The 48,759-nt window shown below is 69.3% G+C and carries 44 protein-coding genes and 1 pseudogene; 23 read left to right on the top strand and 22 right to left on the bottom strand.

Annotated features, from left to right (window positions below):
• The first annotated feature begins 22 nt into the window (after positions 1 to 22).
• Positions 23 to 727 (top strand): DedA family protein, encoded by a 705-nt coding sequence (locus I8N67_RS30600; protein ID WP_372443832.1) that lies wholly within the window; start codon positions 23 to 25, stop codon positions 725 to 727.
• A 26-nt stretch (positions 728 to 753) separates the two neighbouring features.
• Here the strand turns inward: I8N67_RS30600 and I8N67_RS30595 are convergent, their stop codons facing one another.
• The 3 genes from I8N67_RS30595 to I8N67_RS30585 all read right to left on the bottom strand — a co-directional run bounded on the left by I8N67_RS30595 (position 754) and on the right by I8N67_RS30585 (position 5,451).
• On the bottom strand, positions 754 to 1,566 hold the full coding sequence (locus I8N67_RS30595; RefSeq protein ID WP_200307479.1) for an HAD family hydrolase: 813 nt from the start codon (positions 1,564 to 1,566) through the stop codon (positions 754 to 756).
• Positions 1,566 to 4,166, bottom strand: coding sequence for a phosphoribosyltransferase (locus I8N67_RS30590; protein ID WP_200307478.1), 2,601 nt, complete (start codon positions 4,164 to 4,166; stop codon positions 1,566 to 1,568). The genes I8N67_RS30595 and I8N67_RS30590 overlap by 1 nt, the downstream gene beginning before the upstream one ends.
• A 118-nt stretch (positions 4,167 to 4,284) precedes the next feature.
• Positions 4,285 to 5,451 carry an HpcH/HpaI aldolase/citrate lyase family protein gene (locus tag I8N67_RS30585; RefSeq protein ID WP_200307477.1) on the bottom strand — a complete coding sequence of 389 codons (1,167 nt, stop codon included), beginning with the start codon at positions 5,449 to 5,451 and terminating at the stop codon, positions 4,285 to 4,287.
• A gap of 190 nt (positions 5,452 to 5,641) precedes the next feature.
• Between I8N67_RS30585 and I8N67_RS30580 the strand changes: the two genes are divergently transcribed.
• Entirely contained in the window at positions 5,642 to 6,460 is an 819-nt protein-coding gene (locus I8N67_RS30580) for a TerD family protein (protein ID WP_200307476.1), read from the top strand.
• Positions 6,461 to 6,470: 10 nt separating this feature from the next.
• Here the strand turns inward: I8N67_RS30580 and I8N67_RS30575 are convergent, their stop codons facing one another.
• From I8N67_RS30575 to I8N67_RS30550, 6 genes are all read right to left on the bottom strand, one after another.
• Positions 6,471 to 7,211, bottom strand: a complete 741-nt coding sequence (locus tag I8N67_RS30575; RefSeq protein WP_200307475.1) for a TerD family protein — start codon at positions 7,209 to 7,211, stop codon at positions 6,471 to 6,473.
• A gap of 110 nt (positions 7,212 to 7,321) precedes the next feature.
• Positions 7,322 to 8,464, bottom strand: coding sequence for a DUF475 domain-containing protein (locus tag I8N67_RS30570; RefSeq protein WP_200307474.1), 1,143 nt, complete (start codon positions 8,462 to 8,464; stop codon positions 7,322 to 7,324).
• Positions 8,465 to 8,588: 124 nt separating this feature from the next.
• Positions 8,589 to 9,164, bottom strand: coding sequence for a TerD family protein (locus I8N67_RS30565; RefSeq protein ID WP_200307473.1), 576 nt, complete (start codon positions 9,162 to 9,164; stop codon positions 8,589 to 8,591).
• A gap of 152 nt (positions 9,165 to 9,316) precedes the next feature.
• On the bottom strand, positions 9,317 to 9,892 hold the full coding sequence (locus tag I8N67_RS30560; RefSeq protein WP_200307472.1) for a calcium homeostasis/redox stress adaptation protein: 576 nt from the start codon (positions 9,890 to 9,892) through the stop codon (positions 9,317 to 9,319).
• A gap of 113 nt (positions 9,893 to 10,005) precedes the next feature.
• Positions 10,006 to 10,464 (bottom strand): peroxiredoxin, encoded by a 459-nt coding sequence (locus I8N67_RS30555; RefSeq protein WP_200307471.1) that lies wholly within the window; start codon positions 10,462 to 10,464, stop codon positions 10,006 to 10,008.
• Positions 10,465 to 10,676: 212 nt separating this feature from the next.
• On the bottom strand, positions 10,677 to 11,123 hold the full coding sequence (locus tag I8N67_RS30550) for a DUF3052 domain-containing protein (protein WP_200307470.1): 447 nt from the start codon (positions 11,121 to 11,123) through the stop codon (positions 10,677 to 10,679).
• A 401-nt stretch (positions 11,124 to 11,524) separates the two neighbouring features.
• Here I8N67_RS30550 and aceE point away from each other — a divergent pair, with 401 nt between their 5' ends.
• A complete protein-coding gene (aceE, locus tag I8N67_RS30545) occupies positions 11,525 to 14,272 on the top strand; it encodes a pyruvate dehydrogenase (acetyl-transferring), homodimeric type (RefSeq protein ID WP_200307469.1) in 2,748 nt (915 codons plus the stop codon).
• A 94-nt stretch (positions 14,273 to 14,366) separates the two neighbouring features.
• The gene (locus I8N67_RS30540; protein WP_200307468.1) at positions 14,367 to 15,125 is read left to right on the top strand and encodes a potassium channel family protein; all 759 of its coding nucleotides are present in this window, start codon (positions 14,367 to 14,369) and stop codon (positions 15,123 to 15,125) included.
• A 163-nt stretch (positions 15,126 to 15,288) separates the two neighbouring features.
• Here the strand turns inward: I8N67_RS30540 and I8N67_RS30535 are convergent, their stop codons facing one another.
• Complete coding sequence (locus I8N67_RS30535; RefSeq protein ID WP_200307467.1) at positions 15,289 to 15,630, bottom strand: small hydrophobic protein; 342 nt, start codon at positions 15,628 to 15,630, stop codon at positions 15,289 to 15,291.
• Positions 15,631 to 15,917: 287 nt separating this feature from the next.
• Entirely contained in the window at positions 15,918 to 17,546 is a 1,629-nt protein-coding gene (locus I8N67_RS30530; RefSeq protein ID WP_200307466.1) for an MFS transporter, read from the bottom strand.
• A 100-nt stretch (positions 17,547 to 17,646) separates the two neighbouring features.
• Between I8N67_RS30530 and I8N67_RS30525 the strand changes: the two genes are divergently transcribed.
• From I8N67_RS30525 to I8N67_RS30515, 3 genes are all read left to right on the top strand, one after another.
• The gene (locus I8N67_RS30525) at positions 17,647 to 18,309 is read left to right on the top strand and encodes a TetR family transcriptional regulator (RefSeq protein ID WP_200307465.1); all 663 of its coding nucleotides are present in this window, start codon (positions 17,647 to 17,649) and stop codon (positions 18,307 to 18,309) included.
• Positions 18,310 to 18,460: 151 nt separating this feature from the next.
• Positions 18,461 to 19,669: an alpha/beta hydrolase gene (locus I8N67_RS30520; RefSeq protein WP_200307464.1), complete on the top strand. Its 1,209-nt coding sequence runs from the start codon at positions 18,461 to 18,463 to the stop codon at positions 19,667 to 19,669.
• A 75-nt stretch (positions 19,670 to 19,744) separates the two neighbouring features.
• Entirely contained in the window at positions 19,745 to 20,602 is an 858-nt protein-coding gene (locus I8N67_RS30515) for a DUF4429 domain-containing protein (RefSeq protein ID WP_200307463.1), read from the top strand.
• A 65-nt stretch (positions 20,603 to 20,667) separates the two neighbouring features.
• Here I8N67_RS30515 and I8N67_RS30510 read toward each other — a convergent pair whose 3' ends face one another.
• Complete coding sequence (locus I8N67_RS30510; protein ID WP_200307462.1) at positions 20,668 to 21,681, bottom strand: aldo/keto reductase; 1,014 nt, start codon at positions 21,679 to 21,681, stop codon at positions 20,668 to 20,670.
• A complete protein-coding gene (locus tag I8N67_RS30505) occupies positions 21,678 to 22,154 on the bottom strand; it encodes a MerR family transcriptional regulator (RefSeq protein WP_200307461.1) in 477 nt (158 codons plus the stop codon). The genes I8N67_RS30510 and I8N67_RS30505 overlap by 4 nt, the downstream gene beginning before the upstream one ends.
• 110 nt (positions 22,155 to 22,264) lie before the next feature.
• Between I8N67_RS30505 and I8N67_RS30500 the strand changes: the two genes are divergently transcribed.
• A complete protein-coding gene (locus I8N67_RS30500) occupies positions 22,265 to 22,735 on the top strand; it encodes a GNAT family N-acetyltransferase (protein ID WP_200307460.1) in 471 nt (156 codons plus the stop codon).
• Between the two features lie 19 nt (positions 22,736 to 22,754).
• Positions 22,755 to 23,576: a serine hydrolase domain-containing protein gene (locus I8N67_RS30495; RefSeq protein ID WP_200307459.1), complete on the top strand. Its 822-nt coding sequence runs from the start codon at positions 22,755 to 22,757 to the stop codon at positions 23,574 to 23,576.
• On the opposite strand, the gene I8N67_RS30490 is transcribed toward I8N67_RS30495, so the two are convergent.
• Positions 23,542 to 24,030, bottom strand: a complete 489-nt coding sequence (locus tag I8N67_RS30490; protein ID WP_307835418.1) for an ATP-binding protein — start codon at positions 24,028 to 24,030, stop codon at positions 23,542 to 23,544. The genes I8N67_RS30495 and I8N67_RS30490 overlap by 35 nt on opposite strands.
• Positions 24,031 to 24,113: 83 nt before the next feature.
• Between I8N67_RS30490 and I8N67_RS30485 the strand changes: the two genes are divergently transcribed.
• The 4 genes from I8N67_RS30485 to I8N67_RS30470 all read left to right on the top strand — a co-directional run bounded on the left by I8N67_RS30485 (position 24,114) and on the right by I8N67_RS30470 (position 27,599).
• The gene (locus tag I8N67_RS30485) at positions 24,114 to 24,980 is read left to right on the top strand and encodes a helix-turn-helix domain-containing protein (RefSeq protein WP_200307458.1); all 867 of its coding nucleotides are present in this window, start codon (positions 24,114 to 24,116) and stop codon (positions 24,978 to 24,980) included.
• Positions 24,981 to 25,002: 22 nt separating this feature from the next.
• Positions 25,003 to 25,119 carry a DUF397 domain-containing protein gene (locus I8N67_RS44710; RefSeq protein ID WP_372443831.1) on the top strand — a complete coding sequence of 39 codons (117 nt, stop codon included), beginning with the start codon at positions 25,003 to 25,005 and terminating at the stop codon, positions 25,117 to 25,119.
• A gap of 90 nt (positions 25,120 to 25,209) precedes the next feature.
• A complete protein-coding gene (locus tag I8N67_RS30475) occupies positions 25,210 to 26,913 on the top strand; it encodes a DUF262 domain-containing protein (RefSeq protein WP_200307456.1) in 1,704 nt (567 codons plus the stop codon).
• Between the two features lie 23 nt (positions 26,914 to 26,936).
• Positions 26,937 to 27,599, top strand: a complete 663-nt coding sequence (locus I8N67_RS30470) for a JAB domain-containing protein (protein WP_200307455.1) — start codon at positions 26,937 to 26,939, stop codon at positions 27,597 to 27,599.
• A gap of 12 nt (positions 27,600 to 27,611) precedes the next feature.
• Here I8N67_RS30470 and I8N67_RS30465 read toward each other — a convergent pair whose 3' ends face one another.
• The 5 genes from I8N67_RS30465 to hsdR form a co-directional block, all read right to left on the bottom strand.
• Positions 27,612 to 28,712, bottom strand: coding sequence for a restriction endonuclease subunit S (locus I8N67_RS30465; protein ID WP_200307454.1), 1,101 nt, complete (start codon positions 28,710 to 28,712; stop codon positions 27,612 to 27,614).
• 16 nt (positions 28,713 to 28,728) lie between these two features.
• Positions 28,729 to 30,258, bottom strand: coding sequence for a class I SAM-dependent DNA methyltransferase (locus I8N67_RS30460; protein ID WP_200307453.1), 1,530 nt, complete (start codon positions 30,256 to 30,258; stop codon positions 28,729 to 28,731).
• A gap of 49 nt (positions 30,259 to 30,307) precedes the next feature.
• On the bottom strand, positions 30,308 to 31,189 hold the full coding sequence (locus I8N67_RS30455) for a nucleotidyl transferase AbiEii/AbiGii toxin family protein (RefSeq protein WP_307835417.1): 882 nt from the start codon (positions 31,187 to 31,189) through the stop codon (positions 30,308 to 30,310).
• Entirely contained in the window at positions 31,186 to 31,785 is a 600-nt protein-coding gene (locus I8N67_RS30450) for a type IV toxin-antitoxin system AbiEi family antitoxin domain-containing protein (protein ID WP_200307452.1), read from the bottom strand. The genes I8N67_RS30455 and I8N67_RS30450 overlap by 4 nt, the downstream gene beginning before the upstream one ends.
• Positions 31,786 to 31,887: 102 nt before the next feature.
• The gene (hsdR, locus tag I8N67_RS30445; protein WP_200307451.1) at positions 31,888 to 34,389 is read right to left on the bottom strand and encodes an EcoAI/FtnUII family type I restriction enzme subunit R; all 2,502 of its coding nucleotides are present in this window, start codon (positions 34,387 to 34,389) and stop codon (positions 31,888 to 31,890) included.
• A gap of 147 nt (positions 34,390 to 34,536) precedes the next feature.
• Here hsdR and I8N67_RS30440 point away from each other — a divergent pair.
• Together I8N67_RS30440 and I8N67_RS30435 are read left to right on the top strand one after the other, a co-directional pair.
• Positions 34,537 to 34,761 (top strand): annotated as a pseudogene (locus I8N67_RS30440) (serine hydrolase); the annotation flags it as partial.
• 123 nt (positions 34,762 to 34,884) lie between these two features.
• Positions 34,885 to 36,732 carry a serine/threonine-protein kinase gene (locus tag I8N67_RS30435; RefSeq protein WP_200307450.1) on the top strand — a complete coding sequence of 616 codons (1,848 nt, stop codon included), beginning with the start codon at positions 34,885 to 34,887 and terminating at the stop codon, positions 36,730 to 36,732.
• Positions 36,733 to 36,739: 7 nt separating this feature from the next.
• Here the strand turns inward: I8N67_RS30435 and I8N67_RS30430 are convergent, their stop codons facing one another.
• Positions 36,740 to 37,402, bottom strand: coding sequence for a pirin family protein (locus I8N67_RS30430; RefSeq protein ID WP_372443829.1), 663 nt, complete (start codon positions 37,400 to 37,402; stop codon positions 36,740 to 36,742).
• Between the two features lie 183 nt (positions 37,403 to 37,585).
• On the opposite strand from I8N67_RS30430, the gene fasR reads away from it, so the two are divergent.
• The 5 genes from fasR (at position 37,586) to fabF (ending at position 42,559) form a co-directional block, all read left to right on the top strand.
• A complete protein-coding gene (fasR, locus tag I8N67_RS30425) occupies positions 37,586 to 38,788 on the top strand; it encodes a fatty acid biosynthesis transcriptional regulator FasR (protein WP_200307449.1) in 1,203 nt (400 codons plus the stop codon).
• A gap of 89 nt (positions 38,789 to 38,877) precedes the next feature.
• A complete protein-coding gene (locus I8N67_RS30420) occupies positions 38,878 to 39,792 on the top strand; it encodes an ACP S-malonyltransferase (protein ID WP_200307448.1) in 915 nt (304 codons plus the stop codon).
• A 13-nt stretch (positions 39,793 to 39,805) separates the two neighbouring features.
• Complete coding sequence (locus I8N67_RS30415; protein WP_200307447.1) at positions 39,806 to 40,837, top strand: ketoacyl-ACP synthase III; 1,032 nt, start codon at positions 39,806 to 39,808, stop codon at positions 40,835 to 40,837.
• 101 nt (positions 40,838 to 40,938) lie between these two features.
• Positions 40,939 to 41,187: an acyl carrier protein gene (locus I8N67_RS30410; RefSeq protein WP_200307446.1), complete on the top strand. Its 249-nt coding sequence runs from the start codon at positions 40,939 to 40,941 to the stop codon at positions 41,185 to 41,187.
• A gap of 100 nt (positions 41,188 to 41,287) precedes the next feature.
• On the top strand, positions 41,288 to 42,559 hold the full coding sequence (gene fabF, locus I8N67_RS30405) for a beta-ketoacyl-ACP synthase II (RefSeq protein WP_200307445.1): 1,272 nt from the start codon (positions 41,288 to 41,290) through the stop codon (positions 42,557 to 42,559).
• A gap of 207 nt (positions 42,560 to 42,766) precedes the next feature.
• Here the strand turns inward: fabF and I8N67_RS30400 are convergent, their stop codons facing one another.
• Positions 42,767 to 43,261 carry a DUF3145 domain-containing protein gene (locus I8N67_RS30400; RefSeq protein ID WP_200307444.1) on the bottom strand — a complete coding sequence of 165 codons (495 nt, stop codon included), beginning with the start codon at positions 43,259 to 43,261 and terminating at the stop codon, positions 42,767 to 42,769.
• A gap of 276 nt (positions 43,262 to 43,537) precedes the next feature.
• Between I8N67_RS30400 and I8N67_RS30395 the strand changes: the two genes are divergently transcribed.
• On the top strand, positions 43,538 to 44,431 hold the full coding sequence (locus tag I8N67_RS30395) for an SGNH/GDSL hydrolase family protein (protein ID WP_200307443.1): 894 nt from the start codon (positions 43,538 to 43,540) through the stop codon (positions 44,429 to 44,431).
• A gap of 46 nt (positions 44,432 to 44,477) precedes the next feature.
• Positions 44,478 to 45,485 (top strand): aldose epimerase family protein, encoded by a 1,008-nt coding sequence (locus tag I8N67_RS30390; protein WP_200307442.1) that lies wholly within the window; start codon positions 44,478 to 44,480, stop codon positions 45,483 to 45,485.
• Between the two features lie 81 nt (positions 45,486 to 45,566).
• On the opposite strand, the gene I8N67_RS30385 is transcribed toward I8N67_RS30390, so the two are convergent.
• Entirely contained in the window at positions 45,567 to 48,017 is a 2,451-nt protein-coding gene (locus I8N67_RS30385; protein WP_200307441.1) for a beta-glucosidase H, read from the bottom strand.
• Positions 48,018 to 48,169: 152 nt separating this feature from the next.
• Here I8N67_RS30385 and I8N67_RS30380 point away from each other — a divergent pair.
• On the top strand, positions 48,170 to 48,759 hold a 590-nt coding region (locus I8N67_RS30380; RefSeq protein ID WP_200307440.1), incomplete at its 3' end, for a TetR/AcrR family transcriptional regulator.

Genomic DNA, 48,759 nt, shown 5'->3' with positions numbered 1-48,759 from the left:
CTAGCGTGCCGGCATGACAGCCATGCAAGCGGAGTCGATGAGCGGCGCCCCCCTGTGGATCATCGGTCTGATGCACCTTCTGGGGGCGCCGGGAGCGGGTCTGGCCGTCGCGCTGGAGAACCTCTTCCCGCCGATCCCCAGCGAGGTCGTCCTCCCCCTCACCGGCTTCGCCGCGAGCACCGGTCAGCTGGGCCTGGCGGCCGCCCTGCTGTGGACCACCGCCGGCTCAGTGATCGGCGCCCTCGCTCTCTACGGCGTCGGTGCCCTCCTCGGCCGGGACCGCACCGTCGCCCTCGCCGCCCGGCTGCCCCTGGTCAGGATCTCCGACATCGAGAAGACGGAGGCCTGGTTCCTCAGGCACGGCACCAAGGCCGTCTTCTTCGGCCGCATGATCCCGGTCTTCCGCAGCCTGATCTCCGTACCGGCCGGCGTGGAACGCATGCTCCTGCCCGTCTTCACCCTCCTCACCACCCTGGGCAGCGCCCTCTGGAACACGGCCTTCGTCCTGGCCGGCTACTCCCTGGGCGCCAACTGGACCGAGGTGACGACGATCGTCTCGACCTACTCCAAGATCGTGCTGGGCGCGGCAGGCGTGGCGGTACTGGCGTTCATACTGGTTCGCTTCCTGAGAGGCGGGAACGGCAGCCGCCGTCCAGGGGCGCGGGGAACTGCGCGACAAGCCACGAACGACCCGCAGCCCGCCAACCACAGCGCCCCCACCCCCTGACCGGCACAGTCCGCATCCGTGAGGAACTAACGCACGACCCGCAAGAACTCCCGAAGAATCCGCTCCCCGGCGAGCACCCCCCGCTCCGGCAGCGCCCTGACCTCCGGCCCGGACCACTCCGCCTCCGCCAACTCCCCGTGCCCCGGCCGCCACGCCCGATCCGCCGCGAGCAGCAGATCCGCGTCCAGCAGCGAGTCACCGGCCGCGAGCGTCAGCTCGGCCCCGGTCCGGCGGGCCACTTCCCGCATCGCCGCGCTCTTCGTCAGCGGTTTCGGCACGGCGTAGAGCTTGCGCCCCTGGAGGGAGACGGTCCAGCCCCGGTTCTCGGCCCACACCGCCAGCTCCTTCACCCACTCCTCGGGGAGCAGCTCGCGCTCGACGACGAGGTAGACGAAGAGATCCTCCGCGACCCGGTGCTTGCGCACCCAGGCCGGGTCCGTCGTGGCCTCCATGTGGCCCCGCACCTCGTCGAGCGACGCGCACTCGTCGGCGAGCCGGGCCGTCACCCGCTCGTGCCAGGCGACGTCGCTGACGCCGTCCACCAGCAGGTGCCCGCCGTTGGCGCAGATCGCGTACTTCGGCTCAGGACCAGGCAGGTTGATCCGCTGGTACTGCTTGCGCGTCCGGGTCGTCGTCGGCACGAAGACGGCCGCCTCGCCCAGTTCGGCGAGCAGCCGCGAGGCCGTCTCCGTCATGTACGACAGCGGCTTGCTCTCGTGCACCTCGACGGTGAGCAGCCGGGGCGCCCGCGCGTCCGGCATGGTCAGCGCGAGCGCGGCGGCCGAGTAGATGAGCGTACGGTCGAGGTCGCTCGCGACGAGTACCTGGGGTCCGGGCATCAGACCGCCACCGCCTTGCCGTCGGCGCCGGTCGCGCCCCGCGTGTACTGGGGGTGGATCAACCCCACGCAGGTGTACGGCAGTTCGGCGACCTCTTCCACCGGGACCCCTCTCTGTTCGGCGAGCAGACGTACGTGGTCGAGGTCCGCGCCCGCCCCGGCTCGCGCGAGGATCTTCCACGGTACCCGGCGCAGCAGCACCCGAGTGGTCTCCCCGACACCGGGCTTGACCAGGTTCACGTCGTGGATGCCGTACTCCTCGCTGATCCGCTCGACGGCCGCCCAGCCCTCCCAGGTCGGCGTGCGATCGGCGGCGAGGAGTTCCTTGGCCCGGGCGTCCACGGCTTCGGCGACGTCGCCGAAGCGGGCGGCTATGGCGTCGAGGAAGTCCACGGAGACGTCGACGCCGGCCAGCTCCCGGTAGAACTTCGCCCCGTGGAAGTCGTCGGGGCCGACGAGGTCAGCGCGCAGCACGGTCCGTGAGATCAGCCCGGAGACGGTCGAGTTGAGGCACGCGGACGGGATGAGGAAGTCCTCACGGGTGCCGTACGTCCGCACACAGGACCCGGGGTCGGCGAGCACCGCGATCTCCGGGTCGAAGCCGGTGATCTGGTCGGACTTCTCGAACTCCCGCAGCGCCGCCGCGAGTTCACGGGTGATCGCGCCCTTGCCGGTCCAGCCGTCGACGAACACGACGTCGGCGGGGTCGTGGTGGGCCGCCAGCCAGCGCAGCGCGTTGGCGTCGATCCCGCGTCCGCGCACGATCGACACGGCGTAGTGCGGCACCTCGATCCCGTGCCGGTAGCGCGCCCAACGCCGCATCAGCACACCGACGGGTGTGCCGGCCCGCGCCAGCGACACGATGACCGGCCGCGACGACCGCTCGGCCAGGACGGTCTCGGTGACGACGCCGACAGCCAGCGCGATCCGGTCGGCCGACACCTCCAGCGCGCTCTGGAACAGCGCCTGATACCGCTCACTCGGCTGGTACTCGACCGGCAGCGACTCCGCGTAGTGCGCGCCGCCGCTCTGGATGGCCTCCTCCCGCTCCTCGGTCGGCGCCTCCAGGGTGACGTCCGAGAGGTCCCGCAGCAGCCAGCCGACCTCGTCCGGCGCGTAGGAGGAGAAGTCGGGGCCGCGTAGGGGCTCGGGGAGCATGGGGGGCCTTTCGGGGGTGTGCGGGGTCGGCTTCTTCGCTGCCGCCGCGACGGCGCCGGGCCGGGCCGGCCGGGCCGGCGTGTCCCCGCGGTGCCGGACGGGCGGGACGAACGACGGCACGAACGACGGCACGGACGACGGCACGAACGACGGTACGACGGCCAGCAGCACGCCGGGCGTGTGCGCGGCGAGGGTCGCCAGCAGGCCGTCACCGGCGTGCAGGGCGGGCGTGTCGGCCACGGAGTCGACGACGGCGACCACCGCGTCGAAGCCCCCGCCGGCCACGTTGTACGCGTACCGCTCGCCGGGCCCGTCGGCGGGATCGTCGTGCGCGGGGAAGACGATGCGGCTGCGTATCGCGTAGCCGGGGTCGTCGACGGCCAGGACGGGTGACCGCGTGGTGGTGGAGAACCGTATCTCCGCCCCGGTCCCCTCCAGCAGGCGTTCCAGTTCCCGCGCGAGGGCCAGCGGCGCGTACATCAGCTCCTCGAAGCCGAGCACCAGCACCCGGCGGGCCCCCGCCGGGAGGGCCTCGGCGAGGCGCGCGGCCATGCCGGGCAGGGCGGCCGCCAGACGCTCTCGGTGCGCCGGCGTGAAGCCGTGCCGCCCGCCGTCGGGCACACCGGCCGGCCAGTCCAGGTCGACCGGGGTGACCCGCGTGGCCGCGCCGTCCCCGGCCGGAACCACGACCGGGATCGCCGCCGCGGCCTCGTACTCGGCGACGAGCGCCTGCCCCTTCTCCAGCACCCCGTCCGGCAGCCGCACGGTCCCCTTCGCCGCGGCCACCAGATCCACCCGGGCGTCGATCTCCCGCGCGAACTCCGCGAGGCGCCCCTGGTCGGCGGCCGACCTCATGTCGACCAGCGCCACGACGACGTACCGCTCGCGCGGATACCGCTCGTGCAGCGCGCGAATGGTGTTGAGGACGGTGTTCCCGGTGGAGAACTCGTCGTCGACCAGCACCAGCGGCCCCCGCCCCGCGAGCAGCGTGGCGTCCTGCGGCAGAAGCAGATGCGAGGTGGCGTGGGAGTGGGACTCCTCGAAGCCACCGGCCTGGTCGACACCCTCGACCGGACGCCGGGTGGAGTGCAGATAGGGCGCGTCGCCCACCCCGTCCGCGACCGAGTGGCCGAGCCCGGTGGCCGTCTCGGCGTACCCGAGGACGACCGCGGTCCGCACCCCGGCCGGCCCCAACAGCTCCCGTACCCGGCGGCCGAGCGCGAACCCGTGGCCGTGCACGACGGCCGGCGACTGCGGCACATGCTTGCCGAGCACGTTCGACACCAGCAGATGCGCCCGCCTGGGGTTGCGCCGCAGCGCGAGCCCCAGCAGACCGCTCAGCTCCTCCCCGCCCACCAGTTCGACCCCGAGCCGCTCGGCGACCCAGGCACCGGACCAGACCGATCCACTCGTGCCGGTCGTGTCGTTCACTGCGTTAATCATCGATTCCTTAGTAGGTACGACTTGGTCGGTACGACGCGGATGCGGGACGTAGGGATTCGAACCGGATCTCACCGGATCTCACCGGATCTCACCGGAGCTCACCGGAGCTCACCGGAGCTCAGTCGGGCAGGCCGGCGGCCAGCAGATCGACGAACCCGATGTCCTCGTTGGCGACGCCGAAGACCTCGGCGCGCTGGAGGACCCGCTCGGCCCAGGCGCGGTGCGGCTTGACCTCGTTCATCTTGTTCCGGGAGGCGGAACGCAGGACTCCGCCGCCGCCCCGCTCGGGCCGCAGGATGTCCTGGGCGTCGCCGAACTCCTCATGGCTGACCACGGACAGCGCGTGCACGGGCAGTACGTGCGAGGGGTGGATGCAGGTCTTGCCGAGCAGCCCGTTGGCCTGGTCGAGGGAGATCTCGCGCAGCAGACCGTCCAGGGCGTGCTCGATGAGCGTCTCGCGCAGCCGCTTGGCCCGGTTCTCCACGAAGGGGCTCGTGCGCAGCTGTGGCTTGAACATGCGCTCCTGGACCCGGAAGTACTCCCACACCGGCCCGGTCACCGTGAACCCCGTGCCGTCGGCCCGCCCCAGCACGTTCACCACGTCCGCGATCACGGAGGCGACGATCTGGACGTCGTACGCCGTCATGTCGGGCGCCCGGCGCAGCGCGTAGGAGGAGCAGAAGTCGGTGACGCCGAGGCGCAGCGCGAGCACGCGGTCGCGGTACTTGTCGACGGTGTGCGCGATGCCCTGGAGGGCCTCTACGCGCGTCTCCCTGTACATCAGCTCGGGCGATTCCAGCACCGGCATGCCGAACAGCCGCCGCCCGCTCGCGGCCTCCGCGGCGGTGAGCGCCTCCAGGAAGGCGACGCCCCGTTCCTCGGTGAACTTGGGGAAGACGAACCCGGACAACAGCCGTACGGCGGGGCCGAAGCGGCGTACGAGGTCGGGTATCTGTTCCGCGAAGCGGACCCTGATGAACAGCAGCGGAAGCTCGGCGTCCGGGCGGGCGTCGAGCTCGGCGAACTGCCGGACCAGGTTCTCCTCGGCGCCCGCGACCTCCGCGTCGTCGATCGAGTCCTCCAGGCACAGCACCATGGAGACCACGCCGAGCCCGGCCTGTCTGACGATGTCGTCGGCCAGTCGCTCCCGGGTCGCCGGGCTGTAGAGCGTGGCGCCGAGCGCGGCGGCGAGTATGCGGGTCGGGGAGTCGGCGGTGAAGGACTCCGGCTCCCGGTAGAAGAGGCGCTGACGCTCCTCAGGGGCGATGTGCCCGAAATGACGCATGTGCTTCCCCCGTGGCTGCTAGGCGGCCAGTCGTGATGGTGGCCGGTAATAGTACGTACAAATGTGTGACATCAGTTCCCGCCGAGCGTGAAGTTCTGGTAACCCGGCCATGACGGGCGCTGGACGATTTCACCGACGCTTCGCTGCCCCCGCGTTGTCGTGATCAGGACCGAGAGGGCAGGATGACCGCATGACGCACGCGATGCTGAAGGGGTCGAACGTCCCGATCGAAGCCACGGCGGTCCGGGCCGTGCTGCGCTGGGCGCCCGGTCAAGGATCCCCGGACGTCGACGCCTCGGCGCTGCTCCTAGGCCTCGACGGACGCGTCCGGTCCGACGAGGACTTCGTCTTCTACAACCAGCCCCGCCACCCCTCGGGCAAGGTCTGGCGCCTCGGCAAGAAGCGTGTCGCCGAAGGCCTCACCGACACCATCCAGACCGATCTCTCGGGTGTCGAGTCCGCCGTCGGCCAGATTCTCCTCGTGGCCTCCGCCGAGGACTTCTCCTTCGACCGCGTACGGTCCCTGCGCATCCTGCTGTACGACGCCACCGTCGCCGACGCCGAACCCCTGGCGTACTTCGACGTCAAGCCCGAGACCGGCGAGGAGACCGCCCTCATCTGCGGCGAGCTCTACCGCCGCGGCGGCGGCTGGAAGTTCCGTGCCCTGGGCGAGGGTTACACCAACGGCCTTCAGGGTCTCGCCACCGACTTCGGCATCTACGTGGACGAGACCGAGGCGGCGGCAGCGGCGGCGACCACGACGCAGGTTCCGTCCCCGGAGCCCTCGGCCCCCCTGCCCCCGGAGCAGCCCCCCGCCGGCGTCCCGTCCCAGCCCTCGTACGGCTACCCTCCGGCGGCCCGCACGCAGCCCGCCTACGGCTACCCAGCGGCCCAGCCGGCCCCGCCGACCACCGGCGGCCCGGCCTACGGCTACCCCCAGCCCACGGCGGCAGCCCTGGACCCCGACTTCCGTCTGCCTCCGCAGGGCCCGCAGTTCATCGGCCGCTGAGGGTGCGCGGCTACGAGCGATCGGCCTTGGACTTGTAGCCCCGCCCCCACTGCAGGCCCCACCCGTACAACCGGTCGAGCTCCGCCTGGAAGCCGTAGACGAACTTCACCTCCCGGCGCACCAGGATCTCCCCCTTCACGTTCTCGATCATCACCACCGCGCACGACCGGGCCTGAGGGTGCCTCTCGTCCAGGCCTATCTCGATGCGTGGACCGTTGCTCGGATACAGCGTCACGATCGCGTGCGTACGGTCGAACGCCGGTGTCTGGTCGTAGATGTAGACGAAGACCAGCATCCGCTTGAAGGCGTCCCGGTGGTCGAGGTTGATGTACATCGTCTCGCCGGACCCCGACCCGAACCGGTCGTCCCCGCTGAGCCGCATGTACGGCGGTTCGTTGATGTCGCCGAGGAAGCCGCCCAGCGGCTGGACGACCCCCTTCGTCCCGTCGGCCAGCTCGTACAGACAGCCGAGGTCGAGGTCGACGTTGACCATGCTCTGGCTGTGCGCCTGTACCTCCTCGGGCCGCAGGGCCTTGAAGGGGTGCCGCAGCACGCTCTGCCGCTTCATCCCGCCGATGTCGGACGTGCGCATCCGCCAGGACAGGTTGACCCGCAGATGGCCCGCCGCCGCGTTCTGCTTGCTGAGCGACACCTTCTGCTGCCGCTTGGTCAGCTCGATGGCGTTGGTCGCCGCGCTGCCCGCGTCGAACTCCGAGGCCCGCCCGCGCCAGAGGTTGTCCAGGAAACTCATGCCCGCCCCACACCTGCCGTGTCGTCGTGGTCAACCACCAGCGGGGCGGCCGACGAGGACGAATCCGCGTCGGCCGCCCCGCTCAGAGCGTTCCCTCACCTCACGGGTGGTCACACCCCGGAGGAGACCTCCTCCTTGGAGGTGTCAGCTTTTCCCTCCGCGTCCGCCAGCGCCTTGTTGCGGCGGACGGAGGACCAGAAGGACCAGCCGATCAGGACGACACCGATGAGACCGGTGATGATCTCGTTGATCTCGTACTGGATGGTGATGAGCAGGATCGCGGCGAGGGCGCCGATCGCGTAGTGCGCGCCGTGCTCCAGGTAGACGTAGTCGTCGAGGGTGCCCTGGCGGACCAGGTACACGGTCAGCGACCGGACGTACATGGCGCCGATGCCGAGGCCCAGCGCCATCAGGACGATGTCGTTGGTGATGGCGAAGGCGCCGATGACACCGTCGAAGGAGAAGGACGCGTCGAGGACCTCCAGGTAGAGGAACATGAAGAACGCGGCCTTGCCGGCGAGGGCGACGGCCGAGCGCGGCTTGCCGGTGCGCTCCGCCGCTTCCTCCTCCTCGTGCTCGCGCTCCTCCTCTTCCTCCAGCTTGTTCTCGAAGAAGCCCGAGAGACCACCGACGATCAGATAGGTGATGAGGCCCAGGAGGCCGGAGATCAGGACCGTCTGCGCCTTGTCGACGTGGGCGCCGCCGTGCTGGTGGGCGTTGGTCGCGAAGGTCATCGAGGTGACCAGCAGGATGATCATCGCGATACAGGCCGACAGCATGTCGATCTTGCCGAGCTTGGAGAGCGGGCGCTCCAGCCAGCCCAGCCACTTGATGTCCCGGTCCTCGAAGATGAAGTCCAGGAAGATCATCAGCAGGAACATACCGCCGAAGGCCGCGATCGACGGATGGGCGTCAGTCACGTACTGCTGGTACTGGTCCTTGTCGGTGAGCGCCAGGTCGACGGCCTCGATCGGACCCAGCTTGGCGCTGATGGCGACGATCACGACGGGGAAGACCAGGCGCATACCGAACACGGCGATGAGGATGCCGATGGTGAGGAAGATCTTCTGCCAGAAGGCATTCATCTTCTTCAGGATCCCGGCGTTGACCACCGCGTTGTCGAAGGACAGCGAGATCTCCAGGATGGACAGGATGGCGACGAGCCCGAGCGCCGTCCATCCGTCGTAGAGAACCGCTGCGACCAAGCCGAGCGCGGTGACCGCGAACGACCAGCCGAAGGTTTTCAGAACCACTGGCTACCCAATCGTGTGTGTACGGGGTTCCCCCGCGCCGCGCGCGGCTTTACGAAACTTTGAACCGAAGTCTAGTCCTCTGCCCCCCGCGCCCCACGCGGGCCCGGCTTTTGCGCATATCGCGCTAGGAGACGTTGACTCCGAAGTCCAGCGCGATGCCGCGCAGACCCGACGCGTACCCCTGTCCCACCGCACGGAACTTCCACTCTCCGCCATAGCGATAGACCTCGCCGAAGATCATCGCGGTCTCGGTGGAGGCGTCCTCGGAGAGGTCGTAGCGGGCCAGTTCCTGGCCGTCGGCCTGGTTGACGACACGAATGAAGGCGTTGCTGACCTGGCCGAAGGCCTGGCCGCGGTTCTCCGCGTCATGGATGGAGACCGGAAAGACGATCTTGTCGACGGTGGCCGGCACCCGGGAGAGGTCGATGATGAGCGACTCGTCGTCGCCGTCGCCCTCACCGGTGAGGTTGTCGCCGGTGTGCTCGACCGAGCCGTCCGGACTCCTGAGGTTGTTGTAGAAGACGAACCACTCGTCCCCCAGCACCCGGCCGCTCTGGCACAGCAGTGCGCTGGCGTCGAGGTCGAAAGGGGCTCCGGTGGTGGTCCGGACATCCCAGCCGAGTCCGATCAGTACTTGCGTGAGGTTCGGCGCGGCCTTGGAGAGGGAGACATTTCCCCCCTTGGCGAGTGTGACGCCCATGGTGCTGGTCCTCCCCGATTTCGAGCTTCAGTTGCTCAGCTGTTCAGTTGTCGTCTGTTCAGGTGTCGTCGTACGAGCGCGTCCGGCGCCGCGGTCGGTGATGACAGCGGCGCCGGACGTTTCGACGAGCCCTGTGGGACTTCCCCGGTGGCTCAGACGTTCACACCGAAGTCCTGGGCGATTCCGCGCAGACCCGAGGCGTAGCCCTGGCCGATGGCGCGGAACTTCCACTCGGCGCCGTGCCGGTACAGCTCGCCGAAGACCATGGCCGTCTCGGTGGAGGCGTCCTCGGAGAGGTCGTAGCGGGCGATCTCGGCGCCGCCGGCCTGGTTCGCCACCCGGATGAACGCGTTGCGGACCTGGCCGAAGGACTGCTGGCGGTTCTCGGCGTCGTAGATCGAGACCGGGAAGACGATCTTCTCGATCTCGGGCGGGACGGTGGCGAGGCTGACCTTGATCTGCTCGTCGTCGCCCTCGCCCTCACCGGTGAGGTTGTCGCCGGTGTGCTCGACCGAGCCGTCGGGGCTCTTCAGGTTGTTGAAGAAGATGAAGTTGGCGTCACTGCTGACCTTGCCCGACGAGTCCAGCAGCAGCGCGCTGGCGTCCAGGTCGAAGTCGGTGCCGGTGGTGGTGCGGATGTCCCACCCCAGACCGACGATGACCGCGGTCAGGCCAGGGGCCTCCTTGGTCAGCGATACGTTGCCGCCCTTGCTGAGGCTGACTCCCACGAAGTCCTCCGTTTGATGTCAGGGGCGGGGCGCCCCGTCTTGCGTTGGTATCGGATCAACGTCTCGATCCTAGTGACGGGTTCCCGTCCACCGCAGGCCCTGGGGCCGAAGAATCACAGGGTGTCGAGGGCGGCGATGTACTCGCCGAGGTCGCGGGCGTCCGGCAGGGCGTTGACCACCGTCCAGCGGACGACGCCCTCCTTGTCGACGATGAACGTCCCGCGCACCGCGCAGCCCTTGTCCTCGGCGAACACGCCGTACGCGCGCGAGACCTCGCCGTGCGGCCAGAAGTCCGACAGCAGGGGGTACTCCAGCGCCTCCTGCTCGGCGAAGACCCGCAGCGTGTGGATCGAGTCGTTGGACACCGCGAGGAGCTGCACGTCGTCGTTCACGAACCTCGGCAGGTTGTCCCGCAGCTCGCACAGTTCGCCGGTGCAGACCCCGGTGAACGCGAACGGGTAGAAGAGCACCACGACGTTCTTCTCGCCCCGGAAGTCCGAGAGCCGCACGGTGGCGCCGTGGTTGTCCTTGAGCTCGAAGTCGGGGGCCTTGTCGCCGACCTGGATCGCCATGATTCTCCCGCGTCCCTTCCTGGGCTGTTCGGGTGACCCAGCCTACGCAGGCCCCGCCGGCGGGAAACGGCGCGCCCCTGGAGGGTGGCCCCGAAAGGGGCCTTCTCCAGGGGCGCGGGGAACCGCGCGAGAAGCCACCGCGATGTCGTGGTCGCCCTCGCACGGCTCGCCCCGGGTTCCGGGGGCGGTCAAGCCGCCCCGAGGCTACGGAGTCACCTCTTACCGCTGCCGGACTTCGCCGCCTTCGGCGTCACCAACCGGCTCCCACTCCAGTCCTTGCCGACGCTGACGCTCTTCGACGCGGACAGCCCCGCAGTCGTCGCGGCTTCGGAGATGTCGCTGGGCTCCACATAGCCGTCACGCCCGGTCTTCGGCGTCAGCAGCAGAATCGAGCCACCCTCCTCGATGTAGGTGGTGGCGTCCACCAGCACATCGGTCAGGTCGCCGTCGTCGTCGCGGAACCACAGCACGACGGCATCGGCCACGTCGTCGTAGTCCTCGTCGACGAGCTCACTGCCTACGACTTCTTCGATGGACTCGCGGAGCTCCTGGTCGACATCGTCGTCGTAGCCGATCTCCTGGACCACCTGCTCGGGCTGGAACCCCAGCCTTGCGGCAGGGTTCGTCCGCTCCTCCGCGTGGTCCGCGGTCGCGCTCACGGGTTGCCTCCTGATCATGTTCGGGTGGGGTTTCCCCCTGGGAATGAGCCACGCGCGTACGCGAAGCGTTGGCCGTAGTCCACACGGGCGGGACGGATCGCGCAAGTACCCAGCCTTCGAGACCGCCGAAACGGTGACGATCCGGGCTGTGTCACCGCAACTCTCTACGGGGATTCACAGCGTCATGTGACGCACGCCACACCGTTCTGCCCGGTTTGTGCATTCGGCAACCATCCGAGGATACGGGAGTCGAATACCTTTACTACCTTCGCCGGGCAAGTCACCACCCCTGTTACCTCTCGGTAGAGATGACGTTTGCGTCGTCGAGGTACACGATGGGGGACGGTGCAGGCACCTATGGAACACCCTGAAGAGCGGCCCTCTGACAGCTAAGGAACAGCGTGGCTTCCGGATCCGATCGCAATCCGATCATCATTGGCGGCCTTCCGAGTCAGGTCCCTGACTTCGACCCCGAGGAGACCCAGGAGTGGCTCGACTCGCTCGACGCCGCCGTGGACCAGCGCGGCCGTGAGCGCGCGCGCTACCTGATGCTCCGGCTCATCGAGCGGGCCCGCGAGAAGCGTGTGGCCGTGCCCGAGATGCGCAGCACGGACTACGTCAACACCATCGCGACCAAGGACGAGCCGTTCTTCCCGGGCAACGAGGAGATCGAGCGGAAGATCCTCAACGCGACCCGGTGGAACGCCGCCGTCATGGTGTCGCGCGCCCAGCGCCCCGGCATCGGCGTCGGCGGCCACATCGCGACCTTCGCGTCCTCCGCCTCCCTCTACGACGTGGGCTTCAACCACTTCTTCCGGGGCAAGGACGAGGGCGACGGCGGCGACCAGATCTTCTTCCAGGGGCACGCCTCGCCGGGCATCTACGCCCGCGCGTTCCTCCTGGACCGGCTCGGCGAGACGCAGCTCGACGCCTTCCGCCAGGAGAAGTCCAAGGCCCCGTACGGCCTGTCCAGCTACCCGCACCCGCGCCTGATGCCGGACTTCTGGGAGTTCCCGACCGTGTCCATGGGCCTCGGCCCGCTGGGCGCGATCTTCCAGGCGCGGATGAACCGGTACATGGCGGCGCGCGACATCGCGGACACCTCCAAGTCGCATGTGTGGGCGTTCCTCGGCGACGGCGAGATGGACGAGCCGGAGTCGCTCGGCCAGCTCACCCTCGCCGCCCGTGAGGGCCTCGACAACCTCACCTTCGTGGTGAACTGCAACCTCCAGCGCCTCGACGGCCCGGTGCGCGGCAACGGCAAGGTCATCCAGGAGCTGGAGTCGGTCTTCCGCGGCGCCGGCTGGAACGTGATCAAGCTGGTGTGGGACCGCTCCTGGGACCCGCTGCTGGCCCAGGACCGCGACGGTGTGCTGGTCAACCGGATGAACACCACGCCGGACGGCCAGTACCAGACGTACGCCACCGAGACCGGCGCGTACATCCGGGACCACTTCTTCGGTGACGACCAGCGGCTGCGCGCGATGGTCGAGAACATGACCGACGACGAGATCCTGCACCTGGGCCGCGGCGGTCACGACCACCGGAAGGTCTACGCGGCGTACAAGGCGGCCGTGGAGCACAAGGGTCAGCCGACGGTCATCCTGGCGAAGACGGTCAAGGGCTGGACGCTGGGTCCGAACTTCGAGGGCCGCAACGCCACGCACCAGATGAAGAAGCTGACGGTCGCCGACCTCAAGGGCTTCCGCGACCGCCTCCACCTGCCCATCTCCGACAAGGAGCTGGAGTCAGGCCTGCCGCCGTACTACCACCCGGGGCCGGACTCGGAGGAGATCCAGTACATGCACGACCGCCGCAAGGGACTCGGCGGGTACGTCCCGACGCGTGTCGTGCGGGCGAAGCCGCTGGCCCTGCCGGAGGAGAAGACGTACGCGAGTGTGAAGAAGGGGTCCGGTCAGCAGTCGATCGCCACGACCATGGCGTTTGTACGGCTGCTGAAGGACCTCATGCGGGACAAGGAGATCGGCCGGCGGTTCGTGCTGATCGCGCCCGACGAGTACCGCACCTTCGGCATGGACTCGTTCTTCCCGAGCGCGAAGATCTATAACCCGCTCGGCCAGCAGTACGAGGCCGTGGACCGCGATCTGCTGCTCGCCTACAAGGAGTCGCCGACGGGGCAGATGCTGCATGACGGCATCTCCGAGGCGGGCTGCACGGCGTCACTGATCGCGGCCGGTTCGGCGTACGCCACGCACGGCGAGCCGCTCATCCCCGTCTACGTCTTCTACTCGATGTTCGGTTTCCAGCGCACCGGCGACCAGTTCTGGCAGATGTCGGACCAGATGGCGCGCGGCTTCGTGCTGGGTGCGACCGCCGGCCGTACGACGCTGACCGGTGAGGGTCTCCAGCACGCGGACGGACACTCTCAGCTGCTCGCCTCGACGAACCCGGGCTGTGTCGCGTACGACCCGGCCTACGGGTTCGAGATCGCGCACATCGTGAAGGACGGGCTGCGCCGGATGTACGGCGAGACGGCCGACGGCAAGCCGGGCGAGGACGTCTTCTACTACCTGACCGTCTACAACGAGCCGATCCAGCACCCGGCCGAGCCGGCGGACGTGGACGTGGAGGGCATCCTCAAGGGCGTCCACCGCTTCAAGGCCGGCGAGTCGGGCTCGATCCCGGCACAGATCATGGCCTCCGGTGTGGCGGTGCCGTGGGCGGTCGAGGCGCAGGCGATCCTCGCCGCCGACTGGAACGTCAAGGCGGACGTCTGGTCGGCGACTTCGTGGAACGAGCTGCGCCGCGAGGCGGTCGAGGTGGAGCGGCACAACCTGCTGCACCCCGAGGAGGAGCAGCGCGTCCCGTATGTGACGAAGAAGCTGAGCGGCGCCGAGGGGCCGTTCGTGGCCGTCTCCGACTGGATGCGGTCGGTGCCGGACCAGATCTCGCGGTGGGTGCCGGGCACGTACCAGTCGCTGGGTGCCGACGGCTTCGGCTTCGCGGACACGCGGGGCGCGGCCCGGCGCTTCTTCCACATCGACGCGCAGTCGATCGTGGTCGCGGTGCTGACCGAGCTGGCGCGTGAGGGCAAGGTGGACCGTTCGCTGCTGAAGCAGGCGATCGACCGGTACCAGCTGCTCGACGTGGCGGCGGCCGACCCCGGGGCCGCGGGCGGCGACGCGTAGACGCTCCGCCGACCGCCGCGTAACACGGCGGTCGGTGTCAAGGGGTGGTGAACCTGCGGGTTCACCACCCCTGCGCGTTTCCTACGATGCGTCCATGAAGCAGCGAGCGGTCTCGGCGCAGACCCGTTGGGAACAGCACACACAGCGGCCGCTGTTCGGCCTGGCCGCGGTGTTCGCCGTCGCGTACGCCGTGCCGATCGTGTGGCCCGACTCCGGCGCGGACGTGGAGTGGTGGTGCGAGGCCGCCGAGTGGGGGGTGTGGGGCGCGTTCGCGCTGGACTACGTCGTCCGGCTCGCACTCACCGAGCGGCGGCGCGAGTTCGTACGGTCGCACTGGCTGGACCTGTGCGCGGTCGTGCTGCCGATGATCCAGCCGCTGCGGCTGCTGCGGGTGGTGGCGGCCTTGCTGCTGGTCGGGCAGCGGGCGCGGATGTCGTCGCAGATACGGCTCACGACGTACGTCGGCGGGGCGGTGATCGGGCTGTTGATGTTCGGGTCGTTGGCGGTGCTGTCCGTGGAGCGGGACGCGCCCGGGGGGAACATCGACAATCTGGGCGACGCGGTGTGGTGGTCGTTCACGACGATGACGACGGTGGGGTACGGGGACCACGCGCCGACGACCGGGCTGGGGCGGGTGCTCGCGGTCGGGCTGATGCTGTCGGGGATCGCGTTGCTGGGTGTGGTGACCGCGAACATCGCGGCGTGGTTCATATCGCGATTCGAGAAGGACGACGCGGAGGAGCGGCGGCAGACCGCGGCGATAACCGCGCTGACGGACGAGGTTCGGTTGTTGCGGGCGGAGGTGGCGGCGTTGCGCTCCGCGCCGGGGGCCTTGGAGGAGCAACGCCGATGACCGTGGGTCCACCGGTGTGTTCCCGAGTGCGGGTGGGTGGGGGCTGGTCGCGCGGTTCCCCGCGCCCCTTGAAAACCGGCACCCTTGAACGCGCCCCGAACCCAAGGGGTCCTCGGCTTCGATCGCCGAGGGCCCCTGCCCTTTTCCCTCACTCCATGTCGGATCAGAAGAATCCGGCTCCCGGAGTGGCCGTGCCCGCCAGCCAGATGATGGCCAGGACGGTGTCGATGGCGCCGAGGACGACGGCGATGACCGCGGGGACGGGGCGGGCGCCGGACCAGGTTCGGTTCATGGCCAGCCAGCCGCAGAGGATCGCGACGGGTCCGAGGACGATGCCCAGGACGAAGAAGCCCGCGATCGCGCAGATGACTCCGATGATGCCGAGGGTCGCGCGATCCGGCCCTCCCCCAGTCTCGACTTCGCTCGACCGGGGGGACCCCCATCGTGACCACGTCCGGCCACGTGATCGGGGGTGCCTGCGCGTACCGTGTCCGAAGCCCGCCATCGTCAACAACTCCCTGAACCTCGCGGTCAGTTCGCCTACGGAAGGGCGAGTACCCCGGCGGGCCGGTCGAAACCAGGAGTGGGCCGGACCTGACTGCGGCGCGCTGCCCCCCCTCCGGCAGCGCGCCGCAGACCCCCAGGGTCGCTCCGCGGTCGAACAACCATGCCGTGCGGAGGACTTGACCCACTGTGACCTGCGGCGGGTACCGGGTGGAAGCGATCTTTACCGTTGTCACCCTGATAGGCGAACGCGGGCCGAAACCCGCGCGTGGAGCGGTGGAGCGGTTGTCAGATGTGCGCCGCTCCGGCGCCCGCCTCGGCGTTCTCGCCGCGCTTGGTCAGGAACGCCACGAGGACGGCGATCGTGGCCACCCCGGCGGCGACGAGCGAGGCCAGGCTCATGCCGGAGATGAACGTGTCGTGCGCGACCGCGGTGATCTTCGCGGCGATCTCCGCCGGAGTGCCCTCGGGCACCGGGGCGATGCCCTGCTGAACCGCCTGCTCGACCGGGGTGAGTTGGGCCTCGGTGAGCGGCGGGAGGCCCGCGGCCGTCCAGTTGCCCGCCAGGTCGCCGTCGACCTTGGACGTCATCACGGCGCCCAGTACGGCCGTACCGAGGCTGCCGCCGATCTGCATCGCGGCCTGCTGGAGACCGCCGGCGACACCGGAGAGCTCCAGGGGCGCGTTGCCGACGATGACCTCGGTGGCGCCGACCATCACCGGGGCGAGGCCGAGGCCGAGGAGGGCGAACCAGAGGGACATCACGGCGCTGCCGGTGTCCGTCTCAAGCGTCGACATGCCGTACATGGCGATCGCGGTGAGCGCCATGCCGCCGGCCAGCGGGATGCGCGGTCCGGCCTTGGTGATGATCGCGCCGGCGAGCGGCGAGCCGACGATCATCATGCCGGTGAGCGGCAGGAGGTGCAGACCTGCGTCGACGGGGCTCATGCCGTGCACGTTCTGGAGGTAGAACGTCACGAAGAACAGGCCGCCCATGAAGGCGATGGCCATCAGGACCATCAGGACGACACCCGCGGACAGGGGGACGGAGCGGAAGAGGCCCAGCGGGATCAGCGGCTCCCCGACCTTCGTCTCCCAGTAGGCGAAGAGGGCGAACCCGGCAATGGACGCGACGAGGAAGGCCCAGGTCAGGCCATCGCCCCAGCCCCACGCCGGGGCCTTGATGAGCGCCCAGACCAGGCAGAACATGGCTCCGGACAGCAGGGCGATGCCCGGGAGGTCGAAGGAGCGCGGGGCGTTCTCGGCGCGGTGGTCCAGCAGGATCCAGGCGCCCAGGGCCACGGCGAGGACGCCGACCGGGACGTTGATCCAGAACACGGACTGCCAGCTGACGTTCTCCACGAGGAAGCCGCCGAGGATCGGGCCGCCGGCCGTGGAGGCGCCGATGACCATGCCCCAGATGCCGATCGCCATGTTCAGCTTCTCGGCGGGGAAGGTGGCGCGGAGCAGGCCGAGCGCGGCCGGCATCAGCAGCGCGCCGAACAGGCCCTGGAAGACCCGGAAGGTCACCACGAAGCCCACCGAGCTCGACAGGCCGATGGCCCCCGAGGCGGCGGCGAAGCCGACCACGCCTATCAGGAAGGTCTGTCGGTGTCCGAAGCGGTCACCCAGCTTGCCCGCGGTGATGAGGGTGACGGCGAGGGCGAGGAAGTAGGCGTTGGTGATCCATTGGACCTCGGGGAAGGTGGCCTTCAGGTCCTCCGCGATGGCCGGGTTGGCGATCGCCACGATCGTGCCGTCGAGGGCGACCATCATGACGCCGACGGCCACGGTGAGGAGCGTGAACCAGGGGTGGCCGCGCAGGCCCGTCCGTTCCTGGTTCGGTGTCGGACCGGACGGGACCGATGGTGCCTTGTCCCCCGGTCCCGTCTTGTCGACAGTGGTCTGACTAGTCATACGGGGGAGGCTAATGACAGCCACTGACAGTTGACAAACCAGTTCACAAGTCGGTAACTGTCACGTCACTCGCCGCAGGGGCGGGTGGAGACGAGGGTTCATGGAGACGGTGGCCACGGAGCCGGCGGCGGAGGAGCGGCCGGGGCTGCGCGAGCGGAAGAAGCAGCGCACCCATGACGCGCTGCTGCGGGCCGCCCTGGAGCTTTTCACCACGCAGGGGTACGAAGCGACGACGGTCGACGAGATCGCCGAGGCCGTCGATGTCTCGCAGCGCACCTTCTTCCGCTACTTCGCGGGCAAGGAGGAGGCCGCCCTCGCGATCCTGGAGATCACGCAGGAGCAGTACCTGGCGGCGGTGCGGGCCCGGCCCGCCCACGAGGCCCCGCTGGAGGCGTTGCGCAACGCCGTCCTGGAGGGCTGGGACGCCATCGGCGAGGCCGTCGCCGAGGTCGTTCCCGTGGAGCTGTATCTGCGCGCCTACGGCATGATCGAGTCGACGCCCGCGCTGCTCGCCGCGCATCTGCGCCGCTCGGACGAGGTGGCCCGGGAGATCGAGCGGATCGTCGCCGAGCGCGAGGGGCTCGACGTGGACACCGACCCCCGGCCGCGTGTGACGGTCGCGGTCTTCGGCGGTGTGATGCGGGTGACCGAACGCCGCTGGGCCCTGGGCGGCGACCTCAGCATGGAGTCGATGCGCGCCCTGACCGCCGCCCATCTGGACGCCGTACGCCCGTCGCTGGCCGAGAAATGGCGTACTGACTGAATTTGCGCACTGCCCGAAACATGGAGGGAACGCAATTTACCGGGCTATCCGGACGTTCTTTGCGCAGTGCACGGAACGGGCGTTGGCCGAAACGTGATCCCCCTCACTCGGTTAACGCGAGACCCATCCGTTCTCTTAGTGTGTCCTTTCAGTGACTTCCTTCGACTCCTCCCCGCAATTGAACGTCTGGCGCGCACTGCTGGCGCTGGCCGTGGTTTTCGTGATGCTGGCGACCACCGGCTGGACCGCGATCCGCAGCCACAGAGCCGAGTCGCCGCTTCAGGCGTCGCTCTCCGCGTGGCAGCGCGGGCACCTCGACGGGCGCGAACTGCCGGACGTCGACGCCGCCCCGAGCAGCCTGGCCGCCTTCTTCGCCTCGCTCAGCGACGGGCAGCGCACCGGACTGGTCCACCGCTATCCGCTCGTGGTCGGCAACATGAACGGCGCCCCCGTCGAACTGCGCTACCGCGCCAACCGCCTCGCGCTGAAACAGCAGAGCAGGCGGGAACGCACGCGCATGCGCGACGAGCGGCTCTCCGAGGCCGGCCAGTACGCGGCGGGCCGCCGGATGCACCGCTTCGCCATGCTGGCCGTGAAGAATCGGCAGATCCTCGCCTTCGATCCCGAGGGCACCGGCCGCGTCGCCGAGGTCTTCGGGGATCTCGACAAGGCCGAGCGCGTCTCCGTCGTCGTCCCCGGCGTGGACACCGACCTCCTCACCTTCCAGCGCACCAACCGCAGATACTCCGCACCGGTCGGCATGGCCGAGTCGCTCTACGGGGCCGAGCGCGCCGCGAGCCCCGCGACGCGTACGGCCGTGATCGCCTGGGCCGACTACACCGCGCCCGACGGCGTCGGCCTCGACTCGGCCACCGCGCTCCGCGCCGAGCAGGGCTCGGTCCGGCTGAACGCGCTGGTGCGGAGCCTGCCCGGCGGTTCGACGGTCGCGCTGGTGTGCCACAGCTACGGCTCCGTGGTGTGCGGTGTCGCCGCGCGCTCGCTGCCGGAGCGGGTCACCGACATCGCGGTCGCGGGCAGCCCCGGGATGCGCGCGGAGACGGTCGGTCAACTGCGTACGTCGGCCCGGGTGTGGGCCATGCGGGACGCCGACGACTGGATCCAGGACGTGCCCTATCTGGAGGTCGGCGGTCTCGGCCACGGCGCCGACCCGGTCTCCGCGGAGTTCGGGGCGCGCATTCTGTCGGCGGCCGACGCCGAGGGGCACAGCGGCTATTTCGAGCCGGGGACGGAAAGCCTGTACAACTTCGCCGAAATCGGAATCGGCACCTACCAGTCGGTGCGCTGTGCGCAGGCGGACGACGCGTGTCTGTCGGGTCTCTCCGGCAGTACGACGGCCTGACGCGCGTAGAGGAGGGTAAAAGTGCGGTTCGCCTCGGTCGGGACTTCGCCGCGTCGCACGCATACGATGAGCCGCATGGGTGACGTACTGGCCGGATTTCATGCCGCCTGGGAGTTCGAGTCCGACTCCGTGCTCATCCGCTTCGAACGGGGGATTCGCACGCCGAAGCTCTTTCAGGCGCTCGGTGAGCGGCGCGTCCCCCTGGAGGCGATCGCGGAGGTGACTCTGACACCCGGGAAGCGGGGCACCGTCGTACTGCGTGCCGTGCCGCGACCGGGCGCCGATCCGCTGATGGAGGCGGCGGCGGACCAGCTCAAGGAGGGCTCCGACCCGTACCGGCTGGTGCTGCCGGCCGAGCGGGAGACCCTCGCCGAGTACTACGCCGACGAACTGCGCGCCAAGCTGACCGAGTCGGGCCCCTGTGAACGGTTCCTGGTGGCCGCGCCGGAGGTGCCGTTGCAGTTCAAGGCGTACGACGGGAAGGCGTCCTTCGACGGGCGGTCGGTGTCGTTCCGGTGGTCCTGGACGGGGGCGTCCTCGACGAAGTGGAAGGTCGGCGACCAGACGTTCCCGGTCGGTGCGCTGAGCGGGGTCGAGTGGCGGTCGCCCGAGGTGTTCGAGGGGTATCTGCGACTGCTTCGCCGGGACGCGGGCAGTGACGCCCCGCCCCAGCCGGATCACGATCCGGCCGCTGTCGTCTTCGGGCTCGGGTACGGGCCCGTGCACGAGTCGTTGCCGTTCGCCGCGGCGGTGTTGGCCACGCTGCGGACGGGTGGGCCGGTGGAGGCCGCGGACCCGGCTGCCACCGGGCCGCGCCGGGATCCGGCCGACATCGCCGACCGGATCCGGCATCTAGGGGAGTTGCACCAGGCGGGGCTGGTGACGGACGAGGAGTTCAGCGTGAAGAAGGCGCAGTTGCTGGCCGAGCTCTAGCGGCGGCCGCGGCGGGACCGGAAACGGTCCTGTTCCCCGTACTCCTTCTCCTCCCTCCCCTCCCTCTACTCCCTGCCTGCGGACGTGAACTTCATGTCCGCGTACCTGTCTCCCGCCACCTTCTCCGCGATCGGTTCGAGCAGGGCCATGTCCGCCTCGCTCAGGGCGATACGGGTCGCCCCCACGTTCTCCTCGACCCGGGTGGGCTTGCGGGTGCCCGGGATCGGGACGGCGGGGAGGCCGTACCGGGCCGCCTTGTGGTGGACCCAGGCCAGGGCGATCTGGCCCGGTGAGGCCTGGTGGGCGGCGGCGACCTCGCGGACCGGGGCCAGGAGGGCCGCGTTGGCGGCGGCGTTGTCGCCCGTGAAGCGGGGCTGCTGGCGCCGGAAGTCGTCGGCGCTGAGGTCCTCGGCCTTGGCGAAGGAGCCGGTGAGGAAGCCCCGGCCGAGCGGGGAGTACGGCACGAGGGTCACGCCGAGTTCACGGGCGGCCGGGATGACGCCCGCCTCGATGTCCCGGCTGAACAGCGACCACTCCGACTGCACGGCCGCGATCGGGTGCACGCCCTGCGCGGCGCGCAGTTCGCCGCCGGTGACCTCGCTCAGGCCCAGCTGCTTGACCTTGCCCTCGCGGACGAGCTCGGCCATGACGCCGACGGTCTCCTCGATGGGGATGTCCACATCACGGCGGTGCATGTAGTAGAGGTCGATGACGTCGACGTCGAGGCGCCGCAGGCTCGCCTCGACGCACTCACGGATGTACGGCGGGTCGTTGCGGATGATCCGCTTGGTCAGGTCGTCCGGGTGGATCGCCAGGGCGAACTTCGTGGCGATGACGACCTCGTCGCGGTGCGCCTTGAAGAAGGGGGACAGGAACTTCTCGTTCTCGCCCGCCCCGTACGCGTCCGCCGTGTCGTAGAGCGTGACGCCCAGCTCCAGCGCGCGCTCCAGGGTGGCCCTGGACTCACCCGCGTCCGAGGGGCCGTACGCGAAGCTCATGCCCATACAGCCGAGGCCCTGTACGCCTACCTCGGGGCCGTCGGCTCCCAGCCGTGTCTTCGCGATCCTGGCGTCTGTCATGAGGCCCTCTCCGACGCCAGGGCCTGCCCGGCGTCCGCATAGAAATCGATCTTCCGGTCGAGCACGTCCAGGGTGTCCTGGAGCTCGGCGATCCGGGTCAGGACGTCCTGCCTGGTCGCCTTGAGCAGTTCGAAGCGCTCGGTGTAGGTGTGGTCGCCCTCGCGCACCAGTTCGGCGTACCGGACCATGTCGGCGACCGGCATGCCGGTGAGCCGGAGCTTGCCGACGAGGTCGAGCCAGTCGAGGTCCCGGTTGCGGTAGCGGCGCTGGCCGGTGTGGGAGCGGTCGATGTGCGGCATCAGCCCGATCCGCTCGTACCAGCGCAGGGTGTGCGCCGTCAGACCGGTGAGGTCGACGACCTCGCTGATCGTGTACCTGTCCTGGCCGTCCGGGCGCCGGGGTTTTCGCGGCGGACCCGCACAACCGCCGCCACTGGCAGTACTGGTGGCACTCGTGGTCTCCATCACCGTCATGACCACCACGCTAAAACCTTGGAGTGCGCTCCAAGCAAGCGGATTCCGAGGAAATTCCGCGTACTGAAATTCCCACGACATCGTCGGCCCGGCTGACTACCGTGCGGATCATGGGTCTTGTACGACGTGCCACCCCCGAGGACGCGGCCGAAGTGCTCCGGCTGCGCCAGGTGATGATCGACTCCATGCCGGGCGCGGACACCTCCACCCAGTGGCATGCCGAGTCCCTGCCCACGGTACGCCGCCGGCTCGCCGACCCGGACGGGGACTTCGCGGCCTTCGTGATCGACCGCCCCGAGCGGCCGGGCTCGCTCGTCGCGCTGGTGGCCGGGACGGTCGAGTACCGGATCGGACGGACCGGGAACCCGCACGGCTCGGTCGGCCACGTCTTCAGCGTCGCCACCGACCCGGACGCCCGCCGCCGTGGCCATGCCCGCGCCTGCGTGGAGGCGCTCCTGGACTGGTTCCGGGACAAGGGTGTCGCCCAGGTCGATCTGAACGCGTCCGCCGAGGCCGAGCCGCTGTACGCCTCGCTGGGCTTCGCACGCAAGCCCGCCCCCTCGATGCGGCTGAACCTGTGAGCCGCTTAGGGTCGTGAGCATGCCTCTGCAGAGCCTCGCGTTGATCGAGAACTGGCCCGTCCGCTCCGCCGCCGCGGCCGTCGTACGGGCGGACGGCACCCTCGTGGGGGCCCGTGGGCCGGGCGGGCAGCGGTTCGCGATCGCCTCGGTCACCAAGCCGCTCGCCGCGTACGCCGTGCTGGTCGCGTACGAGGAGGGGGCGATCGAGCTGGACGAGCCGGCCGGGCCGCCCGGGTCGACCGTGCGGCATCTGCTGGCGCACACCTCCGGGCTGGCCTTCGACGAGCCCCGGGTGACGGCGGCGCCCGGGGAGCGGCGGCTGTACTCCAACGCCGGGTTCGAGGCGCTCGGGGACCTGGTGGCCGAGGCGACGGACATCCCGTTCGCGGAGTACGCCCGGCAGGCGGTCCTCGAACCGCTCGGGATGACGTCCACCTCCCTCGACGGTTCCCCGGCCAAGGACGGCGTCTCGACCCTCGACGACCTGGTGCGCTTCGCCGCCGAGGTGCAGGCGCCCCGGCTGCTCGACCCGCGTACGGTCGCGGACGCGATGACCGTGCAGTACCCGGGCACGAAGGGCGTGCTGCCCGGCTACGGGCACCAGAACCCCAACGACTGGGGGCTCGGCTTCGAGATCCGGGACGCCAAGTCGCCGCACTGGACGGGGACTTCGTCGTCGCCCGGTACGTTCGGGCACTTCGGGCAGTCGGGGACGTTCCTGTGGATCGATCCCGCGGCCCAGGTGGCGTGTGTGGCGCTGACCGATCGGGCGTTCGGGCCGTGGGCGGTCGAGGCGTGGACGCCGTTCACCGATGCCGTGCTGGCGGAGCTGCGGGGCTGAGGCCACCCTCCATCGGCGCGGGGTCGCCTACCTCCAGCGTCTTGGCCAGGCACTCGAACCACACGGTCTTGCCGCTTCCGTCCGGGCGCGGTGTCACACCCCACCGGGCGGTGACCGCCTCGACGAGGAGCAGGCCGCGCCCGCCGTCGGCGAGTGCGTCACCGGTCGCCTGGACGGGCAGTCGCGAGCAACTGTCGGTGACCTCCACCCGCGCGCCGCCGGGCAGCAGCAGGAAACAAGTGCGGCAGCGGCGGTCGGGTACGTGCCGGACGACGTTGGCGATGAGCTCCGTCAGCGCCAGTTCGGCAGCGTCGGCCACCTCCAGCAGACCCGCGCCGGTGAGGTAGAGCCGCAGAACGCGGCGCAGATGCCGGGCGGAGTGCTCGCCCACCGCGAACTCGGCGCGGTACTCGTTCTGGGTATCCGTCGTCAGCGGACCGGTTACGTGATTCACGCCACCAGCGTGCGACGCTTTGATTACTCTCGGCTACGTAACAAAACGAACGCCGCGAGGCGTTGGAGGCCGGAGGCACCGCAATGGCCAACATCCAATCGCTCGACCCCAGCGCGTCCCCGCTTGACTACTACGGCTGGGAGCTGCGCCGGCAGCGTGAGGCGCACGGCCTCAATCAGGGCCAGCTCGGCGAGATCATCTTCTGCACGGGCTCGTTGGTCGGCCAGATCGAGACCACGAAGAAGATTCCCACCCGCGAGTTCTCCGAGCGCGTGGACGCGGCCCTCGGCACGGACGGAGTCTTCTCCCGACTCATCGGCCTGGTGCTGCGCAGTCAACTACCGACCTGGTTCCAGCCGTACGCGGAGATGGAGGCGAAGGCGGCGTACATCTCCACGTACCAGGCGCAGTTGGTGTACGGGCTGCTACAGACGGAGGAGTACGCGCGGGCGGTACTGGCCACCGGCATGCCGGACGACCTCGACAGCCTGGTCGCGGCGCGACTGGAGCGCCAGCGCATCCTGGAGAGGGAGCAGCCGCCGCTGGCCTGGGCGATCCTCGACGAGGCGGTGCTGCACCGGCCGATCGGCGGCAGCGAGGTCATGCGGAGGCAACTGGCCCGCTTGTTGGAGTTCACCGCTCACCGTTGGATGCATGTGCAGGTGCTTCCGAACTCGGCGGGTGAATACGCCAGCTTGGATGGGTCGTTCACTGCCATGCGCTTCGAGGACGATCCCGACATCATTTACACGGAAGACCTTATCTCCGGCCATATGACGGCCAACCCCGAGACTGTCAGGGATGCCGCACGCCGTTACGCTCGCTTGCAGGCCGCCGCCCTCTCCGTAGAGGATTCCGCGGCGCTGATCGCCCGCGTGATGGAGGAACGCTATGAAGACCGACCCCCGACTGACGAACGCACAGTGGCGCAAATCCAGCTACAGCGGTAGTACCGGCGGTGAGTGCGTCGAGGTGGCCGATGGATACCCCCTCGGCTCCGTCCCGGTCCGCGACAGCAAGAACCCGTCGGGTCCGACCGTGATCATCCGCGCGGACGCCTGGCAGACGTTCGTAGACGGTCTGCGATAGAACGCGGGCTCGTTCGATTGTCAGTGGTGCCCCCTACGATCGTTCTCGCAGCTGTTCCAGCTGCCGAGTCCGGCGAGCAGGGGGTACGCGATGGGGACGTCACCAGCGAGGGTGCGCGCGCCCGAGCCGACGATTGCGCCGATCACCTCACTCGCTTCGCGGGTCCTGAGCGGCGACATCATTTTACCCAAGTTCCAGCGGGCGTTCGTCTGGACCCCGCAGCAGATCCTCTATCTGCTCGACTCGGTGCGCCGCAACTACCCCATCGGCAGCCTGCTCATGTGGCGCACAACGGCCAAGCTGGCCAGCGGACATGAGATCGCGGGCCTGGACACCGTGCCGCAGCACGAGGGCGCCCCGGTGCACTATGTCCTCGACGGGCAGCAGCGGCTGGCAAGCCTGGTCGGCGCGCTGCACGGCTCCGGGGCGATCTGGGAGATCGCGTACGACCTGGAGCGCGAGGAGTTCCTGCACCTCACGGAGGAGACCCCGACAGGGCCGCACATCATCCCGGTCAGGGATCTCACCTCGGTCGGCGCGATCCTGTCGTGGATCCAGCGGGACAAGCCGAGCGACGAGCTTCAGCGTCGCGCACAAGCGCTGAGCGAACAGTTCGCGCACTATCAGGTGCCGTTGGTGACACTGCTCGACGTCTCCGAGGAGGACTCGGCCCGAATTTTCGAGCGGATCAACAGTACGGGCACGTCCATGGACATCGTCGATCTGATCCGGGCCGGCACCTGGTCGAAGGACTTCGACCTCAAGGACGAGATCGAGCAGCTCCTCCAAGTACTCGATGCCAAGAAGTACGGCCGGGTCGACGCCAAGACCATGTTGCGGACGATCTCGGCGGCGGCGGGCTTCGGCTTCTCCACCAAGTCCATCCACGAGCTGCGAGGGCTGGACCGTCAGCAGCTCCAGGCAGCCGTCAGCGACGCGGGCAAGGCGGCTGCGCGGGCTGTGGACTTCCTCTCCACCCAGATCCACACCCCGCAGGCCGAAGCGCTGCCGTACTACAACCAATTCGCCGTCCTGGTCGAGCTGTTCCGGCAACTGCCCAAGCCGACGGCGGCCCAGTACGAGGCCGTGACTCGCTGGTTCTGGCTGACGGCGAGCGGCGAGTACTTCAAGGGCTGGCGAGAGTCCCAGATGGGGCCGGACCTGACGGCCGTCACGGAGTTCGCGGCGGGCCGCTCGACGGAGGTCGAGACAGCGGCCGCGCTCCCCCGAAGCGTTCTCTGGCAGCGCGCGCAGTTCTCCCGGCAGAGCGCGCCCAGCAAGCTTCTGGTGCTCCTGATGTCGTACGAGAAGCCTGTCGACCTGAACACGGGTCTCGTCATCGATGTGGCCGACGCGCTGTCCTGGCAGAACGGGAAGCAGTTCCACCACTTCTTCCCGCGTGCGCGCCTGAAGAAGGAAGGAGTGAAGGCGGGCAAGGACAACGTCTGCGGCAACCTGATCATGCTCAGTGCGATCACCAACAACTGGATCTCCGACCGCCGCCCCTCCGCCTACCTGAGGGACCTGGCCAACTGGCACGGCGAGGGCGTCCTGCGGGAGCGGCTGCGCACCTGCCTGATCGAGGAAGACGCCTACCAGGCCGCGTTGCGCGACGACTACGACGCCTTTCTGCGGGCCCGCTCGGAGACGCTGCATCGGCGCCTGATGGAGCTCATCGGCTCGGCGGCGGGAAGCAGCGGAGACGCAGAGACGTTCGCCCCTTCCCCCGACCCGGAGCCCGACCCCCCGGTAGCCCCTGACTCAGAACCTCTCGACCGCGACTCGGTGGACTGAGGAGGTGCGACGCGGTGGTTCGGATGCGGGATGTTCCGGCCCAGGACCGACCACGCGAACGGCTGTTGGCGCGGGGCGCTGAGGCGTTGTCCGACCGTGAGCTTCTGGCGCTGTTGCTGGGCGCGGGACTTCCCGGCCAGGATGCGGTGGAACTGGCCGGGGAGCTGATCCACCGGCACGGCGGCTTGTACGAACTGTCCCGACTCCCCGCACATGAGCTGGCGGTCGGCCTGGCAGGGATCGGCCCGGCGAAGGCGGCACGGGTCGCGGCGGCGTTTCAGCTGGGCCGCCGGGCCGCGCCGCCGTCGCCCTCCGCCCGTCAACGCGTACGCGGATCAGCCGACTTGGCGACAATCGCGGCTCCCCTCCTCCACGGCCTGCGGCACGAACGTGTCGTCGTGGTCGTCTGCGACAGGTCGGGCTCGGTCATCCGCACGACCGTCCTCACGGAAGGCGCGACGGACCGCAGCCTGCTCCCGGTCCGCGACGTCCTGGCCCTGGCCCTCGCGGCGGGCGGCACATCCTTCGGCGTGGCCCACAACCACCCCACGGGTTGCGCCGACCCCAGCGAGGCCGACCGCCGCGCCACGACCCGCCTGGCGGCGGGAGCTGGGGCGGTCGGCCTGCGCTTTCTGGACCATGTGGTGGTCACGGATGGGGGGTGGCGGCGAGTGACGGCGGAGTGAGGTTTGGCAGTGCTACAGCTGCCCCGAGAAGGCCGCACTGAGCAGGCCCCGACGTAGCACGGCAAGCTGCTCAAGCTGAGCCGCTCCGCCTTCGACCACCTTGCGAGCGAGGGTGAGTTGTTTGGCAATGCGTCGCTGATCAGCGAGGCGGGGGAACGGAACCTCGGTTGCCAGCAACGTGGCGGGAGTGGTCCGCTTGCGCCGGACCATGGACCCGCGTGGCGTCAGCTTGGCCCAAAGTTCCGGCCAGGCCAGCAGGTGCTCGATGTATGCGCCATCAATTGCGCCCTCGATCAGGCTGAAGACAGGATACTCAGGCGAGACATATGTGCCATCGAAATCATCCCCGACCACAGCAAGCGCGCCCTCCCAAGCGTTCAGCTTGCTCATAACGATCTGGCCTGCCCGAATTCGCGCAAACCGCGCATACGCCGTGGCGCTGCCCTGAATGGCAGGGCGTTTGATCAGGCCGCGCCCAAAACTGTAGATCCCGGTGACAGGGTAAGTGGAATCAGGTTCGACATCAGTGAACTGGTTGTCCACGCGCAGAGCCTGGGCCAATGGTGCAGTTCGCTCGACGGAGCGAAATAGGGCGTCGGCGTGCTGAAGGGCCAGGCCGGCCGATGCTTCCTTCAGAAGTTTAACCTGCGCAATTTGATCCATCGCTGCGTCGAGCTTGTCGCCGACCCTACGCTGCTCAGCAAGGTCAGGTAGCGGTACCACCGCGCTCTCAAAGTTCTTCGGTGACACGGTTTGGTTTCGCGTGACGGTCCCCGTCGAAACCGACTTAATCAGGGTCTTCCCGGCGGTACTCTGGAAGAAGTAGTTCAGGTACCGAAGGTCCACTTTCCCGATCGGCCGGTAGCTGAGAAACCGGGCGGATCCCACGAACCCCGCTTCCTTCTCTTCCGAAACAGCGATAGCCCCTTCCCAGGCCATGATGTTGCTCACTACAAGTCGACCGGGGTGCACTTCGAAGTACTTAAGTTTACTCAGGTCACTACCCAAGCAAGGGTCTCGGTGGAAGATCCCATTTCCGTACGACCTGATACCGATCTGGCGGTATTCAGCATCGGGATTTACCTGAACGAGGATCCGCTCCAACTCGAGCACATCGCCAAGGCGAACTTCACTCAGCACTGTCGCTCGCCCCCAGCCCCTTGCGCAGTTCCTTCAGCAGCTCCAGAATCTCCGTCTCCATCTTCACCAGCTCGTCCACCAGCTCTTCCGGGGTCCGGTGGACCAATTCGTCACCGACGTGGGGGTTGGCGATATCCAGGTTGAAACCGGACACGACAATGTCCGATGCCGGAACGGCCCACGCGTGTTCACCCGCCTTGCGCCCCTCGCGCTCTTTGCCACCCCACCAGTCCACGCACGGCTCGAACTCCTCGATCCGCATCGGCTTCGTCTTGGTGTAGCCCCGGCGCCCCTCCGGAAGCGGGATCTCGTAGAACCAGACTTCCTGCGTCGGGCCAGTCTTTTCGAAGAAGAGGATGTTGGACGGGATCTGCGTATAGGGCGCGAAAACGCCCTGGGGAAGGCGGACGATGGTGTGGAGGTTGCAGTCCTTCATCAGCTTCTTCTTGATCTTCGCACCGATGGAGTTCTCCCCCGTCGCGAAGAGGCTGCCGTTCGGCAGAACGATCGCGCACCGGCCGCCGAGCTTGAGCTGGTCGAGGATCGAGTAGAGGAAGAGCCAGGCCGTCTCCTGAGTCCGGAAGCCGTCCGGGAACGCCTTGACGACCGTCGCTTCCTCCTCACCGCCAAAGGGCGGGTTGGTGAGGACCACGTCCACCTTGTCGGAGGCGTTGGAGTTCCGCATCTCCAGCAACGAGTTGGCACGTGTGACGTGCGGTGTGTCGATCCCGTGCAGCAGCAGGTTCATGGCGCCCAACAGATACGGCAGCGGCTTCTTCTCGATGCCCCGGATGTTCTTGTGCAGCCGCCTGCGCTGGGTGTCCGTGTTGACCCGGCCCTTCAACTCCTCGTACGCCTGGACCAGGAAACCGCCCGTCCCGCTCGCCGGGTCGAGGATCGCCTCGTCGAGCTCCAGGAAGGACTGCTGGACCATGAAGCGGTTGACCGGGCGCGGGGTGTAGAACTCACCCGAGTCGCCGGCTGCGTCCCGCATCTCCTTGAGGATCGACTCGTAGACGAACGCCATGGTGTGGATGTCGTTGGTCGAGACGAAGTGGATCTGGTTGACGATGTTGACCAGATCCCGCAGCAGCGTGCCCGACTGCATGCGGTTGACGACGTTCTTGAAAATGGTCGAGATGACGTTGCGCGGGTCCTCCGCGTCATCACCGACCAAGCCGGCCAGGTGCGGGATGAGCTTCTCGTTGACGAACGTCTTCAGCTCGTCACCGCTGAAGTCAGGGTTCGTGGCCCAGCCTCCCCAGTGGTACGGCTCCTCGATCGCCCGCCGGTAGCCGTCCGGGTCCAGGGCCTCGCCCTCCTCCTCGACCCGCTCATCGAACGCCTTGAGGAAGAGCAGCCAGGAGAGCTGGGGCAAACGGTCCAGGTCACCGTTCATCCCCGCGTCCTTGCGCATCGTGTCGCGCGCGGACTTGATCAGGGACGCGAGGCGCGCCTGGGAGGTACCGGGGGACTTCTCCGCCGTCCCCTTTGCCGTTTTCTTCGTGGTCGCTGCCATGTCAGCTAAGCCGGTCTCTCTGTTCGGTGGGGAAGAGGTGGGTGATGCGTCAACGTGATTCATCAGTGAGGGCCGCCGCCCACAGGCCGCGCACCAGCGCGAGTGCCGCACCCAGTGTCGGCGGGATGCCCGTGCTCAGCTCCTGCGCCAGGTCCGGGTAGCTGTCGCGCCACCGGGGCGGCGGATCAGGGAGCTCGTCCGGAACGTCGTGGGTGTTCCGTACGGCAAAGACATGTCGTACGGCCGACACCAGAGCCGCGTCCCCAGGCAGGCCGTCCTCAGTCAACAGGACGAGGTCCACCAGGTCCTTGACCCGCGTGTTGGGCCGGTCGCCGTAGTCGCGGGTGAAGGCGTGCAGCTTCTCCGCGAAGTGCTGGCGACGATCGACGGCTTCTATCGTCCGCTGCGGAGTACCGGCGAAGGCGAGCGCGTTGGGGAGCGGAAGGCGCTCGGTCCGGGCGATCTCCTCACCCCGGTCCACCACGTCCACCCGGACGCCCGCGAAGAGCTTTCCCGCGAGGTGGGCCTCGACGGAGAACCGCCAGCCGCCCCGCCCTGCCGTGTCCGAGGTCAACGAGACGGGCGCACCGACACGGAAGCGGAACCAGTCCCGGTCAAGGTCGACGGACAGGGCCTCGATCAGCAGTTCCCGGGCCTCGTCGCCGTCGGTGTCCGAGCCGTCCTCGGGCCTCAACGCCAGGTCCAGATCCTTGGTGGTGCGGGCGCGGCCGGTCAGCCGGAACTCCATCGCCGCCCCGCCTTTGAGGACCCAGCCGCCTACCGGGTCCTCTGCGAGACGAGCCGCCATGCGGTCGAAGACAACGAGGCGACGGCGGCGGGCCAGGTCGGTGCCGGATTCGTCCGCGTCCTGCTTCAGCCTCGCTTCCAGCGCCCGGCGCAGGGCCGTGGCGTCGCGGTAGCGGCCGGTCACGACAGCGCCCCCAAAGCCCGCTCCACACCCAGTTCGGCGCGGGCGCCCAGCAGTTGCGCCGCATACAGCAGCTTCCGGCGGGTCACGACTCCCTGCTCCAGTGCCTCGGCCACAGCCCCGTCGATGACGTCCTGGTCGTCGCCGTCCTCCGCGCACTCCGCGATCGCGCGCGCCGGGACCGTCACCCGGTACCCCGTCCGGTCCTCGGCATCCGACTCCGCCAACTGCGCGCGGTGCAGTATCACCGCGTCCGACTTCTGCCGGAAGCCTTGCGGCACGGTGAGGTGGATACGGGACGGGTTGGCCGTACCGAGGTCATGGACGGCGAGGGCGGTGGCGTGCGAGACGACCGCCCGACCCCTGCTCCACAGAGACCAGCGCACCAGCTGCTCGTCGCCCTCGCCCGGCAAGTCGGTGAACTCCCGGAACCGGTAGAGGGCGCGGTCGATCACCAACCAGTTGCCGTGCTGGGCGTGATAGCGCTGGGCCTGGTACGAATACCCGGCGTCCAGCGCCTGCGCGGCGGTGAAGTAGCCGCGCTGCCCGGCGGCGGTCCGCCAGAGGGCTGCGCGGCTGTCCGTACGGTCTCTGAGCACGACATCACCATAGCGGACCGGGAAACTCAAAGACAACTTTAGTTCCACGAGGAAATGCCCGCACGAAACTAAAGTCATCTTGTCGTTTTCGGATCGTATCGCCTATGCAACCGACAGAAGCCGGGCGGCCAGCTGGTCTATGGCCTCGTGCGCCTCGCGGGGACCACCGAACCGCTGGGTCAGGTCAACCACACGGCCCATCGAGTCGAAGGGCGGAACCTTCAGCGTGTCCACTTTCAGCTGGGGCGAGCCCGCCTCGGCGAACTTCACCAGCATCGCCTCCAGCACCTCACGCGCCTTCTCGCCGAAGGAGTCCATGAATTCTCCGTGCTCCCGGCGGAACCAGGTCAGCCGCTCGTCCCGGCTCACCACGGCGAGCCCCTCCCAGGCCGCACTGACCAGCAGGTCCACCGGGTCCACGTCGGGCTTGCCCAGCTCCTCGGGCAGTTCCTCCACGTCGATGTCGGCCTCCCGGAGGGCCTCCATCAGGACGGCACGGCTCTTGGCCCGCGCCCACCGTGTGCGCAACTGTGCCGGATCCAGGTCGAGTTCGAGCACCTGGTTGTGCACCCACTGCTCGACGCTCACCAGCCGCATGGTGACGCCGTCGTCAGCGAGCTGATAGCGCCGCTCGCCCAACTTGTAGACGTCGACACCCCGTACGCGGTAGCGCTTGCCTCGCGCCTGGATGCGATCTACCTCGTCCTGGTCGGTGACCGTGTCGCCGTCGTCCCCGCCCAGATCGAATGAGCCGCCGTCCTGCTGCTCGTACTCCGCCTGCGGCTCGGCGACCGACTCCCCGTCGCCATCCCCCTCTTCCTCGGCCGGCGGAGTGATGTCCTCGACGTCCACCAGATCACCCTGTTCGTCAGCCGTCTCCTGGAGCAGCTTCAGCGGCGGTCCGTCGAATGCCTTGTCCTCGAAGAGGAGGGTCGCCTCCACGAAGTCGATGATGTCGAAAGACTCCTTGCCGATCTCCGGGCACAGCCGGGTGCCGCGCCCGATGACCTGCTTGAACTCGGGCATGGAGGCCATCCGCCGGAACAGCACGACGTTCCGCACCGCAGGCAGATCCACACCCGTGGACAGCAACTTGGACGTCACAGCGATGACGGGCTGGCTGGAGTCCGCCTTACGGAACTCCTCCAGGGACTCTCCCGCATCGGACACGTCAGCGCTGGTGATCCGCTTGACGAAGTCCGGCAGAGCGGCGACCTCCTCGGAGGCGATGTTGTGCAACGCGGTGCGCATCCGGGCGGCGTGTTCGTTGTTCTCACAGAAGACGAGCGTCTTGCCCAACCGCCCGTCCTCGGCGTTCTTGCGGAGGTAGTCAATGAGATAGTGCGCCGCTGTCTCGGTCCGTTCCAGGATCACCATGACCCGCTCGAACTCCTTGGGCCCATAGAGATCGTCGGGAATCACCCGGTCGTAGATGTCCTTCTTGCCGGGCTCGGGCCGGTAGCCCTCCACATCCACGTTCAGCCGGACCCTGCGCACCCGGTAGGGCGAGAGGAAACCGTCCTCGATGCCATCTCGGAGCGAGTACGTGTAGACGGGGTTGCCGAAGTAGTCGAAGGTGTCGGTCTTCTTGCCGCTGTCCCTGATCGGCGTGGCGGTCAGCCCGATCTGCACGGCGGGCTCGAAGTACTCCAGCACCTTGCGCCACCGCGAGTCGCTGCTCGCGCTGCCCCGGTGACACTCGTCGACGATGACGAGGTCGAAGTAGTCCGGCGAGTACTCCCGGAACAGTTCTGCCTGCGTCTCCCCTTGTTCCAGGGACTGATAGAGCGCGAAGTAGATCTTCCGCCCGCGTTTGGCCTCGCCGCCGCCGATCTTGTGGACGTCGTCCTCGCCGAAGACCGGCAGGAAGTAGCGGTCCTTGGGATCGTCGACCAGCATGTTGCGGTCCGCCAGGTAGAGCACCCGGGGCTTGCGCCCTCCGAACGCCCCCGGAGCCTTGCAGAGGCGGGCAACCAGTTGGAGGGCGAGCATCGTCTTGCCCGTACCGGTGGCCAGTACGAGCAGGATGCGGCGCTCGTCACGGGCAAGCGCCGCGAGTGCCCGGGTGATGGCGACCCGCTGGTAGTAGCGCGGGCGCTTGACCGAGTTGTCCGTGTTCCGGAGGGTGTAGTCGTACGGCGCCGACATCAGCTCCTCGCCCGCCTCGGTGCCACGGACCCCCTGGTCGCGCAGGAAGCGTGCCCACAGGTCCGCAGGTGAAGGAAAGCGGTCGACAGCCCGGATAACCGGCTTGTCTCCGCTGAAGTCGATCTCCACGATGGCGCGGCCGTTGGTGGCGTACGCGAAGGACAGGCCCAACTTGCGCGCATAACGGCGTGCCTGTTCCACCCCGTTCTCCTCGCTCAGCCGGTAGCGCTTGGCCTCCACCACAGCGATCGGCACATCGGGGATGTACTCGAGCACATAGTCAGCGGCCAGCGCCGCCCCCCGCTTGTGGCGCCTACGCGTCGGCACCAACCGGCCGTCGTTGATTCGGTACTGCGGACGGATCTGCTTCTCACTCCACCCTGCTGCCCGCAGAGCAGGCAGGACGAACCGCTTGCACGTCTGGTCCTCGTTCAACTTGTATGCGTCGATCCCCATGAAGACAGGTGTACTTCATGCATCTGACAACGGGGCCCGAAGAGCCGAATCGCCCCAACCGATCAGGCTGCCCCTGTGGCCCGACCGCCGTGTCCGTTCACCTGACCGTCGCCTTCCAAAACAGCAGCTCGGCGGGTGTTCGTACCCCCGCGTACGGCCGCAGAAGCGATGACCGCGCAGTGTTCAGGCACGAAGGGTGTGCTGCCGGGCAGCCCTCGGCACTTCGGGCAGTCGGGGACGTTCCTGTGGATCGATCCCGTCGCCGGGGTGGCCTGTGTGGCGCTGACGGACCGGGCGTTCGGGCCGTGGGCGGTCGAGGCGTGGACGCCGTTCACCGACGCCGTGCTCGCGGAGGTCGGGAATGGTGTCTGATTCGTGAAGGAAGCGACAACTCTTCGACGGAAGGCGCGGGTGCCGGGCCCGAGCCGCCGCAGGTACCGATCCGTCGGCTAGCCTCCCCCGTGCACATCAGCCGCACAGCTTTCGGGGGAGAACATGGGCGAGGTTCAAGCGGGCGGGGAGTTCCGGCCGTTGGAGGCCGGTGACCCGGCGACCGTGGCGAGCTACCGGCTCGCGGCCCGGCTCGGCTCGGGCGGCATGGGCACGGTGTACCTGTCGTACACGCCGGGCGGGCATCCGATCGCGCTGAAGACGATCCGGCCGGAGCTGAGCGAGGACCCGGACTTCCGCCGCAGGTTCAAGCAGGAGGTCAAGGCCGCCCAGCGCGTGCAGGGCCTCTACACCGCTCCCGTCCTCGACCACGACACCGACGGCACCCAGCCGTGGCTGGCCACCGCCTACGTACCGGGCCCGTCGCTGCACGCGGCGGTCTCCCGGCACGGCGCGCTGCCGGTCTCCTCGGTCCTGCTGCTGCTCGCCGGGGTGGCGGAGGCGCTGAAGGTCATCCACGCGGCGGGCATCGTCCACCGCGACCTGAAGCCCGCCAACGTCCTGCTCGCCGCCGACGGCCCCCGCGTCATCGACTTCGGCATCGCCCGCGCCGCCGACGCCACCGCCCTGACCGGCACCGGCGTCTCCATCGGCACCCCGGCGTTCATGTCGCCGGAGCAGGCGGCCGGCAAGGCCGTCACGCCCGCGTCGGACATGTTCGCGCTGGGCCAGGTGGCGGCGTACGCGGGGCGCGGCACCGGCGCGTACGGGGACGGGCCCTCGCACGCCGTGCTGTACCGGATCGTCCACGAGGAGCCGGACCTCTCCGGTCTCCCGGACGAACTCGGCTTCATCGCGCGCTGCCTGGCCAAGGACCCCGCCGACCGGCCCTCGCCCACGGAGGTCATCGAGCTGTGCCAGGCCGCGTCGCCCACCCCGCTGATCCAGTCGGGGTCCTGGCTGCCGGACGCGATCGGCGCCGACATCACACGGCGCCTCTCGGCGTCGGCGGAGCTGCTGGCCGAGCGGGACAAGGCACCCGAGGCCCCGACCTCCGCGACGCTGTCCCCGCCGCCCACCGCCCCGGTGACCCAGCTGGGTTCGCCGTCGGTGGACCACGGCGCGCAGACGATGCACGCGGCGCCGACGATGCACTCCGGGCCGGCGACCCCGCCCCCGCCGGGCCCGCCGTCGACGCCGTACCACCCGCAGCTGATGCCGCAGCCGGGGCCGCACACCGTGCCGCCCGGGTACCAGGCCCCCTACCCGCAGCCGCATACCTGGCACCAGCAGCCGCATCCGCAGCCCCACCCGCGCCCGCTCCCCGTTCCGCCGCCCACGAGCAAGGCCGGCAAGTGGATCGGGATCGGCGTCATCGTGGTGTTCGGCCTGGGGCTGCTGGGCAGTTGCGCGTCGTTCCTGAAGGACATGACGGGATCGTCGAGCAGCTCGTCCAGTGGTTCGTCCAGCGGTTCGACCGGTGGTTCGTCGAGCGGTTCGGGCGACAGTTCCGCCGACGCCAAGCCGAAGTCCGACCCCAAGCCGGTCACGTTCAAGGGCGTCAACATCCCGGACGGGTACTACGTGGGCTTCGCGGACTCGCCGCCGAAGCCGGCCTACGACTCCATCGGCGCCGCGTACGTCGACGACGCGGACCTCTACTACACGGTGGACCTGTTCGAGGACAAGGCCGTGGGCAGCAGCAGCGACAAGGTCGTCCTGCTGAACAACTCCCAGAACGGTTCACTGGAGATGTGCCGGAGCGAGACCCGGTACACGGAGAACGTCAAGCTCGGCCAGCTCTCCAAGGGCTCCCAGCTGTGTGTGCGCACCAACTCCGGGCACATCGGCCTGGTCACCTTCCAGGGCTCGGCGCCGAGCGGCGACCCCAGCGACTACATCTCCGTGGACATCACGGTGTGGCGCAACGCCGAGGAACCGGTCACGGGCTGACGGGCCGTCACTTCGCCAACTCCCAGATCAGCACCTCGGCCGGCCCGGCCACCCCGACCAGCTCCAGCCCCTTCTCCCCCTCGGCCCGCACCGAGTCCCCGGGCCCCAGCTCATCGGGCCCGACCCGCACCGCGCCGCGTACGACATGCAGATACGCGCGCGGCGCGTCCGGAACGGCGGTCCGCTCCCCCGCCGTACCCAGCCGCCGTACGTGCAGCATCGCGCCCGCCTCGGGGACGGCGTACGGGGTGGAGTCGGCGATGCCGTGGACGATCTCGTACGCCGGGTCGCCGCCCGGGGCCGACGGGGCCAGCCACATCTGCACGAAGGTCAGGGGGACGTCGCCGTCGTTGCGCTCCACGTGCCGTACCCCGCCCGCCGAGCTGAGCCGCTGGACGTCGCCGGGGCGGACTACCGTCTCGTGGCCCGCGGTGTCCCGGTGGGTCAGCTCGCCCTCGACGACCCAGGTGACGATCTCGGTGTGGCTGTGCGGATGCTCGTCGAAGCCGGCGCCGGGCACGAGGCGCTCCTCGTTGCAGGCGATCAGCGCGCCGAAACGCAGGTTGTCCGGGTCGAAGTGCGGACCGAAGGAGAAGGCGTGCCGGGAGGCGATGCCTGCCTCGGGGTCGCCTCCGGGGTAGCGCGCGCCGGCCCGCCGTACGTCCATCACGGCTTCACGGTATCCCCGCCCGCCCCAAGCCAGCACGGGCCGGCACCATTCAGCCCGTCCGGCGTTTGAGGACGAGGCCGTCCAGGCCGAAAGCGGGGGTCTGGGGGCGGCAGCCCCCAGCAGCCACACACCCGGCCACGCCCCACGGCGCAAGCCGGCGCAGCGATAAGGCAGTCTTGTCCCGTGCCCGAACCCGAAACCAGCAAACCCGAACCCGCACCGTACGTCCACGCGCACGCCGCGACATTGAAGCGGCTGGAGAAGTCGTCCGGAAGCCTCGCCGCGCAGGCCATCGCGCGGATGGACGAGACGCTGTCCTGGTACCGGGCGATGCCGCCGGAGAACCGGTCGTGGATCGGGCTGGTCGCCCAGGCCGGTATCGCCGCGTTCACGGAGTGGTTCCGGCATCCGGACGCCCCGCAGGCCATCTCGACGGATGTGTTCGGGACCGCGCCGCGTGAACTGACCCGGGCGATCACGCTCCGGCAGACCGTCGAGATGGTGCGGACCACCATCGAGGTCATGGAGTCCGCCATCGACGAGGTGGCCGCCCCGGGTGACGAGAGTGTGCTGCGTGAGGCGCTGCTCGTGTACGCCCGGGAGATCGCCTTCGCCACCGCCCAGGTGTACGCGCAGGCCGCCGAGGCACGGGGTGCCTGGGACGCGCGTCTTGAGTCGCTGGTCGTCAACGCCGTGCTGTCCGGCGAGGCCGACGAGGGTGCCGTGTCCCGTGCCGCCGCCCTCGGCTGGAACTCCCCCGAGCATGTCTGTGTGGTCCTCGGCACCGCCCCGGACGGCGACAGCGAGCTGACCGTGGAGGCCATCCGGCGCGCGGCCCGGCACGCCAAACTGCAGGTGCTCACGGGGGTGCTCGGCAACCGGCTCGTGGTGATCGCAGGTGGCAGCAACGATCCGTTGCGGGTGGCGAAGTCGCTGATCGGGCCGTATGCGGCGGGTCCGGTGGTGGCCGGGCCGATCGTGCCCGACCTGCTGGCCGCGACCCGGTCCGCGCAGGCGGCGGCCGCGGGCCTCAAGGCCGGTACGGCCTGGCAGGACGCGCCCCGGCCCGTACTGGCGGACGATCTGCTTCCGGAGCGCGCGATCGCGGGCGACCCCGGTGCGCGTGAGCAACTGGTGGAGGAGATCTACAGACCGCTGGAGGAGGCCGGCTCCGCGCTCCTGGAGACCCTCAGCGTCTATCTCGAACAGGCCTCGAGTCTCGAGGGCGCGGCCCGGATGCTGTTCGTCCATCCCAACACCGTGCGCTACCGGCTTCGACGTGTGACTGACGTCACCGGCTGGTCGCCCTCAGATGTACGCTCGGCCTTCACCCTGCGGATCGCGCTGATCCTGGGGCGTCTGGTGGATGGGGATCCTCAGCTCTAGGGTTTTGTCGAAGGGCTACAAAACCCCTACCTGTTCTTCGTCCCTGTCCCCACGGGCGGCTTGAGCCGTCCACAAGAGAGAGTGTGAGAGTGCTCGTACTCGTCGCTCCCGGCCAGGGCGCCCAGACGCCCGGCTTCCTGACTCCCTGGCTCGACCTCCCCGGTGCCGCCGACCGTGTCGGCCAGTGGTCGGACGCCATCGGCGTCGACCTCGCCCACTACGGCACCGAGGCCGACGCCGACGCGATCCGCGACACCGCCGTGGCCCAGCCGCTCCTCGTCGCGTCCGGGCTGCTGTCCGCCGCGGCACTCGGTGACATTGCCCCCGGCGCCGTCGCCGGTCACAGCGTGGGTGAGATCACCGCCGCCGTGTTCGCCGGTGTCCTCGACGACACGGCCGCGCTGACCCTGGTACGCAAGCGGGGTCTGGCCATGGCCGAGGCCGCCGCGATCACCGGGACCGGCATGTCCGCGCTGCTCGGCGGCGACCCCGAAGTGACGATCCCGCACCTGGAGAAGCTGGGGCTGACCCCGGCCAACGTGAACGGCGCGGGCCAGATCGTCGCCGCCGGCACCCTGGAGCAGCTGGCCGCGCTGGACGCGGACAAGCCCGAGGGCGTCCGCCGGGTCGTGGCACTGAAGGTCGCCGGCGCCTTCCACACGCATCACATGGCTCCCGCCGTCGACACCCTCGCCAAGGCCGCCGAGGATCTGTCGCCCGGGGACCCCAAGGTCACCTATGTCTCGAACAAGGACGGGCAGGCCGTCGCCACCGGCGCCGAGGTGCTCTCCCGGCTGGTCGGTCAGGTCGCCAATCCGGTCCGCTGGGACCTGTGCATGGAGACGTTCAAGGAGCTGGGCGTGACCGCGCTCGTCGAGGTGTGCCCCGGCGGCACGCTCACCGGTCTCGCCAAGCGCGCGCTGCCGGGCGTACCGACGGTGGCGCTGAAGACACCCGCCGACCTCGACGCCGCTCGCGCGCTCATCGCCGAGCACCTGAACTAGGAGCCCTGGAGCCATGTCGAAGATCAGGCCGAGCAAGGGTGCGCCCTACGCACGTATCCTCGGTGTCGGTGGCTACCGCCCGGTCCGGGTGGTGCCCAACGACGTGATCCTGGAGAGGATCGACTCGTCCGACGAGTGGATCCGCTCGCGCTCCGGCATCGAGACCCGGCACTGGGCGAACGACGAGGAGACCGTCGCCGCCATGTCGATCGAGGCGTCCGGCAAGGCGATCGCCGACGCCGGGATCTCCGCCGAGCAGATCGGCGCCGTGGTCGTCTCGACCGTCTCGCACTTCAGCCAGACCCCGGCCGTCGCCACCGAGATCGCCGACAAGCTCGGTACGGCCAAGGCCGCCGCGTTCGACATCTCGGCCGGCTGCGCGGGCTTCGGCTACGGCCTCACGCTCGCCAAGGGCATGGTCGTCGAGGGCTCCGCGGAGTACGTCCTGGTCATCGGCGTCGAGCGGCTGTCCGACCTGACCGACCCGGAGGACCGGGCCACGGCCTTCCTCTTCGGTGACGGCGCCGGCGCGGTCGTCGTGGGTCCCGCCCAGGAGCCGCACATCGGTCCCACGGTGTGGGGTTCCGAGGGCGACAAGTCGAACACCATCAGGCAGACGGTGCCGTGGAACGAGTACCGGATCGGTGATCTCGACAAGCTCCCGCTGGACAGCGAGGGCAATGTCAAGTTCCCTGCGATCACGCAGGAGGGCCAGGCGGTGTTCCGCTGGGCCGTGTTCGAGATGGCGAAGGTCGCCCAGCAGGCGCTGGACGCGGCCGGCATCAGCTCGGACGACCTGGACGTCTTCATTCCCCACCAGGCCAACGAGCGGATCATCGACTCGATGGTGAAGACGCTCAAGCTGCCGGAGCATGTCACGGTCGCCCGTGATGTGCGCACCACCGGCAACACCTCGGCCGCCTCGATCCCGCTCGCGATGGAGCGGCTCCTGGCGACCGGCGAGGCGAAGAGCGGCGACACCGCGCTCGTCATCGGCTTCGGGGCGGGTCTCGTGTACGCCGCGACGGTCGTTACCCTCCCCTAGGCAACCGCCGTCGGATCTTGTGGTCCGGCGCGGGAAACATCAACCCGCCGCTGACGCGGCGGGCCGCCAAACCCTCTGGAATCTACGAAGGAGCGCCTGACATGGCCGCCACCCAGGAAGAGATCGTCGCCGGTCTCGCCGACATCGTCAACGAGATCGCCGGCATCCCGGTCGAGGACGTCCAGCTGGACAAGTCCTTCACCGACGACCTGGACGTCGACTCCCTGTCCATGGTCGAGGTCGTCGTCGCCGCCGAAGAGCGCTTCGACGTCAAGATCCCGGACGACGACGTCAAGAACCTCAAGACGGTCGGCGACGCCACCGCCTACATCCTCAAGCACCAAGCCTGATCCGGCGGATCGGGTCCGGACCGGTCCGCGGACCGGTCCGACTGCCCCGCCACCCGGCGGTGGCGCCGCTGAATCCTCGTAACCGTTGGAGAAAATTCCCGTGAGCTCGACCAATCGCACCGTGGTCGTCACCGGTATCGGCGCAACCACACCGCTGGGTGGCGACGCGACTTCCACCTGGGAGGGGCTGGTCGCCGGCAAGTCCGGTGTCCGCCCCCTGGAGCAGGAGTGGGCCGCCGAGCAGGCGGTCCGTATCGCCGCGCAGATCGCCGTGGAACCGTCCGAGGTCATTCCCCGGCCGCAGGCCCGCCGTCTCGACCGCTCGGCGCAGTTCGCGCTGATCGCGGCCAAGGAGGCGTGGGCCGACGCCGGTTACAACGAGACCTCGGCCGACGAGGGCACCGTCGACGCGGACCGCGTCGGCGCGGTCATCGCCTCCGGCATCGGTGGTGTGACGACCCTGCTCGACCAGTACGACGTGCTGAAGGAGAAGGGCGTACGCCGCGTCTCCCCGCACACCGTGCCGATGCTGATGCCCAACGGCCCGTCCGCCAACGTCGGTCTGTACGTCGGCGCGCGCGCCGGTGTGCACACCCCGGTCTCCGCCTGCGCGTCGGGCGCCGAGGCCATCGGCTACGCCATCGAGATGATCCGCACCGGCCGCGCCGATGTCGTGGTCGCCGGTGGCACCGAGGCCGCCATCCACCCGCTGCCGATCGCCGCGTTCGGCAACATGATGGCGATGTCCAAGAACAACGACGACCCGCAGGGCGCGTCCCGTCCGTACGACACCGGCCGGGACGGCTTCGTCCTCGGCGAGGGTGCGGGCGTGGTCGTCCTGGAGTCCGCGGAGCACGCGGCGGCGCGCGGTGCGCGGGTCTACGCGGAGGCTGTCGGGCAGGGCATCTCGGCGGACGGCCACGACATCGTGCAGCCGGAGCCGGAGGGGCGGGGCATCGCCCAGGCCCTGCAGAACCTGCTGGACCGGACCGATCTGGATCCGGCGGAGATCGTGCACGTCAACGCGCACGGGACGTCGACGCCGGCCGGTGACATCGCCGAGCTGAAGGCGCTGCGGAAGGTGTTCGGTGACGACACCGACCACTTCGCGGTGTCCGCGACGAAGTCGATGACCGGCCATCTGCTCGGTGGTGCGGGTGGAGTGGAGACGGTGGCGACGGTGCTCGCGCTGTACCACCGGGTGGCTCCGCCGACGATCAATGTGAACGACCTTGATCCTGAGGCCGAGGCCAACGCGGACATCGTGCGGGGTGAGGCTCGGAAGCTGCCTGTCGAGGGCCGCATCGCTGCCCTCAACGACTCTTTTGGGTTCGGTGGGCACAATGTCGTGTTGGCGTTCAGGAGTGTGTGAGTTCTGACGTAGCTGTAGGCAACGGTGTGTGGCCCGGACCCCCTGGTGGGATTCGGGCCACATCTGTTTGTGGGTCGGGTGCGGGTGGGTAGGGGCTGGTCGCTCCCCCACTCTCGGCGGAGCCGCACATGTCACAGCCCCGCGCCCCTTAAAAGCCTGCAGTTGCCCTGCGACCCAAAGGAACCCTCGCTCACCCGCCCCGCTCTCTCACACCACCTGGTGGAGCCAGCGGACCGGGGCGCCCTCGCCCGCGTATCTGAAGGGTTCCAACTCGTCGTCCCAGGGCTTGCCGAGGAGTTTGGAGAGGTCGGACTCCAGGCTTGTTTCGCCTCGTTGGCTGCGGAGCAGGGCGGCTCGGAGGCGGTCCTCGGGGATGAGGATGTCGCCGTGGATGCCGGTGACGGCGTGGAAGATGCCGAGGTCGGGGGTGCAGCTGTAGCGCTCGCCCTCGGCGGTGGCGCAGGGCTCAGCGGTGACCTCGAAGCGGAGGAGGTGCCAGCCGCGCAGCGCGGAGGCGAGCTTGGAGGCGGTGCCGGCCTGGCCCTGCCAGGAGAACTCGGAGCGCCAGGTGCCCGGGGCGGCGGGCTGCCGGATCCAGTCGAGGTTCACGCGTGTCCCGAGAACTCCCGCGACGGCCCACTCGACGTGCGGGCAGAGCGCACGCGGCGCGGAGTGCACGTACAGAACTCCACGTGTCGTCACCGGGGCCTCCACAGAGCAGGACATCTCGTAATTTTGACGGAACGGCAGTGGCAGAGCAGCCACGTGGCGAGGCTACCGTGCGGCGGGGCAAGGAGTGTGACGTACCGTCGGAGCCAGTGCCAGGAAGAACTCGGGTTTCACCCGAGGGGACGCGTGTGCGGGATGGAACAGTTGCACCTTTCGCCGCACCACTCTCATTCGCCTCCCCTACCGGGAACTCTCGCGCGTTGTCATGGGTGGGAACGTGCCCGTGCACTGACGACGAGGGGACCAGGGATGCGGAAGCGACGCCACCGTTCGAGGGCGGTGTTCGGCGCCGCTGTCACGGCGGTCCTGCTGGCCGTGACCGGCTGTGACGCCACCGGTGGCGACTCCCCCGGCCCCGAGGGCACCGGCACGAAGGCCAAGGCCTCCGCCTCGCCGGCCCCCGCCTGGGACACCACGCCCGGGTCGCTGGCCGCCGTCGGCGACTCCATCACCCGCGGTTTCGACGCGTGCAAGGTGCTCTCCGACTGTCCCGAGGTCTCCTGGGCGACCGGCAGTGACGCCTCGGTCGACAGCCTCGCCGTACGGCTGCTGGGGGCGGCCGGGGCGTCGCAGCGGAGCTGGAACTACGCGGTCACCGGGGCCCGGATGGCCGACCTGCCGAGCCAGGTGGCGCGGGCGGTGGCCCGTAAGCCGGAGTTGGTCACGGTGATGATCGGCGCGAACGACGCGTGCCGTGCCACCGCCGCCGCCATGACGCCGGTCGCCGACTTCCGCGCCGACTTCGAGGACTCGCTGGCCTCCCTCCGCGACACCCTGCCCAAGACGCAGGTGTTCGTGGCGAGCGTGCCGGACCTGAAGCGGCTGTGGTCCGAGGGCCGTGCGAACCCGGTCGGCAAGCAGGTCTGGAAGCTGGGCATCTGCCCGTCCATGCTGGCCGACCCCGACCTCCTCACCGCGGCGGCGAGCGCGCGGCGCGACTCCGTCCAGGACCGGGTGGAGGCGTACAACGACGTGCTGCGCGAGGTGTGCGCCGAGGACCGCTACTGCCGTTACGACGGGGACGCCGTCTTCGACTACCGCTTCGGGCAGACGCAGCTCAGCCAGTGGGACTGGTTCCACCCCAGCGTGAACGGCCAGGCACGGCTCGCGGAGATCGCGTACCGGGTCGTCAGCCGCCGGTAGGAAGGGTTCGTGACCTGGCGTTCTTCCGTGGCCTAGGGTTTCGCTCATGAGCGAACTTTTCGGCACACTTTCCGACGGCACGCCCGTGCACCGCTGGACGCTGGAGCGGGGCGGCACCCGGGTGCGGATCCTGACGTACGGCGGGATCGTGCAGTCGGTCGAGGTTCCCGACCGGGACGGGCGGCCTGCGGATGTGGTGCTGGGGTTCGCCGACCTCGACGGGTATCTCCGGAATCCGGGGCCGTTCTTCGGCGCGCTCATCGGACGGTACGCCAACCGGATCGCCGGCGGGCGGTTCACCCTTGACGGGTGTGTGTACGAGCTGGAGCGCAACAACCCGCCGAACTCGCTGCACGGAGGTGCGCTCGGCTATGACAAGCGGGTGTGGGACGCCGCGGCCGTTGACGGTGGTGCGGACGGTGCGGGTGGGATGGGCGTACGGCTTTCCCGGGTGAGTCCGGATGGCGAAGAAGGGTTTCCCGGGCGGCTGGAGGTCTCCGCCACGTACACGTTGGACGCGGACGGGGGTGCGCTGCGCATCGCCTATGAGGCCGTTACCGACGCGCCGACCGTCGTGAACCTCACCAACCACTCCTACTGGAACCTCGCGGGGGCCTCCGGCGGTGGCGCGGGTGGGCATGAGTTGTGGATCGGTGCGTCGCGGGTGACACCGGTGGACGGGGATCTGATTCCGACAGGTGAGCTGGCGGGGGTCGAGGGGACACGGTTCGACTTTCGGGTGGCGCGGAAGGTGGGGGCCGGGTACGACCACAACTTCGTGCTCGACAAGGGGGTTACAGCGGTGGCGGACGGGGTGGCCGAGCTGCGTGATCCTTGGTCGGGGCGGGTCTTGAGTGTGGCGACCACGGAGCCGGGTTTGCAGCTCTATACGGCGGATCACTTGGAGGGTGCGTTCGGGCCGGGGGCCGGGATCGCGTTGGAGACGCAGCGCTTTCCCGATTCGCCGAACCGGCCGCGGTTTCCGAGTACGGAGTTGCGGCCGGGCGGCGTGTATCGGTCGGAGACGGTCTATGGGTTCGGGGTGCGTTCGTAGTCGGGGGCGTTCGTAGCCGGGTGCGGGTGGGTGGGGGCTGGTCGCGCAGTTCCCCGCGCCCCTGGGTCGGGTGCGGTTCCCCTAGGCTTCGATCGTTGCCGTCACTCGGCGGTCCGCAATGGAGCGGCCGGCCTCCACCTCGTACGAACCCTTCACGTACACCCACGAGTTGGAGGTCTCTTCCCAGATCTCGAAGGCTCGGCGCGAGAGTTCGACGACGGCTTCCGTGGTTTCGCCGGGGGCCGCCTGTACCGTCGCGAAGCCTGCCAGCCAGCGGGTCGGGCGGGCCGGGTCCGGGGTCGTGGGGGCCAGGTAGAGCTGGACCGTTTCGCGGCCCGGGCGGGGGCCGGTGTTGCGGAGGCGTACCGTCGCCGTGGTGCCCGTGAGGTCGATGGACTCGTAGGTCCAGTCGGTGTAGCCGAGGCCGTGGCCGAAGGGGTACGTCGGGGTCCTGGTCTCCTTGTCCCAGGCTCGGTAGCCGATGAAGACCGTCTCGTCGTAGGGGAGTTCGCCGTCGGCCGGGAGCACCCGGGTGACCGGGGCCTCGGTCAGGGAACCCCAGGTGGTGGGGAGGCGGCCGCCGGGCTCGTGGGTGCCGGTGAGGACGTCGGCGAGGGCGGCGCCGCCCTCCTGGCCGGGGAACCAGGTGAGGAGGACGGCGGCTACGTCGTCGCGCCACGGGAGTTCCACCGGGGAGCCGGAGTTGACGACGACGACCGTGTCGGGGTTGGCGGCGGCCACGGCGCGGACGAGGTCGTCCTGACGGCCGGGGAGGCGCAGGTCCTTGCGGTCGAAGCCCTCGGACTCGACGCGGTCGGTGGTGGCGACCACGACGACGGCCGTGTCGGCGGCGCGGGCGGCCTCCACGGCCTCGGCGATCAGCTCGTCGGGGCCGCGCTGCGGCTCCTGGTGGCAGAGGGAGAAGCCGATGACCTTGAAGGCGACGCCGGCGGGGAGCGCGACGACGTGGGTGAGGGAGACCTCGACGGGGGTGCCCGCGGTCAGTTCGGCCTGGGCCCGGGGTACGGGGGCGCCGAAGAACGACACGAAGGGGTCGTCCTTGTCGGTGGTCTGGGCGGCGTCGAAGTACGTCGTGCCGTCGATGGTGAGCTTGAAGCCGCCGAGGCCCTTGATGCCGAAGGTGTGGGTGCCGGTGTCGCGCGGGATGAAGGTGCCGGTCAGCTCGACGGTGTGCAGGGCGGCGTGGGTGACGCCGTCGGGGAGGTCCGAACCCATCCACTGGATCTGGCCGTTGGGGGCGGAGCCGGTGCCGATGACCGTGCCGGCCGTGTCGCGGCAGACGGCGCGGAGGGTGAACCCCTTGTCCGCCACGGCGAGTTCCTCGGTGGGGTCCGCGCCGACGGCGTACGTCAGGGTGCCTTCGGGGAGGGCGGCGGTGAGGCCGTCGAGCGGGGAGACGACGTGGGAGGGGAAGACGGTGGCGGAGCCGCCGCCGAGGACGCGGGCGTCGCGGGCGGCGGCGCCGATGAGGGCCACCGTGGCGCCGGGCCGCAGCGGGAGGGTGCCCCGCTCGTTCCGTACGAGGACGAAGGCGCGGCGGGCGATCTCGCGGGCCAGGGCCTCGCCGTCGACGGTGGCCGGGGGCTCGGTGACCACCGGTTCGGCGCCCTCCAGGATGCCGACGCGGGCGGCGAGGCGCAGGACCCGGCGGACCGCCTCGTCGACCTGGCTCTGAGCGACCTCGCCCGCGCGGACGGCGGCGGCCAGGGCCTCGCCGTAGACGGTGACCGGGCCGGGCATGGCGACGTCGAGGCCGCCGGTGAGCGCGCCGGCCGTGGAGCGGGCGGCCATCCAGTCGGAGACGTTGAAGCCGTCGAAGCCCCACTCGCCGCGCAGGACCTCGTTCACGAGATAGCGGTGCTCGGTCATCGTGCTGCCGTTGACCGAGTTGTAGGCGGTCATGATGCCCCAGGGGTGGGCGTTCGCCACGATCGCCTCGAAGGGGGCCAGGTACAGCTCGCGCAGGGCGCGTTCGGAGACCAGGTTGTTCACGGTGAAGCGGTCGGTCTCGGCGTCGTTGGCGACGAAGTGCTTGACCGTGGTGCCGACGCCGCCGGACTGCACGCCGTTCACATAGCCCGAGCCGATCTCGCCGGTCAGGTACGGGTCCTCGCTGTACGCCTCGAAGTGGCGGCCGCCGAGCGGGGAGCGGTGCAGGTTGACGGTGGGGGCGAGGAGGACGTGGACGCCCTTGCGGCGGGCCTCCTGGGCCAGCAACACCCCTGCCCGGTGAGCGAGTTCGGGGTCCCAGGTGGCGGCGAGGGCGGTCGGGGAGGGCAGCGCGACGGACGGGTCGTCGGCGGTCCAGCGCACTCCTCGTACGCCGATCGGGCCGTCGGACATGACGAGGGACTTCAGGCCGATCTCGGGGAGCGCGGGCAGCGTCCACATGTCCTGGCCGGCGAGCAGCAGCGCCTTGGCGTCGAGGCCGAGCTTGCCGAGCGCCGCCTCGACGACCGCCTCCCGGGCCTCGTCGGCCGGGGTGGGGTTCGTGCCCGGGGTTGCCACCATCGCGGTGCCTCCTCATTGAGTCCGTGAGTTCGTGAATCCGTGCGTCCGTGCGTCCGTGCGTCCGTCCTGCTTCTCCATCGTGCATCCAATACCTGTAGAGCGGTAGGTTTTGTTATCTTGCCGTTACTTTTTGGTCTGTCGGGTGGAGGCTCATGCCGTACGGTGACGGCATGAGCGGTACCGGGACCAGGGGTGTCAGGGGCGAGGAGCGGCGTGCCGAGATCGTCCAGGCGACGCTGGAGGTGATCGCCGAGCGCGGTTACCGGGGCGCGAGCATGGCGGCGGTCGCCGAGCGGGTCGGGCTCACCCAGCAGGGGCTGCTGCACCACTTCCCCACCAAGGAAGCGCTGCTCGTCGCCGTCCTCAAGGAACGCGATCGCTGGGACGCCGTACCGGACAGCCCCCTGCGGCTCGACCTCCTGGGCGCCCTCGTCGAGTACAACGCCATGCGGCCCGGCATCGTCCAGACCTTCTCCGCGCTGCTCGGCGAGAGCGTCACCGAGGGGCATCCCGCGCGTGAGTTCTTCACCGAGCGGTACGAGCGGGTGCGGGGGGCGATGGCGGAGGTGCTGCGCGCCGAGTACGGCGACCGGCTGCCGAGCGGGCTCACCCCCGAGCGGGCGGCGCCGCTGCTGGTGGCCGTGATGGACGGCTTGCAGTATCAGTGGCTGCTGGATCCGGAGGGCGTGGACATGCCTGGGGCGGTGCGGGACTTTCTGGCGCTGCTCGGAGAGCACCAAGG

The sequence above is a fragment of the Streptomyces adelaidensis genome (assembly GCF_016598475.1).
GTDB lineage: Bacteria > Actinomycetota > Actinomycetes > Streptomycetales > Streptomycetaceae > Streptomyces > Streptomyces adelaidensis.
Note: the sequence above shows the minus strand (reverse complement) of the source record. Positions and strands in the feature narration are given on the sequence as shown.

Coding starts and splice junctions, on each gene's coding strand:
- I8N67_RS30600 (WP_372443832.1), top strand. CDS start 23: ATGCAAGCGGAGTCGATGAGCGGCGCCCCCCTGTGGATCATCGGTCTG.
- I8N67_RS30595 (WP_200307479.1), bottom strand. CDS start 1,566: ATGCCCGGACCCCAGGTACTCGTCGCGAGCGACCTCGACCGTACGCTC.
- I8N67_RS30590 (WP_200307478.1), bottom strand. CDS start 4,166: ATGATTAACGCAGTGAACGACACGACCGGCACGAGTGGATCGGTCTGG.
- I8N67_RS30585 (WP_200307477.1), bottom strand. CDS start 5,451: ATGCGTCATTTCGGGCACATCGCCCCTGAGGAGCGTCAGCGCCTCTTC.
- I8N67_RS30580 (WP_200307476.1), top strand. CDS start 5,642: ATGACGCACGCGATGCTGAAGGGGTCGAACGTCCCGATCGAAGCCACG.
- I8N67_RS30575 (WP_200307475.1), bottom strand. CDS start 7,211: ATGAGTTTCCTGGACAACCTCTGGCGCGGGCGGGCCTCGGAGTTCGAC.
- I8N67_RS30565 (WP_200307473.1), bottom strand. CDS start 9,164: ATGGGCGTCACACTCGCCAAGGGGGGAAATGTCTCCCTCTCCAAGGCC.
- I8N67_RS30555 (WP_200307471.1), bottom strand. CDS start 10,464: ATGGCGATCCAGGTCGGCGACAAGGCCCCCGACTTCGAGCTCAAGGAC.
- I8N67_RS30540 (WP_200307468.1), top strand. CDS start 14,367: ATGAAGCAGCGAGCGGTCTCGGCGCAGACCCGTTGGGAACAGCACACA.
- I8N67_RS30535 (WP_200307467.1), bottom strand. CDS start 15,630: ATGGCGGGCTTCGGACACGGTACGCGCAGGCACCCCCGATCACGTGGC.
- I8N67_RS30530 (WP_200307466.1), bottom strand. CDS start 17,546: ATGACTAGTCAGACCACTGTCGACAAGACGGGACCGGGGGACAAGGCA.
- I8N67_RS30525 (WP_200307465.1), top strand. CDS start 17,647: ATGGAGACGGTGGCCACGGAGCCGGCGGCGGAGGAGCGGCCGGGGCTG.
- I8N67_RS30515 (WP_200307463.1), top strand. CDS start 19,745: ATGGGTGACGTACTGGCCGGATTTCATGCCGCCTGGGAGTTCGAGTCC.
- I8N67_RS30510 (WP_200307462.1), bottom strand. CDS start 21,681: ATGACAGACGCCAGGATCGCGAAGACACGGCTGGGAGCCGACGGCCCC.
- I8N67_RS30505 (WP_200307461.1), bottom strand. CDS start 22,154: ATGACGGTGATGGAGACCACGAGTGCCACCAGTACTGCCAGTGGCGGC.
- I8N67_RS30500 (WP_200307460.1), top strand. CDS start 22,265: ATGGGTCTTGTACGACGTGCCACCCCCGAGGACGCGGCCGAAGTGCTC.
- I8N67_RS30495 (WP_200307459.1), top strand. CDS start 22,755: ATGCCTCTGCAGAGCCTCGCGTTGATCGAGAACTGGCCCGTCCGCTCC.
- I8N67_RS30485 (WP_200307458.1), top strand. CDS start 24,114: ATGGCCAACATCCAATCGCTCGACCCCAGCGCGTCCCCGCTTGACTAC.
- I8N67_RS30475 (WP_200307456.1), top strand. CDS start 25,210: ATGGGGACGTCACCAGCGAGGGTGCGCGCGCCCGAGCCGACGATTGCG.
- I8N67_RS30470 (WP_200307455.1), top strand. CDS start 26,937: ATGCGGGATGTTCCGGCCCAGGACCGACCACGCGAACGGCTGTTGGCG.
- I8N67_RS30460 (WP_200307453.1), bottom strand. CDS start 30,258: ATGGCAGCGACCACGAAGAAAACGGCAAAGGGGACGGCGGAGAAGTCC.
- hsdR (WP_200307451.1), bottom strand. CDS start 34,389: ATGGGGATCGACGCATACAAGTTGAACGAGGACCAGACGTGCAAGCGG.
- I8N67_RS30435 (WP_200307450.1), top strand. CDS start 34,885: ATGGGCGAGGTTCAAGCGGGCGGGGAGTTCCGGCCGTTGGAGGCCGGT.
- I8N67_RS30415 (WP_200307447.1), top strand. CDS start 39,806: ATGTCGAAGATCAGGCCGAGCAAGGGTGCGCCCTACGCACGTATCCTC.
- I8N67_RS30410 (WP_200307446.1), top strand. CDS start 40,939: ATGGCCGCCACCCAGGAAGAGATCGTCGCCGGTCTCGCCGACATCGTC.
- I8N67_RS30395 (WP_200307443.1), top strand. CDS start 43,538: ATGCGGAAGCGACGCCACCGTTCGAGGGCGGTGTTCGGCGCCGCTGTC.
- I8N67_RS30390 (WP_200307442.1), top strand. CDS start 44,478: ATGAGCGAACTTTTCGGCACACTTTCCGACGGCACGCCCGTGCACCGC.
- I8N67_RS30385 (WP_200307441.1), bottom strand. CDS start 48,017: ATGGTGGCAACCCCGGGCACGAACCCCACCCCGGCCGACGAGGCCCGG.